The sequence below is a fragment of the Streptomyces sp. NPDC020780 genome, from assembly GCF_044334475.1.
GTDB lineage: Bacteria > Actinomycetota > Actinomycetes > Streptomycetales > Streptomycetaceae > Streptomyces.
The window spans coordinates 1-55356 of sequence record NZ_JBIRTB010000009.1 but is presented as its reverse complement, the minus strand read 5'-3'; the positions used below and the strand labels follow the sequence as shown (position 1 = coordinate 55356).

54 protein-coding genes and 1 riboswitch are annotated in these 55356 nt (G+C 72.7%); of the genes, 37 read left to right on the top strand and 17 right to left on the bottom strand.

The window, feature by feature from the left end; all coding sequences use genetic code 11:
* The first annotated feature begins 27 nt into the window (after positions 1 to 27).
* From ACH4VO_RS18725 to ACH4VO_RS18705, 5 genes are all read left to right on the top strand, one after another.
* Positions 28 to 1566, top strand: a complete 1539-nt coding sequence (locus tag ACH4VO_RS18725; protein WP_360989872.1) for an MFS transporter — start codon at positions 28 to 30, stop codon at positions 1564 to 1566.
* Between the two features lie 116 nt (positions 1567 to 1682).
* Positions 1683 to 2339 (top strand): class I SAM-dependent methyltransferase, encoded by a 657-nt coding sequence (locus ACH4VO_RS18720; RefSeq protein WP_360989870.1) that lies wholly within the window; start codon positions 1683 to 1685, stop codon positions 2337 to 2339.
* 79 nt (positions 2340 to 2418) lie between these two features.
* Positions 2419 to 3306 (top strand): N-acetylmuramoyl-L-alanine amidase, encoded by an 888-nt coding sequence (locus tag ACH4VO_RS18715; protein WP_360990071.1) that lies wholly within the window; start codon positions 2419 to 2421, stop codon positions 3304 to 3306.
* A 186-nt stretch (positions 3307 to 3492) separates the two neighbouring features.
* Positions 3493 to 4290: a hypothetical protein gene (locus tag ACH4VO_RS18710; protein ID WP_360989868.1), complete on the top strand. Its 798-nt coding sequence runs from the start codon at positions 3493 to 3495 to the stop codon at positions 4288 to 4290.
* A 250-nt stretch (positions 4291 to 4540) separates the two neighbouring features.
* Positions 4541 to 4831: a hypothetical protein gene (locus tag ACH4VO_RS18705; protein WP_360989865.1), complete on the top strand. Its 291-nt coding sequence runs from the start codon at positions 4541 to 4543 to the stop codon at positions 4829 to 4831.
* 37 nt (positions 4832 to 4868) lie between these two features.
* Here the strand turns inward: ACH4VO_RS18705 and ACH4VO_RS18700 are convergent, their stop codons facing one another.
* From ACH4VO_RS18700 to ACH4VO_RS18690, 3 genes are read right to left on the bottom strand one after another with little or no spacing between them, the layout of a single operon-like run.
* On the bottom strand, positions 4869 to 5942 hold the full coding sequence (locus tag ACH4VO_RS18700) for a prenyltransferase (RefSeq protein WP_360989862.1): 1074 nt from the start codon (positions 5940 to 5942) through the stop codon (positions 4869 to 4871).
* Entirely contained in the window at positions 5939 to 6679 is a 741-nt protein-coding gene (locus ACH4VO_RS18695) for a class I SAM-dependent methyltransferase (protein WP_360989859.1), read from the bottom strand. The genes ACH4VO_RS18700 and ACH4VO_RS18695 overlap by 4 nt, the downstream gene beginning before the upstream one ends.
* A gap of 52 nt (positions 6680 to 6731) precedes the next feature.
* Positions 6732 to 8045 carry a glycosyltransferase family 4 protein gene (locus ACH4VO_RS18690; RefSeq protein ID WP_360989857.1) on the bottom strand — a complete coding sequence of 438 codons (1314 nt, stop codon included), beginning with the start codon at positions 8043 to 8045 and terminating at the stop codon, positions 6732 to 6734.
* Between the two features lie 330 nt (positions 8046 to 8375).
* Here ACH4VO_RS18690 and ACH4VO_RS18685 point away from each other — a divergent pair, with 330 nt between their 5' ends.
* The 7 genes from ACH4VO_RS18685 to ACH4VO_RS18655 all read left to right on the top strand — a co-directional run bounded on the left by ACH4VO_RS18685 (position 8376) and on the right by ACH4VO_RS18655 (position 14893).
* Positions 8376 to 8984: a TetR family transcriptional regulator gene (locus ACH4VO_RS18685; RefSeq protein WP_360989854.1), complete on the top strand. Its 609-nt coding sequence runs from the start codon at positions 8376 to 8378 to the stop codon at positions 8982 to 8984.
* A 267-nt stretch (positions 8985 to 9251) separates the two neighbouring features.
* The gene (locus ACH4VO_RS18680; protein ID WP_360989851.1) at positions 9252 to 10481 is read left to right on the top strand and encodes a substrate-binding domain-containing protein; all 1230 of its coding nucleotides are present in this window, start codon (positions 9252 to 9254) and stop codon (positions 10479 to 10481) included.
* 3 nt (positions 10482 to 10484) lie between these two features.
* Entirely contained in the window at positions 10485 to 11276 is a 792-nt protein-coding gene (locus ACH4VO_RS18675) for an ABC transporter ATP-binding protein (RefSeq protein ID WP_360989848.1), read from the top strand.
* A complete protein-coding gene (locus ACH4VO_RS18670; RefSeq protein ID WP_360989846.1) occupies positions 11273 to 12019 on the top strand; it encodes an ABC transporter ATP-binding protein in 747 nt (248 codons plus the stop codon). The genes ACH4VO_RS18675 and ACH4VO_RS18670 overlap by 4 nt, the downstream gene beginning before the upstream one ends.
* Positions 12019 to 12906 (top strand): branched-chain amino acid ABC transporter permease, encoded by an 888-nt coding sequence (locus ACH4VO_RS18665; protein WP_360989843.1) that lies wholly within the window; start codon positions 12019 to 12021, stop codon positions 12904 to 12906. Before ACH4VO_RS18670 ends, ACH4VO_RS18665 begins: the two co-directional genes overlap by 1 nt.
* The gene (locus tag ACH4VO_RS18660) at positions 12903 to 14009 is read left to right on the top strand and encodes a branched-chain amino acid ABC transporter permease (protein ID WP_360989841.1); all 1107 of its coding nucleotides are present in this window, start codon (positions 12903 to 12905) and stop codon (positions 14007 to 14009) included. Before ACH4VO_RS18665 ends, ACH4VO_RS18660 begins: the two co-directional genes overlap by 4 nt.
* On the top strand, positions 14006 to 14893 hold the full coding sequence (locus ACH4VO_RS18655; protein ID WP_360989838.1) for an alpha/beta hydrolase: 888 nt from the start codon (positions 14006 to 14008) through the stop codon (positions 14891 to 14893). The genes ACH4VO_RS18660 and ACH4VO_RS18655 overlap by 4 nt, the downstream gene beginning before the upstream one ends.
* 19 nt (positions 14894 to 14912) lie before the next feature.
* On the opposite strand, the gene ACH4VO_RS18650 is transcribed toward ACH4VO_RS18655, so the two are convergent.
* On the bottom strand, positions 14913 to 16937 hold the full coding sequence (locus ACH4VO_RS18650) for a GAF domain-containing protein (RefSeq protein WP_360989835.1): 2025 nt from the start codon (positions 16935 to 16937) through the stop codon (positions 14913 to 14915).
* A gap of 38 nt (positions 16938 to 16975) precedes the next feature.
* On the bottom strand, positions 16976 to 17761 hold the full coding sequence (locus ACH4VO_RS18645; protein WP_360989833.1) for a 3-hydroxybutyrate dehydrogenase: 786 nt from the start codon (positions 17759 to 17761) through the stop codon (positions 16976 to 16978).
* A gap of 252 nt (positions 17762 to 18013) precedes the next feature.
* On the opposite strand from ACH4VO_RS18645, the gene ACH4VO_RS18640 reads away from it, so the two are divergent.
* Complete coding sequence (locus tag ACH4VO_RS18640; protein ID WP_360989830.1) at positions 18014 to 19498, top strand: PHB depolymerase family esterase; 1485 nt, start codon at positions 18014 to 18016, stop codon at positions 19496 to 19498.
* On the opposite strand, the gene ACH4VO_RS18635 is transcribed toward ACH4VO_RS18640, so the two are convergent.
* Positions 19480 to 19998 carry a hypothetical protein gene (locus ACH4VO_RS18635; protein WP_360989827.1) on the bottom strand — a complete coding sequence of 173 codons (519 nt, stop codon included), beginning with the start codon at positions 19996 to 19998 and terminating at the stop codon, positions 19480 to 19482. The genes ACH4VO_RS18640 and ACH4VO_RS18635 overlap by 19 nt on opposite strands.
* A 179-nt stretch (positions 19999 to 20177) precedes the next feature.
* Positions 20178 to 20249, top strand: a riboswitch (cobalamin riboswitch).
* Positions 20250 to 20376: 127 nt separating this feature from the next.
* Here ACH4VO_RS18635 and ACH4VO_RS18630 point away from each other — a divergent pair.
* From ACH4VO_RS18630 to ACH4VO_RS18605, 6 genes are all read left to right on the top strand, one after another.
* Positions 20377 to 21633 carry a prenyltransferase/squalene oxidase repeat-containing protein gene (locus ACH4VO_RS18630; RefSeq protein ID WP_360989825.1) on the top strand — a complete coding sequence of 419 codons (1257 nt, stop codon included), beginning with the start codon at positions 20377 to 20379 and terminating at the stop codon, positions 21631 to 21633.
* Positions 21630 to 22340, top strand: a complete 711-nt coding sequence (locus tag ACH4VO_RS18625; RefSeq protein WP_360989822.1) for an SCO2322 family protein — start codon at positions 21630 to 21632, stop codon at positions 22338 to 22340. The genes ACH4VO_RS18630 and ACH4VO_RS18625 overlap by 4 nt, the downstream gene beginning before the upstream one ends.
* A complete protein-coding gene (locus tag ACH4VO_RS18620; RefSeq protein ID WP_360989819.1) occupies positions 22337 to 23536 on the top strand; it encodes an energy-coupling factor transporter transmembrane protein EcfT in 1200 nt (399 codons plus the stop codon). Before ACH4VO_RS18625 ends, ACH4VO_RS18620 begins: the two co-directional genes overlap by 4 nt.
* The gene (locus ACH4VO_RS18615; protein WP_360989817.1) at positions 23533 to 25242 is read left to right on the top strand and encodes an ATP-binding cassette domain-containing protein; all 1710 of its coding nucleotides are present in this window, start codon (positions 23533 to 23535) and stop codon (positions 25240 to 25242) included. The genes ACH4VO_RS18620 and ACH4VO_RS18615 overlap by 4 nt, the downstream gene beginning before the upstream one ends.
* On the top strand, positions 25239 to 26093 hold the full coding sequence (locus ACH4VO_RS18610) for an ECF transporter S component (RefSeq protein ID WP_360989814.1): 855 nt from the start codon (positions 25239 to 25241) through the stop codon (positions 26091 to 26093). The genes ACH4VO_RS18615 and ACH4VO_RS18610 overlap by 4 nt, the downstream gene beginning before the upstream one ends.
* A gap of 78 nt (positions 26094 to 26171) precedes the next feature.
* Positions 26172 to 27134 (top strand): AEC family transporter, encoded by a 963-nt coding sequence (locus tag ACH4VO_RS18605; protein WP_360989812.1) that lies wholly within the window; start codon positions 26172 to 26174, stop codon positions 27132 to 27134.
* Between the two features lie 87 nt (positions 27135 to 27221).
* Here the strand turns inward: ACH4VO_RS18605 and ACH4VO_RS18600 are convergent, their stop codons facing one another.
* Positions 27222 to 29282: a bifunctional glycosyltransferase 87/phosphatase PAP2 family protein gene (locus ACH4VO_RS18600; protein WP_360989809.1), complete on the bottom strand. Its 2061-nt coding sequence runs from the start codon at positions 29280 to 29282 to the stop codon at positions 27222 to 27224.
* Between the two features lie 349 nt (positions 29283 to 29631).
* Between ACH4VO_RS18600 and ACH4VO_RS18595 the strand changes: the two genes are divergently transcribed.
* A complete protein-coding gene (locus ACH4VO_RS18595; protein WP_360989806.1) occupies positions 29632 to 30108 on the top strand; it encodes a GNAT family N-acetyltransferase in 477 nt (158 codons plus the stop codon).
* Between the two features lie 163 nt (positions 30109 to 30271).
* On the opposite strand, the gene ACH4VO_RS18590 is transcribed toward ACH4VO_RS18595, so the two are convergent.
* Entirely contained in the window at positions 30272 to 32314 is a 2043-nt protein-coding gene (locus ACH4VO_RS18590) for an MFS transporter (protein WP_360989804.1), read from the bottom strand.
* Between the two features lie 140 nt (positions 32315 to 32454).
* On the opposite strand from ACH4VO_RS18590, the gene ACH4VO_RS18585 reads away from it, so the two are divergent.
* The 5 genes from ACH4VO_RS18585 (at position 32455) to ACH4VO_RS18565 (ending at position 38991) form a co-directional block, all read left to right on the top strand.
* Positions 32455 to 33513: a peptidoglycan-binding domain-containing protein gene (locus ACH4VO_RS18585; RefSeq protein WP_360989801.1), complete on the top strand. Its 1059-nt coding sequence runs from the start codon at positions 32455 to 32457 to the stop codon at positions 33511 to 33513.
* Between the two features lie 384 nt (positions 33514 to 33897).
* A complete protein-coding gene (locus ACH4VO_RS18580; protein WP_360989798.1) occupies positions 33898 to 34587 on the top strand; it encodes an HAD-IA family hydrolase in 690 nt (229 codons plus the stop codon).
* Between the two features lie 807 nt (positions 34588 to 35394).
* A complete protein-coding gene (locus tag ACH4VO_RS18575; RefSeq protein ID WP_069172630.1) occupies positions 35395 to 36039 on the top strand; it encodes an HNH endonuclease family protein in 645 nt (214 codons plus the stop codon).
* A gap of 204 nt (positions 36040 to 36243) precedes the next feature.
* On the top strand, positions 36244 to 37938 hold the full coding sequence (locus tag ACH4VO_RS18570) for an alkaline phosphatase D family protein (RefSeq protein ID WP_360989795.1): 1695 nt from the start codon (positions 36244 to 36246) through the stop codon (positions 37936 to 37938).
* A 393-nt stretch (positions 37939 to 38331) separates the two neighbouring features.
* A complete protein-coding gene (locus ACH4VO_RS18565) occupies positions 38332 to 38991 on the top strand; it encodes a VTT domain-containing protein (RefSeq protein ID WP_360989793.1) in 660 nt (219 codons plus the stop codon).
* Between the two features lie 107 nt (positions 38992 to 39098).
* Here the strand turns inward: ACH4VO_RS18565 and ACH4VO_RS18560 are convergent, their stop codons facing one another.
* The 5 genes from ACH4VO_RS18560 to ACH4VO_RS18540 form a co-directional block, all read right to left on the bottom strand.
* Complete coding sequence (locus ACH4VO_RS18560; RefSeq protein WP_360989790.1) at positions 39099 to 39335, bottom strand: DUF2277 domain-containing protein; 237 nt, start codon at positions 39333 to 39335, stop codon at positions 39099 to 39101.
* An 83-nt stretch (positions 39336 to 39418) separates the two neighbouring features.
* Entirely contained in the window at positions 39419 to 40789 is a 1371-nt protein-coding gene (locus ACH4VO_RS18555; protein WP_360989787.1) for a DUF1254 domain-containing protein, read from the bottom strand.
* A 1-nt stretch (position 40790) separates the two neighbouring features.
* On the bottom strand, positions 40791 to 41228 hold the full coding sequence (locus tag ACH4VO_RS18550; RefSeq protein WP_360989784.1) for a hypothetical protein: 438 nt from the start codon (positions 41226 to 41228) through the stop codon (positions 40791 to 40793).
* A 400-nt stretch (positions 41229 to 41628) separates the two neighbouring features.
* Positions 41629 to 41853, bottom strand: coding sequence for a hypothetical protein (locus ACH4VO_RS18545; RefSeq protein WP_360989781.1), 225 nt, complete (start codon positions 41851 to 41853; stop codon positions 41629 to 41631).
* A 445-nt stretch (positions 41854 to 42298) separates the two neighbouring features.
* Entirely contained in the window at positions 42299 to 42742 is a 444-nt protein-coding gene (locus ACH4VO_RS18540) for an SRPBCC family protein (RefSeq protein ID WP_360989779.1), read from the bottom strand.
* A gap of 1291 nt (positions 42743 to 44033) precedes the next feature.
* Between ACH4VO_RS18540 and ACH4VO_RS18535 the strand changes: the two genes are divergently transcribed.
* On the top strand, positions 44034 to 44414 hold the full coding sequence (locus ACH4VO_RS18535; RefSeq protein WP_360989776.1) for a hypothetical protein: 381 nt from the start codon (positions 44034 to 44036) through the stop codon (positions 44412 to 44414).
* Positions 44415 to 44969: 555 nt separating this feature from the next.
* On the opposite strand, the gene ACH4VO_RS18530 is transcribed toward ACH4VO_RS18535, so the two are convergent.
* From ACH4VO_RS18530 to ACH4VO_RS18515, 4 genes are all read right to left on the bottom strand, one after another.
* Positions 44970 to 46034, bottom strand: a complete 1065-nt coding sequence (locus ACH4VO_RS18530; protein WP_360989773.1) for an HNH endonuclease — start codon at positions 46032 to 46034, stop codon at positions 44970 to 44972.
* A gap of 83 nt (positions 46035 to 46117) precedes the next feature.
* On the bottom strand, positions 46118 to 46579 hold the full coding sequence (locus ACH4VO_RS18525) for a hypothetical protein (RefSeq protein WP_360989770.1): 462 nt from the start codon (positions 46577 to 46579) through the stop codon (positions 46118 to 46120).
* Positions 46580 to 47124: 545 nt separating this feature from the next.
* Positions 47125 to 47790 carry a YdcF family protein gene (locus ACH4VO_RS18520; RefSeq protein WP_360989767.1) on the bottom strand — a complete coding sequence of 222 codons (666 nt, stop codon included), beginning with the start codon at positions 47788 to 47790 and terminating at the stop codon, positions 47125 to 47127.
* Positions 47790 to 48581 carry a GntR family transcriptional regulator gene (locus ACH4VO_RS18515; RefSeq protein ID WP_360989764.1) on the bottom strand — a complete coding sequence of 264 codons (792 nt, stop codon included), beginning with the start codon at positions 48579 to 48581 and terminating at the stop codon, positions 47790 to 47792. The genes ACH4VO_RS18520 and ACH4VO_RS18515 overlap by 1 nt, the downstream gene beginning before the upstream one ends.
* Positions 48582 to 48741: 160 nt before the next feature.
* Here ACH4VO_RS18515 and ACH4VO_RS18510 point away from each other — a divergent pair, with 160 nt between their 5' ends.
* From ACH4VO_RS18510 to ACH4VO_RS18460, 11 genes are all read left to right on the top strand, one after another.
* Complete coding sequence (locus ACH4VO_RS18510) at positions 48742 to 49071, top strand: hypothetical protein (protein WP_203187274.1); 330 nt, start codon at positions 48742 to 48744, stop codon at positions 49069 to 49071.
* A 2-nt stretch (positions 49072 to 49073) separates the two neighbouring features.
* Positions 49074 to 50420: an FtsK/SpoIIIE domain-containing protein gene (locus ACH4VO_RS18505; RefSeq protein ID WP_360989761.1), complete on the top strand. Its 1347-nt coding sequence runs from the start codon at positions 49074 to 49076 to the stop codon at positions 50418 to 50420.
* A gap of 34 nt (positions 50421 to 50454) precedes the next feature.
* Positions 50455 to 51123, top strand: coding sequence for a DUF2637 domain-containing protein (locus ACH4VO_RS18500; RefSeq protein WP_360989757.1), 669 nt, complete (start codon positions 50455 to 50457; stop codon positions 51121 to 51123).
* 19 nt (positions 51124 to 51142) lie between these two features.
* Positions 51143 to 51328, top strand: coding sequence for a hypothetical protein (locus ACH4VO_RS18495; protein WP_360989754.1), 186 nt, complete (start codon positions 51143 to 51145; stop codon positions 51326 to 51328).
* A 2-nt stretch (positions 51329 to 51330) separates the two neighbouring features.
* Entirely contained in the window at positions 51331 to 51519 is a 189-nt protein-coding gene (locus ACH4VO_RS18490) for a mobile element transfer protein (protein ID WP_360989751.1), read from the top strand.
* Between the two features lie 12 nt (positions 51520 to 51531).
* Positions 51532 to 51864, top strand: a complete 333-nt coding sequence (locus ACH4VO_RS18485; protein WP_360989749.1) for a SpdD protein — start codon at positions 51532 to 51534, stop codon at positions 51862 to 51864.
* A gap of 11 nt (positions 51865 to 51875) precedes the next feature.
* Positions 51876 to 52115 carry a hypothetical protein gene (locus ACH4VO_RS18480; RefSeq protein WP_360989746.1) on the top strand — a complete coding sequence of 80 codons (240 nt, stop codon included), beginning with the start codon at positions 51876 to 51878 and terminating at the stop codon, positions 52113 to 52115.
* Between the two features lie 91 nt (positions 52116 to 52206).
* Entirely contained in the window at positions 52207 to 52386 is a 180-nt protein-coding gene (locus ACH4VO_RS18475) for a hypothetical protein (RefSeq protein ID WP_360989743.1), read from the top strand.
* Between the two features lie 52 nt (positions 52387 to 52438).
* The gene (gene repSA, locus ACH4VO_RS18470; protein ID WP_360989740.1) at positions 52439 to 53851 is read left to right on the top strand and encodes a replication initiator protein RepSA; all 1413 of its coding nucleotides are present in this window, start codon (positions 52439 to 52441) and stop codon (positions 53849 to 53851) included.
* Positions 53848 to 54036, top strand: coding sequence for a helix-turn-helix domain-containing protein (locus ACH4VO_RS18465; protein WP_030075792.1), 189 nt, complete (start codon positions 53848 to 53850; stop codon positions 54034 to 54036). Before repSA ends, ACH4VO_RS18465 begins: the two co-directional genes overlap by 4 nt.
* Positions 54036 to 55193, top strand: coding sequence for a site-specific integrase (locus ACH4VO_RS18460; RefSeq protein ID WP_360989737.1), 1158 nt, complete (start codon positions 54036 to 54038; stop codon positions 55191 to 55193). Before ACH4VO_RS18465 ends, ACH4VO_RS18460 begins: the two co-directional genes overlap by 1 nt.
* Positions 55194 to 55356 lie beyond the last annotated feature (163 nt).

Here is a 55356-nt window from a genome sequence, read left to right as displayed (position 1 = left end):
ACTTCCCCGCCCTCGGAGGCCCCACGTATGCAACGGACGACGACCGGACAGCTCACCGGGGAACCGGCCGGGCCACGCGAGGGCCGTGGCGTGGTCCCCGTGCTCGCGTTCGCGGGGATCACCGTCGCGGTGATGCAGACCCTGCTCGTCCCCGTCATCAAGGACCTGCCCGCGCTGCTCGGCACCGATCCCGCGAACGCGACGTGGGTGATGACCGCCACCCTGCTCGCCGGAGCCGTCTCGACCCCGATCATGGGCCGGCTCGGTGACCTGTACGGCAAGCGCCGGATGCTGCTGGCCAGCCTCGCCGTCATGGTGATCGGCTCGCTGGTCTGCGCCACCACCCACGATCTCGTGGTCATGATCGTGGGGCGTGCCCTCCAGGGCTTCGCCATGGGCGCGATCCCGCTGGGCATCGGCATCATGCGCGACGTGCTGCCGCGCGAGAAGCTCGGTTCGGCGATGGCTCTCATGAGCTCGTCGATCGGGGTGGGCGGCGGACTCGCCCTGCCCGCCGCCGCGCTCATCGCCCAGCACGCCGACTGGCACACGCTCTTCATAGCCTCGGCGGTGCTCGGGGTGCTGGCCATGGCCCTGACCGTCCTCGTCGTACCGGAGTCCGCGCTGCGCGCCCCGGGGCGCTTCGACCTCGTCGGCGCGCTGGGGCTCTCCCTCGGCCTGGTCTGCCTGCTGCTCCCCGTGACCAAGGGAGGGGACTGGGGCTGGACCTCGCCCCTGACCCTCGGGCTGATCGCGGCGTCGCTGCTGATCCTGGTGGCGTGGGGGCTCTTCGAGCTGCGCAGCCCGGCACCGCTGGTCGATCTGCGCACCAGCGCCCGCCGCGAGGTGCTCCTCACCAACCTGGTCTCGATCATGGTCGGGGTCGCCTTCTACGCCGTGTCCCTGGTGCTCCCGCAACTGCTCCAGCTGCCCGCGTCCACGGGGTACGGGCTCGGGCAGTCCATGGTCGTGGCGGGCCTCTGCGTGGCGCCGCTGGGCCTCACGATGATGTTCGTGGCCCCGCTGTACGCCCGGCTCTCCGCCCGTCGCGGGCCCAAAGCCACCCTGATGCTCGGCATGCTGGTCATCGCGGTCGGGTACGGGGCGGGGCTCGGCCTGATGAGCGCCGCCTGGCAGACCGTGGTGATCGCGGTGGTGCTCGGGGCCGGTATCGGGCTCGCCTACTCCTCACTGCCCGCCCTGATCATCGGCGCGGTCGACGCGTCCGAGACCGGCGCGGCCAACGGGCTGAACACGCTGATGCGTTCGATCGGCACCTCGCTGTCCAGCGCGGTGATCGGCATGGTGCTGGCGAACACCTCGGCGCGGATGGGCACCGTGGACGTACCCACCATGGACGGCTTCCGGACCTCCTTCATGATCGCGACGGGTGCCGTGCTGGTCGGCCTGCTGCTGGCCGCCTTCCTGCCCTCGCAAGGGCCCGCCCGTCCGGTGCTGCTGGCCAGCAGCACGGACGACGCGACGGCCGCCGCGGGGCCCATGCCGGAGCTGGACCGCGCCGTGGTCGCCGTCAGCGCCGCGGAGCGTCGAACCCCCGCGGGGTGAGCGGCGGCCGGGAGACACCCGGCCCCGCCCGCGTACGCCCCCGCCGACCCGTGCCGCGGGGGCGTACGGCACGATGGGGCGCCGTCCCGATCCACCGTCCCACCAGGAGGAACCCCGTGGCCGCCGAGTCCGCTGCCGGGCCCACGCCGGAGATTCTCGCCGCGTTCGAGGCCGCGAAGGGCTTCATGCCGGCGCACGAAGGGCTCGCCCTGTACGCGGCGGCCGTCGACGCCGGCGCGCTCGGACTGCCGCTGCTGGAGGTCGGCACCTACTGCGGGCGCTCCACGATCCTGCTCGCCGACGCCGCCCGGGCGGCCGGGGTGACCGCGCTCACCGTCGACCACCACCGGGGCAGCGAGGAGCAGCAGCCGGGCTGGGAGTACCACGACCCGTCGGTGGTGGATCCCGAGGCCGGCCGGATGGACACCCTGCCCACCTTCCGCCGGACGCTGCACGCGGCCGGTCTGGAGGAGCACGTGGTGGCGCTCGTCGGACGCTCCCCGCAGGTCGCCGCCGTGTGGGGCGGGCGGCTCGGTCTCGTCTTCATCGACGGCGGGCACACCGACGAGCACGCGAACGCCGACTACGAGGGGTGGGCCCCGAAGGTCGCCGAGGGCGGGCTGCTCGTCATCCACGACGTGTTCCCCGACCCGGCCGACGGTGGGCAGGCGCCTTACCGGATCTACCGACGCGCCTTGGGATCCGGCGCGTTCACCGAGATCTCGGTGACGGACTCGCTGCGGGTCCTGCGGCGTTCGGGGCCGGGTGTCTGAGGGGCACGGATAGCATCACGACGTGCGCGACGACGACAGCCCTCCTCCCCCACAACTCCCGACCGCCCTCGGGCGGGCGATGCCGGCCGCGGCGGTCCTGGTGGCCGTCTGCCTGACCGCCGCGGGGTGCGCGGGCGGCGGCGGGGCCGGTCAGGCGGGGCCCCTCCCCGGCGGCGGTGCGGCCCCGGCCTCCGCGACGGCCTCTCCGTCCGCCGCGCCCCCGAGCCCTGGGGCCTCCCCGTCCGACAGCGGCGCTTCCGCCGCGCCGACGTCCGCGAAACCGCTGCCGCGTGGCCCGCTCACGGGCAGGACCGTGGTGATCGACCCCGGCCACAACCCCCGCAACCGCGACCACACCCGCGAGATCAACCGCCAGGTGGACATCGGCACCGGGCACAAGGAGTGCGACACCACGGGCACGTCCACCGACTCCGGTTACGCGGAGGCCAGGTTCACCCTCGATGTCTCGCGCCGGCTGCGCGCGCTGCTGGAGGCGCGGGGGGCGCGGGTGGTCCTCACCCAGGACGACGACCGCCCGTTCGGGCCGTGCGTCGACGAGCGGGCCCGGATCGGCAACGAGGCCCACGCCGACGCCGTCGTCTCGGTCCACGCCGACGGTTCGGCGGTCGGCAACCGGGGCTTCCACGTGATCCTTCCCGCGAAGGTGCGCGGAGGCGCCGCGGACACCGCGGGGATCGTGGCCGCCTCGCGTGATCTCGGCGAGCGCATCGCCGGGAATTTCGTACGGGTCACCGGAAGCGCCCCTTCCAATTACGTCGGCGCCTCTACCGGGCTGGACACCAGAGAAGATCTCGGCGGCCTGAATCTGTCGACCGTGCCCAAAGTCTTCGTCGAATGCGGCAATATGCGAGATCCGAAGGACGCCGCCCTGCTGATGAGCGCGGACTGGCGCCGGAGTGCGGCTCTCGGTATCGCCGACGGCGTCAGCAGCCATCTGAAGAGGTAGTTCAGCGGTGAGGGTGGGGGCCTCGGCGGGACGGCCCGTCAGAGGTCCGGTCAGGGACCCAACCCGTCCGGGCAGACGATAGATTCATCCGTACGATGGGGAGCCGCCCCCGAGCTTCGCGCCGTACCCGCCGCACAGGCGGCATCGACGACCGCCCCGACGAGACGACCGACTAAGGACCTTCACGTGAATATCCGCTCCCTCACTCGAGGCGACGGCGTGGTGATCGGAGCAGCGGTCGTGCTGTTCATCGCCTCTTTCCTCGACCTCTCCGGCTTCGACTGCCCGTCGGGTGTCGACTGTTCCGCATACAGCGCGAACGCCTGGGACTCGCTCTCGCTCCTGATGAGCATCTACCTCGCCGGCATCATCGGCGCGGCGCTGCTGATCGTGGCCCGCGCCATGCCGGGCCGCAAGGTAGCCGGGCTGGAACTCGGCCAGTTCGGCGCCGCGTTCACGGTGTTCTCGCTCTGGACGGCGTTCTGGACGATCATCGACGCGAACGACGCGGGCGCCGGTCTGATCCTCGGGCTGCTGGCCGCCCTCGTGCTGGCCGGCGGCGCTGTCGCCGGCCCGCTGGTCCCCGCGCTCAAGGGTCCGCTCGTGGGCGCCCCGCGCCCGGCCCAGGCCGTGCAGTCGCCGTACGGCCAGCAGCCCGGCCAGGGATACGGCTACCCGGGTGCCCAGCAGCCCTACGGCGCACAGCCGGGCCAGCCCCAGCCGTACGGCGCCCAGCCCGGCGGTGCGGAGGCCCAGCCGGCGGCGCAGCAGGCCCCGCCGGCCGGGGACTTCACGCCCTTCTGGTTCGCGGTGCCGGTGGCCCGTCCGTTGTACGGCGAGGACGGCGCCCCGAACCCGATCGCCGAACTCGCTCCCGGTACCTGGTACCTGGCCGTCGAGCAGCGCGGTCCGGGGCTCATCGCCCAGACGCAGGACGGCCGTCGCGGCGTGCTGCAGGACACCACGGGCATTCAGCGCGGCTGACCCGTCCGCCCGCCGGCCCCTCGTCCTTCCGGGCGGGGGGCCGGTGGCGTCCCCGGGGCCGGCGCTCCGGCCCCGGCCGGACGAGGTCCGTTCCGCCCGGAACGGGACACCGGGGGCGGCACCGGCCTGACTTCTCCCGGGGTGACGGGCGTGCGGGGCCCTCCGCCGGGCCCGCGCGTGCGGGGGGCCGGCCGCCAGGCGGCGCACACCGTACGGGTTTCACCCACCGGAGAGCGGCAATCCGGAGAGCATGTCTCCCAGAACAGGCACAGGAAGCAGTACCGCCGCACGTGTCATCGCCCTGGTCGCGGACATCATGGCGTTCATCATCATTCTGTGGATCCTGATGTACCTGCTCGACGCCAACCGGGCCAACGACCTGGTGCAGTTCGTCCAGGAGTCCGCCCGCTGGCTGGCCGGCTGGTCGTACGATCTGTTCACGTTCGACGCGGCGTGGGCCCGGGTCGTCGCCGGATACGGTCTGGCCGCCGTCGTCTACCTGTTCGTCGGTCACGCGGTGGCCGGCAGGATCCGCCGCTGAGGGGCCGTCGGCAGGCCGCCGCAGGCCGAAGGCCCGGCTAACCGCAGCAGTCGGGTTCCAGGCCGGTCGGCAGCCGCTCGCCGCCGAACACCGCGGTGGTCGCCTCGTCCCCTCCGAGCGCGGCCACCGCGAGCAGCAGGGAACCGGCCGTCCAGGTGGTGCGTTCCTCGGGCCATACGGCCCGCTCGCCCTCGAAGACGTAGCCCGTCCAGTACAGGCCGTCCTCGGCGCGCAGGTGCTGGACGGACTGCAGGATCTCCAGCGCCCGGTCGGACTCCCCCGTGACCCAGAGCGCCAGGGCGAGTTCGCAGCTCTCGCCGCCCGTCACCCACGGGTTGGGCACGACGCAGCGCACCCCGAGGCCGGGGACGACGAAGCGGTCCCAGCCGGCCTTGATCCGCCGGGTGGCGTCCAGGCCGGTGACCGCCCCGCCGAGGACCGGGTAGTACCAGTCCATCGAGTAGCGGCTCTTGTCGAGGAACCGCTCGGGGTGGCTGCGGATCGCGTGGCGGAGCGCTCCGGCCGCGAGCTCCCAGTCGGGCTGCGGCTCCTCGCGCTGTTCGGCCAGCGCCAGGGCGCAGCGCAGCGCGTGGTGGACGGAGGAGGAGCCGGTCAGCAGGGCGTCGGTGACGGGGGTGCCGTCGGCCTCCCGCTTCCAGCCGATCTGGCCGCCGGGCTGCTGGAGCCGCAGGACGAACTCGATCGCCGCGTAGACCGTCGGCCACATGCGGTCGGCGAACGCGTCGTCGCCGGTGGCCAGGTAGTGGTGCCAGACGCCGACGGCCACGTAGGCGCAGAAGTTGGTCTCGCGGCCGAGGTCGGTGGGGTGCTCCGGGTCGCCGTCGTGGTAGGCGGCGTACCAGGAGCCGTCCTCGTTCTGGTGCCGGGCGAGCCACGCGTAGGCGCGGGCGGCGGCGGTGTGCTCACCGGCCGCGTCCAGGGCCATGGCGGTCTCCGTGTGGTCCCACGGGTCGAGGTGGTGTCCGCGGAACCAGGGCAGCGCCCCGTCCTCGCGCTGCTCGGCGAGCAGGGCGGCCACGGTCTCGGCGGCCTGCTCGGCGGTGAGGACTCCGGGCAGGACGAGGTGTTCGGTCCTCTCGGGCGTGCTCACGCATCGGCCTTCGGGAGGTGCGGCTTGGTCGCGTACGCCACGAAGCTCTTGCCGAGGACGGGGTTGAGCAGCTGTTCGGCGGCCCGGGTGGCCAGGGGCTTCTTCATGATGTCCCAGACCAGCAGCTTGTGGTACGCCCGCACCGGCAGGGCGGCGTCCTCGCCGTCGCGGCCGACCCCGAAGGCGCACTTGAGCCACCAGTAGGGGCTGTGCAGGGCGTGCGCGTGGTGGGTGCCGTAGGGCTTGAGGCCGGCTTCGCGGATCTTGCCGAGCAGTTCGTCGGCCCGGTAGATCCGGATGTGGCCGCCCTCGACCTCGTGGTAGGCGTCGGAGAGCGTCCAGCAGACCTTCTCGGGGCCGTAGCGGGGCACGGTGATCGCGATCCGGCCGCCGGGCCGCAGGACGCGGACCATCTCGGCCAGTACGCCCTTGTCGTCGGGGATGTGCTCCATCACCTCGGAGATGATCACGACGTCGAAGGAGTCGTCGGGGAACGGCAGGTTGAGGGCGTCGCCCTCCATCGCGGTGGCGGTGGCGCCCTCGGGGGCCTCCCCCGCTTCCTTCATGGCCGCGAACCACTTCGCGACCTCGCGGATCTCCTCGCCGTTCCGGTCCAGGGCCACCACCTGGGCGCCGCGCCGGTAGCACTCGAAGGCGTGACGGCCGGCGCCGCAGCCCAGGTCGAGCACCCGGTCGCCTGCGGCGAGCGGGAAGCGGGTGAAGTCGACGGTCAGCACGGGGGCCTGCCTTCGCGGTCGGGGGTGGGGGTCGCACACGCCACGGGCGCGGTCATCTGCGCACTCCCCGGGCTGCGATCGCCTGACGGTACAGCTCGGCGGTGCCGACGGCGGCCCTGGCCCAGGTGAAGTGGGCCAGCACCCTGGCGCGGCCGGCCGCGCCGAGCCGGGCGCGCAGTTCACGGTCGCCGAGGAGCCGGCCCAGCGCGGCGGCCAGGGCGCCGGCGTCGCCTGGCGGCACGGCGAGGCACGTCTCGCCGTCGGGCCCGGCGACCTCGGGGATGGCGCCGCCCGTGGTGGCCACGAGCGGGGTTCCGGTGGCCATGGCCTCGGCCGCGGGCAGCGAGAAGCCCTCGTACAGCGAGGGGACGCAGGAGATCTGGGCGCTGCGGACCAGGTCGACGAGTTCGGCGTCGCTGATGCCCTTGACGAACTCGACGGCGTCCTGGAGGCCGTGGCGTGCGACGGCCCGGGCGACGGGCCCGTCCTCGGCCCGCTTGCCGACGACCACGAGGTGCGCCCGCGGGTTCTCCCGACGGAGCTCGGCCAGCGCCTCCACCAGGTGGACGAGGCCCTTGAGCGGGACGTCGGCGCTGGAGGTGGTGACGATCCGGCCGGGCACCTGGGCGACCGAGGGGTCGGGCGACCAGAGGTCGGTGTCGGCCCCGATGTGGACGACCCGGACGCGGTCGGGGCGTACCCCGAGGTGCTCGACGATCTCCTGCCGGGAGGAGCCGGAGACGGTGAGGACGGACGGCAGCCGGCGCGCGACGCGCTTCTGCATGCGGGTGAAGGCGTACCAGCGGCGTACGGACAGCCGCCGGGCCCTTGTCCCGGCGGCGGCGAGGTCCAGTTGCCGGTCGACGGTGATGGGGTGGTGGATCGTGGTGACGAGGGGGGCGCCCAGGTCGCCGAGCAGTCCGTAGCCGAGCGTCTGGTTGTCGTGGACGACGTCGAAGTCGCCGCGCCGGGCCAGGAGATGGCGGCGGGCCCGAAGACTGAAGGTCAGGGGCTCGGGGAAGCCGCCCGTGCGCATGGTGGCGACCTCGGCGAGGTCGATCCAGTCGCGGTACTCGCCGCGCCCGGGGGTCCGGAACGGGTCGGGCTGGCGGTACAGGTCGAGGCTAGGCAGCTCGGTGAGCGGGACGCCCTCGTCGAGTACGGGGTAGGGCTGGGCGCCGATCACCTCGACGCGGTGGCCCAGCCGGGCCAGTTCGCGGCCGAGGTGGCGTATGTAGACGCCCTGGCCGCCGCAGAAGGGGTTGCCCTTGTAGGTCAGCAGCGCGATGCGCAACGGCCGTTCCCCGAGGGTCTCCGGTGCGCCGCCGCCCGCGAAGGGGCCCGTCTCAATGGCCTCAGCGGTCACACTCGGCCCCCTTCTCACTGCGTTTTCGCCGGAGCGTAACCGGTCGCGCTAATCTAGAACAAGTTTCAGACTGGTGCGTTCAACCACCAACGAATCTACCGGCAGGTAGCGTCGGTGTGACGGCCGGATCAGGTGATTCGCGCCACGGGGGCCGCCCTGCTGCGCTCCGCACGCCCGGGGGCCGTCCGCCCACCGGACAGGGAACCCGTTCCCGTTCCGTCGGCGCGGGGCCGGGCGTGCGGATGCCTCCGGCATGGATCCGCACGGTTCCCCGGCGCGGACGTCACGGTCTCCCCGCCGCCGCGGGCCCGGAAGCCTTGGATGGGACGGATGACAGCCGAAGCCAGAGGGGCCGCGCCTCCCCTGACGGAACGTCAGGCGATCCGCCGCCGCCGCATTCTGCGGGCCGGTGCCCAACTCGCCTGCCGCGGGGGTTTCGAGGCCGTGCAGATGCGCGAGGTGGCGGAGGCCGCCGAGGTCGCACTCGGCACGCTGTACCGCTACTTCCCCTCCAAGATCCACCTGCTGGTCGCCCTCATGGAGGACCAGCTCCAGGACCTGCGCCGGGCGCTCCGCAAGCACCCGCCCACCGGCGACGACGCCGCGGGGCGGGTCGCCGAGACCCTCCTGCGGGTCTTCCGGGCGCTCCAGCGCGAACCGCACCTGGCGGACGCCATGGTACGCGCGCTGACGTTCGCCGACCGCGGCGCGAGCGCCGAGGTGGACGCCGTATCCCGGCTGACGACGGAGATCGTGCTCGACGCCATGGGGCTGGAGGAGCCCACGCAGGAGCAGTTGTCCGTGGTCCGCGTCATCGAGCACACCTGGCACTCGGCGCTGATCACCTGGCTGTCGGGCCGGGAGTCGATCGCGCAGGTGAGGCGGGACATCGAGACGGTGTGCGGACTGATCGGCCTCCGGGCCGCCGACGCCCCCTGAGAGACCGCCGGGTGACCTGCGATCCCCGGGTGACCTGCGACCGGTGAGCGGACGCGGTCCGGTGCATGCGGTCCCGAGGCGCCGGAAGGGTGCGGGCCAGGGCGTGGCCGCTCGGCCGGAGGTCACCCGGCAGGCTCCGGGGCGTGCCCATGTGCGGTGCCCACACCAGCACCCGCGCAGGTGGGTTGCCCTGCACCATGTCGAGGGTGACGCGGTGTTCGTACGGTTCGGCCGACATCACCGAACCACGCCGAGGAGCCCGTCACCATGCGTCGCAGAGCCGTAGGCACCGTCCAGCACAGATTCCTGACCACGGCCGTGCTCGCCGCCGCCGGCCTGCTCCTGGCGGGATGCACCGCCGCCGGGCAGGCCGGCGGCGACTCCGCGGCCGGTAAGGACGAGGCCGTCAAGGTGGGCCTGGTCTACTCCCGTACGGGCCTGCTCGCCGCCTACGGGAAGCAGTACCGCGACGGGTTCATGGCGGGCCTCGCCCACGCGACGAAGGGCACCGGCACGGCGGGCGGCCACCCGATCGAGGTCACCGAGCAGGACGACGCGGGCGACCCCGGCAAGGCGGTCGCCGCCGCGAAGAACCTGATCGGCAAGGGCTACAAGGTGCTCGCGGGCACCACCGACTCCGGCGTCGCCCTCCAGATGGCGCCGCTCGCCGCCCAGAACAAGGTGCTGTACGTCGACGGCCCGGCCGCCACGGACGCGGTGACCGGGATCAACCCGTACACCTTCCGCTCGGGCCGGCAGTCCTACCAGGACATCCTCACCGCGGGTGCCATGCTCGGCGACGCCGCCGGGAAGAAGGTCACCGTCCTCGCGCAGGACTCCACCTTTGGCCAGGCCAACGTGGCCGCGGTCAAGGCGGTCCTGGGGGCCGGGGGCGCGACCGTCGGGTCCGTGCTGGCCCCGCCCAGCGCCACGGACCTGACCCCCTTCGCCCGGCAGGTCAAGGCGGGCGCGCCCGACCTGGTCTTCGTCGCCTGGGCCGGCGCGACCGCACCCGCGCTGTGGACCGCGCTGGACCAGCAGGGCGTGCTGACGGCGGCCAAGGTCGTCACCGGGCTGGCCGGGACGGCTTCGTACCCGGTCTTCGGGGCCGCCGGCGCGAAGGTCTCCTTCCTCGCCCACTACTTCCCCGGGGCGGGCGGCGGCAACGCGGTGGAGAAGGCCATGCTCGACGGCGTCCGCGAGGCCGGCGGCACTCCCGACCTGTTCACCGTGGACGGCTTCACGGCGGCGCAGATGATCGTGCACGCCGTCGAGGAGGGCAGCGCGACCGACACCGCCGCCATGGTGAAGGCCCTGGAGGGCTGGACGTTCGAGGGGGTGAAGGGCCGGACGCAGGTCCGGGCCGAGGATCACGCCCTCCTCCAGCCGATGTTCGTGGCCCGGCTGAACGGCAGGGGAGCCACCGCCCGGCCCGAGCTGGTGGACAGCCTGCCCATGGACAAGGTGGCGCCGCCCGCGAAGCCCTCGGCGGGCTGACCGGTGAGCACATCCGGCACCACCACCACGCGGGGCGAGGGGGCGCGGACGGGCGCACCCGTGCTGCGGCTCGACGGGCTCGGCTGGCGCGTCGGCGGGGCGACCATCCTGCGGGACGTCACCCTGAGCGTGCGCGAGGGCGAGTTCCTTGCCTTCATCGGGCCCAACGGGGCGGGTAAGACGTCCCTGTTCAACCTGATCAGCGGGATCGTCCCGGCCACCGAGGGCACCCTCGCCCTGGACGGCACGGACCTGACGGCCCTGCCCGTGCACACCCGCGCCCGGCTCGGGATCGGCCGGACGTTCCAGACGTCCAGCCTCTGGCCGGACATGACCGTGGCCGAACACGTCCGGCTGGCCGCGCAGGCGGGCGGCGGCGGCTCGTACCGCCTGTGGCGGCGCGCCGCCCCGTACACCGCCGAGGTGAACGGGGTGCTGGAGCGCACCGGGCTCGGCCACCGGGCCGGGGCCCGGGCCGCGGAGCTCTCCCACGGCGAGAAACGCAAGCTGGAACTCGCGGTGCTCCTGGTCACGGAGCCCCGGGTGATGCTGCTGGACGAGCCGATGGCCGGGGTGAGCGCCGAGGAGGTCCCCGCGGTCACCGAACTGATCCGCACCCTGCACCGCGACGAGGGCCGCACGGTCCTCATGGTCGAGCACCACATGGACGTCCTGCTGGGCCTCGCCGACCGGCTCGCCGTGATGCACCACGGCCGGCTGCTCGCCCTGGACACCCCCGAAGCGGTGACCGCCGACCCCGTCGTCCAGCAGGCCTACCTCGGGGAGGGACTGTGACCCCGCCGCACCCCCTGCTCGCCGTACGGGACCTGCGCGTCCTCATCGGCGGCCGGCACATCCTGCACGGTGTGGACCTGGACGTCGCCCCGCACGGTGTGACGGCGCTGCTCGGCCGCAACGGGGCCGGCAAGACCACGACCGTACGCGGCGTCCTCGGGCTCGTCCCGCGCGCCGGCAGCGTACGGCTCGACGGCGCGGAGACGGTGACGCTGCCCACCCACGCCCTGGTCCGGCGCGGCATCGGCTACGCCCCCGAGGACCGCGGGATCTTCGCGGGCCTGACGGTGGCGGAGAACCTGCGGCTGGCCGAACGCCCCGGCGCGGGCCCGCCCGACTACGCCCTGGTCCATGAGCTCTTCCCCGAACTGAACCAGCGCGCACGGCAGTTGGCGGGAACACTTTCCGGCGGTCAGCAGCAGATGGTGGCCATCGGCCGCACCCTGCTGAACAGCAACCGGCTGATCATCGCCGACGAGCCCACCAAGGGCCTGGCCCCCAGGGTCGTCACCGAGGTCGCCCAGGTCCTCGAACGCGCCGCCGAGGCCGTCCCCGTGCTCCTCGTCGAGCAGAACCTCGCCGTCGTACGCCGGCTCGCCGCGCACTGCGTGGTGCTCGCCGACGGCCGCACCGCCCACCAGGGCCCGGCGGGCGCGCTGCTGGACGACGCGGAGGCGACCCGCGGGCTGCTCGGCGTGGGCCAGGGTCACCTCGCCCCACACACCGCGGAGGCGGATTCCTGATGTCCACCATCGTGCTGCTCACCATGACCGGTCTCGGTCTGGGGGCGCTCTACTTCCTCATCGCGTCCGGACTGTCCCTGATCTTCGGGCTGATGGACGTGCTCAACTTCGCGCACGGGGCACTGCTCTCCGTCGGCGCGTACGGCACCTGGTGGGCGGCGTCCGGGAATCTGCCCGGCGCCGGACCCGGCGGCTGGGGCTTCGCCCTCGCGGTCCTGTTCGGAACGGCGGTGGGCACGCTGGCCGCCGTGGTGCTGGAACTGGCCGTCGTACGCCCCCTCTACACACGGCCCCGCGAGCAGGTGCTCGCCACCGTGGGTGTGGGGCTCGCGGTGCCCGCCCTGCTGTCGGGCGTCTGGGGCTCGGACGCCCGGACGTTCCCCGGGCCCGAGGCCCTCTCCGGCACCTTCGGGCTGCTCGGCGCCGACGTGCCCGTCAACCGGCTCGTCCTGATCGCCGCGGCGGCCGTCGTCCTCCTGGCGTTGCGCCTCTTCCTCGGCCGGACCCGGCACGGGCTGGTCGTCCGGGCCGGCGTGGAGGACCGGGCGATGGTGACGGCGCTCGGCATCGACGTCCGCAGGGCGTTCACGCTCGTCTTCGCGATCGGCGGCTGCGCCGCCGCCCTGGGCGGGGCACTCGGCGGGCTCTACTTCGGCTCGGTCGACCCCCGGCAGGGCACCTCGCTGCTGATCTTCGCGTTCGTCGTCGTGGTCACCGGCGGCATGGGCTCGGTGACCGGCGCCGCGGTCGCGGCCGTCGTCATCGGCCTGGTCCAGCAGTTCGCCAACTACTACACCGCAGCGGGCCTCGGCGACCTGGCCGTCGTCGTCCTGCTCGCCGTGCTGCTGCTCGTCCGGCCGCGCGGACTGACAGGGAGGCTCGCGTGAGCACCGCCACTCGGACACCCGGCCGCACGGACGGCACACCCGCCGCCACGGCGGCCCCCACGCCGGGCACCGGGGCGCGGCTGCTGCGCTGGTGGCCCGCCCCCGCCCTCCTGCTGCTGGCCGTCGCGCCGTACAGCGCCCTTCCCCTGCCCGGTCTCCTGGACGGACCGGTCGGCAGTCCGGGGAGTCTGCAACTCCTCGCCACCTGCCTGCTGTTCGGAGCCCTGGCCACCGGGTACGACCTGCTGCTGGGCCGGACGGGGCTGCTCTCCTTCGGGCACGCCCTGTACTTCGCGGCGGGCAGCTACGCGACGAACATGTTCCTCCTGGAGGCGGGCCTGCCGTTCGCCGTCGCCGCCGTCCTCGGGCTGTGCTCCGGGACCGTACTGGCCCTGGTGCTGGGGTCGGTGAGCCTGCGGGTCACCGGCATCGGCTTCTCCATGGTGACGCTCGCCTTCGCCCAGGCCGGCTCCATCCTGGTCTCCCGCAACCCGGGCGGGTGGACCGGCGGCGAGGAGGGCAGGGCGGCGCCCGCGGAGGCGCTGCCGTCCTGGCTGGTCGGCATCGACCACACCGCGAACCTGTACTGGATCGCCCTGGCCTACCTCGTCCTCACCCTCGGCGTCGTCCGGTGGGCGGTCCGCTCCCCCACCGGCCGGGTCTGGGAGGGCATCAAGGAGAACGAACGCCGGGTCGAGGTGCTCGGCCTGAAACCGTACGGCTTCAAACTGACGGCCTTCGTCCTGGCCGGCGCGCTGGCGGCGGTGGGCGGGCTGGTCCACCTGCTCCTCACCGGCGGCTCCACCCCCCAGACGACGACCTCGGACTTCACCCTGTCCCTGCTGGTCATGGTGGTGCTGGGCGGCTCCGGCACCCGCTGGGGCCCCCTGGTGGGCGGCATCCTGTACACCTGGGCCGACCACCGGCTCGGCGACCTCGCCGGGTCGGGTGCGGTCGCCGGCCTGCCGGCCGTCCTGCGGGTGCCGCTCTCCCAGCCGCTGTTCCTGCTCGGTGTGCTGTTCGTCGCCGTGGTACACCTGCTGCCCGGCGGCCTGGCCCGCCTGCCGTCCCGCCTGCGCCGGCCCCGTGAGGAGAACCGATGACCCCGTACGAGGAGATACGCGTCCCCGTCGCCGGTGGCGAACTGGCCGCGCTGCGCTGGCCCGCCGCCGATCCGGACGCCCCCGTGGCCGTGGCCCTGCACGGCATCACCGCCAACGCGCTCTCCTGGGGCCCGGTGGCCCGCATGCTGGACGGCCGGGTCACCCTGGTCGCCCCGGACCTGCGCGGACGGGCCGCCAGCGCGGCGCTGCCCGGCCCGTACGGCATCGCCGCCCACGCGGACGACGCGGCCGCGCTCGCAGGGGCGCTCGGCCGGAAACGGGTGGTGCTGGCGGGCCACTCGATGGGGGCCTTCGTGGCGGCGCTCGCCGCCGTACGGCATCCGGGACGCTTCGCGCCGCCGGTGCTGGTGGACGGCGGGTTCGGCTTCCCGGCGCCCACGCACCTGTCGGCGGACGAACTGCTGACGGCCGTGATCGGCCCGGCGATGGACCGGCTGTCGATGACGTTCGCCGACCGGAACGCATACCGCTCGTTCTGGCGGGCCCACCCGGCGTTCGGGGGTGACGCCTGGTCGGCCGAGGTGGACGCCTACATCCAGCGTGACCTGACGGGTGAGGAGCCCGCGCTGCGTTCCGGCTGCCGGCTGGAGGCGGTCCGGACGGACGGAGTCGGCCTGTTCGGCACGGAGGTGCTCTCGGCGGTGCGCGGACTCCCCGAGGGGACGGAGCTGCTGTGGGCCCGGCGGGGCCTGATGAACGAGGAGCAGGGCCTGTACGACGAGTCCCGGCTGGCAGCGGCCGGCCTGCCCGGCACCGCGGTCCGGGCGGTGTGCGTGGAGGACGTCAACCACTACACGGTGCTGACGGGCGACAAGGGGGCCGGCGAGGTCGCCCGCGCGGTGCTGCGGGCGACGGCTCACTGACGGGAGCGGGCGGCCGGGCTCAGCTCACCCGGCCGCCCTCCCGGCCTTCCTCCCGGCCGCCCTCCGGGCCCGCGGACAACAGGTGCAGGCGGAGCGCCAGTTGCAGCTCCAGGGCGCGGTCGGGTTCGTTCCAGTCGCGGCCCAGCAGCACCTGGATCCGGTCCAGGCGCTGCACCACCGTGTTCACGTGCACGTGCAGTTCGTCCTTGGCCCGTATCAGGCTGCCCCCCGCCCCGAAGTACGCCCGCAGCGTCCGTACGAGGTGCGTGCCACGCCGTTCGTCGTAACGCAGCAGCGGCCCCAGCACGGCGTCCACGAAGCCGTCCACGTCCTTGGCGTTGCCCAGCACGACCCCCAGGAAGCCGAGTTCCCGTACACAGGCCCCCTGGCCCTCCCGTCCCAGCACGCGCATGGCGCGCAGGCAGCGGGCGGCCTCCGCGTAGGCCGTGGCGAGCTCGCGCACCCCGCCCGCCGGCCCCGTACCGGCGACGGTGACGGGAGCCTGGACGAGGTGGCCCAGCTGGACGGCCGCCGCGCGCGCCGCGTCCCCCGCCGCGGTGGCGGGCACCGGGGAGCGGCCGTCGCAGTCGATCAGCAGCACGACGGTGCCCGCGTGTTCGGCGCTCACCCCGCGGATGTCCCCGCCGAACAGGTAGCGCAGGGCGGCGCCGCCGAGCTTCTCCCGGGCCGCCGCCTCCGCCACCAGCAGCAGGTGCGGCCGGTCCAGGTCGATGCCCAGCCGGCGGCCCCGCTCGGCCAGCCCGGCCGGATCGCGTTCCGGGTCGCCGAGCAGGTCGCCGATGAGCTCGCCGCGGATCCGGTTCTCCGTCTCGGCGACCGTGCGGCGCAGCAGCAGGAGCAGACCGGTCACCACGGCGGCGCGCTCGAAGAGCCGCCGGTCGGAGTCGTCCAGCCGGTCCGGCCTGTGCAGGACCAGGCTGGCGAGGAGTTCCTGGCCGGCGAGCACCGCGCAGATCCAGCGGCCGTCACGGTGGACGGCGCGGGCCCCGTGCCGGGACTCCTCGGCGGTCCCGGCCAGCCAGCCGGCGTCCATGCTGTCGGCGGCGAACCCGGAGCCGTCGGGCCGTACGGCGGCCAGCGGGCGGCCGCCCGGGTCGTGGATGGTCAGGGGGCTGTCGAGCAGCCCTGCGACGGACACGGCGACGTCCTTCACGTCGCCGCCGCGCAGCACCAGGTCGGTGAGCCGGTCGTGGGCCTCCTCGGCGCGCTGCATCGCGGCGGAGTGGGCGCGTACGGCGGCGTTGGCCTCGGCGAGTTCCGCGTTGGCCCCGGCGAGTTCCGCGAGGGCGCTCCGGGTGTCGTCCAGGGCCCGGGCGGTGTCGATCGCGATCGCGGCGTGCGCGGCGAGCGAGCAGAGCAGGGCCACCTCGTCGGGGCTGAAGACGCGTGCGGCGCGGTCGGCGGCGAAGAGGACGCCGATGACCTTCCCGGTGCCGCCCCGGCTGGAGCCGAGGAGCAGCGGGACGCCCAGGATGGCGACGAGACCCTCGTCGAGCACCCCGGCGTTGATGTTGCGGGTGTGGTGGAAGCGTTCGTCGGTGCGGTAGTCGGGGGTCGCGTACGGGCTGGCGGTCTGCGCCACCAGTCCGCCGAGCCCCTCGCCCAGTTCGAGCCGCAGCCGCTGGAACAGGACGGACACCGAGCCGTCGGTCACCCGCATGTAGGTGTCCCCGGCCTCCTCGTCGGGGAGGGTGAGGTAGGCGGTGTCCGTGCCCAGCAGCATCCTGGCCCGCCGCACGATCGCCTTCAGCACGTCGTCCAGGTCCCGGGAGGCCGCCAGGTCGCCGGCCGTGTCGAAGAGGGCGGTGAGCTGGAGTTCCCTGCGCCGGTGCTGGCGCAGGGCGCCCCTGATCCGCAGGGCGGTGGCGGCCGCCCTCTCCACCTCGGCCAGTTCGGCAGCGGGCACGCCGGCGGCCCTGGCCTCCGAGGTGACGGCCCCCAGGTCCTCGGCGGGGGCGTCGTCGGCGAGCAGGTCGAGGAGGCGGGCCAGCAGGGGCGCGGCGGACGGGGGCGGTGGGGGCATGGGCGGCCAGCGATTTCTTCCGGGGGCGGGCGGGGAGGTCAGTGGGCGGTCCAGCCGCCGTCCATCACGACGGAACTTCCGGTGATGTGGGCCGCGCCCGGGCCGCACAGCCACAGGACGGCCCCGGCGACGTCGCCGGGCTCGATCAGCGACTTGACGGCGCTGCGTTCCAGCAGCACCCGGCCCACCACCTCCTGCTCGGAGATGCCGTGGCTGCGGGCCTGGTCGGCGATCTGGTTCTCGACCAGGGGGGTGCGGACGTAGCCGGGGCTGACGCAGTTGCTCGTCACCCCGTGCGGTGCCGCTTCGAGTGCGACCACTTTGCTGAGCCCCTCCAGTGCGTGCTTGGCCGAGACGTAGGCCGACTTGTAGGGGCTCGCGCGCAGCCCGTGCACGGACGAGATGTTGACGACGCGGCCCCAGCCGCGTTCGTACATGCCCGGCAGGGTGCGGCGCAAGACGCGGAACGGTGCTTCCACCATGACGCGGTGGATCAGCGCGAAGCGGTCCGGGGGGAATTCGTGCACGGGAGCCACGTGCTGCAGCCCGGCGTTGTTGACCACGATGTCCGCGTCGCAGGGCAGCGCGTCGACCGCTTCGGCTACGGAGAGGTCGGCCACCCACGCGGTTCCGCCGATCCGTTCGGCCAGGCTCCTGGCGGCGTCACCCGCCTTGTCCACCACGTGCACATGGGCGCCGGCGGCGGCCAGCGCCTCGGCGCAGGCCAGGCCGATGCCGCTCGCCGCCCCGGTGACCAGGGCGGTGCGTCCGGCGAGGGCGGAGGGGGCGAGTGGTTCGTGCTGGGGGGTCCCGGAAGTCTGCATGGGCGTCACCGTAAGGACGTCACCGCCCGCATCACACGGGGCCGGTGCACACACCCGGTGGCCTCGGGATGGTGGCGGCGTACATGGTGGCGCCCGGCGGGCCCCGCGCGCGGCCGGGGCCCCGGGGAGGGCGCAAGAGGAGCGCCGCACACAGCGGCTCGCGCTGGATGTCCCCCTGGCACATGGGCGGCTCCTGCCCGGACTCATAGGTTCCGGCAGCAGTTACGCACGTCCGACGAGGGAGGCCCCACCGTGCGCCCACCGATCCTGCGACGCCTGTTCCGGCGCGTCGCCTCCGCAGCCGTCTGCGGCCTGCTCGCCCTGCTCGCCGCGAATCCCGTCACCGCCACCGCCGCCCAGGCGGCCCCGGCCGCCACCGGTCTGCAGCAGGTGACGGGCTTCGGCACGAACCCGGGCAATCTGCAGATGTTCGCGTACACCCCCGACGGCCTGCCGGCGGGCGCGCCCCTCGTCGTGGCGCTGCACGGCTGCACCCAGACGGCCGACGCGTACTACACGAACTCCGGCTGGGCCACGTACGCCGACCTGTGGGGCTTCGACGTCGTCTTCCCGCAGACGACGTCGGCGAACAACTCCCTGTCGTGCTTCAGCTGGTTCGACCCGGCCGAGGACACCCGCGGCAGGGGCGAGGCGGCGTCCGTCGTGCAGATGGTCGAGTACGCGAAGCGGACGTACGGCTCCGACGGCCGCCGCGTGTTCGTCACCGGGCTGTCGGCGGGCGGCGGGATGACCGCCGACCTCCTCGCCGCCTATCCGGACGTGTTCGCGGGCGGGTCGGTGGCCTCCGGGCTGCCGGCCCAGTGCGCCACCAGCCAGGCCGCCGCCTCGGGCTGCCAGACCGGTCCGCAGAAGCTGTCGCCGTCCCAGTGGGGCGACAAGGTGCGGAGCTCCTATCCGGGGTGGACCGGCCCCTGGCCCCGGGTCGCGATCTGGCAGGGCACCTCCGACTACACCGTCCACCCGGCCAACGCCGCGGCCCTGCGCGACCAGTGGACCGATGTCTGGGGCATCGGGCAGACCCCGTCCAGCACCAGCAGCCTGCCCGGCAACACCACGCGGAGCGTCTACGACGACGCCTCCGGCCGGTCCGCGGTGGAGACGTACATGGTCTCCGGCATGGGCCACGGCCTGCCGGTCGACCCGGGATCGGGTACGGGACAGTGCGGTTCGACGGCCGCGTACTTCCTGGACACCATCTGCTCGACCTACCACACGGGCGTGTTCTGGGGCCTGGACCGGGGCGCCCCGGGCGGCGGGCTGCCCGCCCCCTCCGGTCTGGCGGTCACCGGAGTCACGTCGAGCAGCGTCTCGCTGGCGTGGAACGCGGTCGGGCAGGCGGCCTCGTACAGCGTCTACCGCGACGGTACGAAGGTGACGTCCACGGCCTCCACGGCGTTCACCGACACCGGGCTCGGTGCGGGGACCTCCCACCGCTACACCGTCGCGGCGGTGGACTCCTCCGGCACGACCGGGTCCCTCTCCCCCGCCGTGACCGCGACGACGTCGGGCGGGACGGCCCCCGCCGCGTGCTTCACCGCGACGAACTACGCGCACGTGACGGCGGGGCGGGCCCGTACCTCGGGCGGTTACGTCTACGCGAACGGGTCCGGGCAGAACATGGGCCTGTACAACGTGTTCGTCACCCACACACTCCGGGAGTCACCGGCGGGATACTTCGTGATCGCCGACTCGGGCTGTCAGGCAGGCTCCGTGTAGGCGCTCCGCAGGGGCCCGGGCAGCGCGCAGCCGTCCTCCACGGCGGTGAAGGCCACGGTCTGCTCCCCGCCCGGGCCCGGCGGTGCGTAGTGCCGGGCGTACACCTTCCAGTTCCGCTTGACGAGGGTGCGGAAGGTGACGTCCCGCTCCGCGTGACTGGAGACGATCTCCCAGTCGTGCTGCCGCAGCCTCTTCACCGTCGCCTCGAACGCCTCGGTCGCGTCCGCGGCCGGAGCCTGCGCCGTCCACGGGGCGACGCACGCACGCCACGAACCCCTCGGCGCGCCCGCTGTGGACGTGTCACCGGCGGGAAGTCCCGAGGCCGCGGTGAGCGAGGCTATCTCCGCGGCCGCCGTCTCCCTGGTGTACGGCGCCGAGGGCGACGGCGAGGGCCCCCGCGCGGCCCCGCTCCCGCCGGCGAGGTCGCACCCCGCCACCGTGGTCACCGTCACGAACACACTCGCCACGGCGGTCGCGGCCGCCGTCCCACTTCTGCGCACAGGTTGCTTTCCGCCCGGCTCGTCCCTCTCCACGGACGGATGCCCGTGTGCTCCCCGCCGGAGTCTCGCACGGGCTCTGACCTGCTGGGAAGCCCTCCCGTCGGTCCGACGTCCCGTCCGCCACGGGAGGGCCCTGACCACCCCGGTACAGTGGGCGGGTCGTCATCATGCCCGTACGGGGGGAAGCCGGTGCGAATCCGGCGCTGGCCCGCAGCCGTGAGTCACCGCGAAAGTGACGAGCCGGAATGCCCCGTACGTGAGCGTGACCGGCTCGTGCCGCCGGAGCCCCGGCGGCCGGCACCGTCGAGGTATACGGGGCCGGAGCCCGGTGCATCCGTGTGCCCGTGCCCGGTCCTCGCAGGAGAGGCCCAGCCCGCCATGACCGTACGCCGCCGCGCGGCAGCGCTCGCGATCACCGCCGTGCTCTCAGCCGCGGCCGCCGCCCCCGCGGCCGTCGCCGCGCCGAGCCCGCCCCCGTCCTCCCCGGCGGCCCTCCCGCCCGGCCTGTACGGCACCGCGGACCCGACGTACGACGGCGTGTGGCGCCAGTCGCTCGCCTTCCTCGCGCAGAAGATCGAACTCGTCACCCCCGCAGCGACGTCGGTGGACTGGCTCGTGGGCCAGCAGTGCGACAGCGGGGCCTTCCCCTCGTACCGCGACGCGTCCGTCCCCTGCGACGCGAAGACGGTCGCCGACACGAACGCCACCGCCGCCGCCGTGCAGGCGCTGGTCGAGCTGGGCGGGCGCGGTGAGACCGTCGCCAACGCGGTCAGCTGGCTGAAGTCCGTGCAGAACGAGGACGGCGGCTGGAGCTACAACCCGGGCGGTGCGAGCGACGCCAACTCCACCGCCGTCGTGATCGGGGCGCTGGCCCGCGCCGGCGTACCGGTCGCCGAGGTCACCACCGAGGACGGCAGGACCCCGTACACCGCGCTGCAGACGTTCGCCCTGCCCTGCGGGGGGAAGGACGGCGGCGCGTTCGCGTACCAGCCGGACAAGGACGGCAAGCTCACCGCCAACGCGGACGCCACGGCGGCCGCCGTGCTCGGCGCGATGGGCAAGGGCATGGCCGCCGGGAACTCCAACGCGGTGAAGGCCCCCACCTGTGTGAAGGGTGGCGACCTCACCGCCGAGCAGTCCGCGCAGAACGGCGCCTCCTACCTCGCGGGCGCCCTCGTCGCGACGGGGCACCTGGACCTGCCGCCGATGCCGGGCGCCGAGGACACCGCGCCGCAGCCGGACTTCGGCAACACCGCCGACGCGGTCGTCGCGCTGGCGGCGTCCGGCCACAAGGACAAGGCGGCCGGGGCCGTCGCGTATCTGCGGAAGAACGCGAAGACCTGGGCCGCGGCGGGCGGCCCGGCCGCCACCGCCCAACTGGTGCTCGCCGCCCACGCGACGGGCAACGACGCCCGCGACTTCGGCGGGGTGGACCTCGTCCGGCAGCTGAACGCGACGGGCCCCGCGCCGGCCGCCACCGCCGTGCCCTCGCCGACCGCGACCGAGCAGAAGCCGAAGGACACCACCAGCGACGACGGCGGGCTGGGCGTGTGGTGGCTCGTCGGCATCGGTCTGGCCTTCGGCGCGGGCATCGGCTTCCTGCTCAGCGGGCGCCGGAAGAACCAGCAGCTGTGAGGCGTCCACCGGGTGCGGCGGTCCTGGGCACCGTCCTGGGCGCCGCCCTCCTGACGGGGCTGGGGGCCGGGGACGCGCAGGCGGCCGGGTACCGCTACTGGTCGTTCTGGGACGGCGACGGCGGCCGGGGCTGGACGTACGCCACGCAGGGCCCGTCCCTGGTCCGGCCGGACGACGGGGCGGTGCAGGGCTTCCGCTTCTCCGTGAGCCAGGACTCCGAGGACGCCGCCCGCCCGCGGCACGCCCCGGCCTTCGGGGAGATCTGCGCGGGCACCCCGGCGAAGGACGGCCTCAAGCGGATCGCACTGGTCATCGACGCCGGCACCGCTGCCGACGCCCCTGACGGCGAGCGCCCGCCCGCGCCGCGCACGGCCTGCGCGCAGGTGGCGCCGCAGGCGAGTACGGCCGAGGCGCTGGCCGCGGTGGCGAAGCCGCTGCGGTACGACAGCTCGGCGATGCTCTGCGCGATATCCGGCTATCCCGAAGCGGGCTGCGGCGAGCAGGTGGCGGGCGACACCGGGTCCGGCGGGTCCGCCGTCGCCCCCGGGACCCCCGCTCCCGGGGATTCCGCGTCCGACCGGGGTTCCGCCTCCCCGCAGCAGTCCGGTGACGAGGGCGTCGGCCCGTCGGCCGGCGTGCTGACCGGGATCGGCGCGGTGCTCCTCCTCGGCGTCGCCGCAGTGGTGCGGGCCCGCCGCCGCCGATGACCCGCTCCGTCGGCGCGGCCCGGCTCCACCGTGCGCTGCGCGCGCCCGAGGCCACCCGGACCAACGCACTGCCCGCCGGGGCCTGGTGGCTGTGGGCACTCGGCCTCGCCACCGCCGCCTCCCGGACGGCCAACCCGCTGCTGCTCGGCCTGCTGGTGGGCGTGGCCGGCTATGTGGTGGCGGCGCGCCGCACGGACGCGCCGTGGGCTCGTTCGTACGGGGCGTTCGTCAAGCTGGGGCTGTTCGTCGTCGGTGTGCGCCTGGTCTTCTCCGTCGTCCTCGGCTCCCCGCTCCCGGGGACGCACCTCCTGCTCACGCTCCCCGAACTGCCGCTGCCCGGCTGGGCGCAGGGGATCCGGATCGGCGGCCGGGTCACCGCCGAGCAGGTGGTCTTCGCGCTGTACGACGGGGCGAAACTGGCCACGCTGCTCATCTGCGTCGGAGCGGCGAACTCGCTGGCCGACCCGGCCCGGCTGCTGAAGTCGCTGCCCGGCGCCCTGTACGAGGCGGGGGTCGCGGTCGTCGTCGCGATGACGTTCGCCCCCCATCTGGTCGCCGACGTACTGCGGCTGCGGACGGCCCGCCGGCTGCGCGGCCGTCCGACCGGCGGTATCGGTGCGGTGCTCCGGATCGGCCTGCCGGTGATCGAGGGCGCGCTGGAGCGGTCGGTCGCGGTGGCGGCCTCGATGGACGCCCGGGGGTACGGGCGCACGGCCCCGGTCCCGCCCGCCGTCCGGCACACCACGGCCGTCCTGACGCTCGGCGGCCTGCTGGGCGTGTGTGTGGGGACGTACGGTCTGCTGGCGGCGCGTGGGGCGGTGTACGGGCTGCCGCTACTGCTGGCGGGCCTGGCCGCGGCCCTGGCCGGGCTCCGGCTCGGCGGCCGCCGCTCGGTCCGTACCCGCTACCGTCCCGACCGGTGGGGGGTGCGCGCCTGGCTGGTCGCGGGCTCGGGGGTGGCCGTCGCGGCGGTGATGATCCGGGCGGCCGGCGCCGACCCGGGGGCCCTGCACCCCGGTGTGGTGCCGCTGACCGCGCCCGTGCTGCCGCTCTGGCCGGCCGCCGCGGTGCTGCTCGGGCTGCTGCCCGCAGCGGTGGCACCGGTACCCGCCTCCCCTGCTCCCCTGCCTTCCACTTCGGCTTCCGCTTCCGCTTCCGCTTCCGCTTCCGCTTCCGCTTCCGAGGAGACCACGTGATCCGGTTCGAACAGGTCTCCGTGCGGTACGAGGGTGCCGCCCGCCCCACCCTGTCCGGGGTGGACCTGACGATTCCCGAGGGCGAACTCGTCCTCGTCGTCGGCCCCTCCGGAGTCGGCAAGTCGACGCTGCTGAACGCCGTCTCCGGCCTCGTGCCGCACTTCACCGGCGGCCTGCTGACCGGCAGGGTCACGGTCGACGGCCGGGACACCCGCCTCCACAGACCGCGCGAACTCGCCGATCTCGTCGGCACGGTGGGCCAGGACCCGCTCTCCCATTTCGTCACGGACACCGTCGAGGACGAACTGGCCTACGGCATGGAGTCACTGGGCCTCGCCCCCGACGTGATGCGGCGGCGCGTCGAGGAGACGCTGGACCTGCTGGGCCTGGCCGGGCTGCGCGACCGCCCCATCTCCACGCTCTCCGGTGGCCAGCAGCAACGCGTCGCGATCGGCTCGGTCCTCACCCCGCACCCCAAGGTCCTGGTCCTCGACGAGCCGACGTCCGCCCTGGACCCGGCCGCGGCCGAGGACGTGCTGGCGGTCCTCCAGCGGCTGGTGCACGACCTGGGCACCACCGTGCTCATGGCCGAGCACCGGCTGGAGCGGGTGGTGCAGTACGCCGACCAGGTCCTCCTGCTCCCGTCGCCGGGCGCCGCCCCGGTGGTGGGGGCGCCGGCGGACGTCATGGCGCTCTCGCCCGTCCGCCCCCCGGTGGTGGCCCTGGGCCGCCTGGCGGGCTGGGACCCCCTCCCGCTGTCGGTACGGGACGCCCGGCGCCGGGCGGGAGACCTCCGCGCACGCCTGGCCGGGACCGAGCCGCCCGCCCGGGAGCCGTCGGCGGGCGCCCCCGTCCCGCTCCCCGCTCCCGCGCCCGCCCGCCCCGGACTGCTCGGCCGGCTCCTCGGCCGTCGTCCGGCCGCGGCCGAGCCGTTGCCTGCGGACGGCGCCGTGGCCCGGACCGAGGGGCTCGGGGTGCGGCGCGGGCGGGTGGAGGCACTGCGCGGGGTGACGCTGTCCGTCGCGCCGGGCGAGATCATGGCCCTGATGGGCCGTAACGGGGCGGGCAAGTCCACCCTGCTGACGGCTCTCGTCGGGATGATCGAGCCGGCCACGGGCTCCGTCCTGGTCGGCGGCCTGCAGCCGTCGCGTACGCCGCCGCGCGCCATGGTGCGCCGGGTCGGGCTCGTACCGCAGGAACCCCGCGACCTGCTGTACGCGGAGACGGTCGCCGCCGAGTGCGCGGCGGCCGACGCCGACGCGGGCGCCCCGGCGGGCAGGTGCCGGACCCTGGTCGGCGAACTGCTCCCCGGCGTGCCGGACGGCACCCACCCCCGCGACCTCTCCGAGGGCCAGCGGCTCGCGCTCGCCCTCGCCGTGGTGCTCACCGCGCGGCCCCCGCTGCTCCTGCTGGACGAGCCGACGCGCGGCCTCGACTACGCGGCGAAGGCCAGGCTCGTCGGCGTACTGCGCCGGCTGGCGGCCGAGGGCCGTGCCATCGTCCTGGCCACGCACGACGTGGAACTGGCGGCGGAACTGGCCCACCGGGTGGTCATCCTCGCCGACGGGGAGGTCGTCGCCGACGGCCCGACCCGCCAGGTCGTGGTCTCCTCCCCCGCGTTCGCCCCGCAGACGGCGAAGATCCTCGCACCGCAGGGGTGGCTGACCGTGGGACAGGTACGCGACGCCCTGGAGGTGCCCGCGTGAGCGCCCGGCCCGTGCGCCTCGGCCCCCGGGCCGTCGCCGCGCTCGTCCTGGTCGGCGTGGTCGGTGTGCTCTCCTTCGGCTGGCCGCTCCTGGCCGACGCCGACTTCGGCCGCGATCACGCCCAGGACGCACCGTGGCTGTTCGCCGTGCTCCTCGTTCTCCTCGTCGGGGTCGTCGTCGCGACGATCGCGGACTCGGGCCTGGACGCGAAGGCCGTGGCCATGCTGGGCGTCCTCGCCGCGGTCGGCGCCGCACTGCGCCCGCTGGGCGCGGGAACGGCCGGTCTGGAGCCGATGTTCTTCCTGATGGTCCTCAGCGGCCGGGTCCTGGGGCCCGGTTTCGGCTTCGTGCTCGGCGCGGTGACGATGTCGGCGTCGGCGCTCCTGACGGGCGGCGTGGGCCCCTGGATGCCGTTCCAGATGCTGTCCATGGGCTGGTTCACCATGGGCGCCGGGCTGCTCCCCGGCGCGGAGCGGCTGCGCGGCCGGGGCGAACTGCTGATGCTCGGGGCGTACGGCTTCGTGGCGGCGTTCGCGTACGGCACGGTGATGAACCTCTACGGCTGGACGCTCGTGCCGGGGCAGGGCTCCGGGATCTCCTTCGTGGCGGGTGCCCCGCTGCACGAGAACCTCGTCCGCTTCCTGGCGTACTGCGCGACCACCTCGCTCGGCTGGGACCTGGGCCGTGCCGTCCTCACCGTGGCCCTGACGTTCGCCGTCGCCCCCACCCTGCTGAGGGCGCTGCGGCGGGCCACCCGCCGCGCGGCTTTCGACGCCCGGGCCACCTTCGAGGCCCCCACGGCCACCTCGGAGGCGCCCGGGGCCACCTCGGAGGCGTCCCGGGCCCGTTGACACCCCGACCGGTCACGGGGCACCCGGGCCGGGTACCCGGCCCGCCGGAGACCCCGGGGCGTGGGGATCATGGGGCGCATGCACGCCCTGCTCTCCGCCTTCGCGCCCATCTGGACGCTGACCGCCGTCGGTTACGCGAGCGGGCGCGGGCGGCTGCTGGGGGAGCAGGCGGAGGCGGTGCTCGGCCGGCTGGTCTTCCACGTGGCCATGCCCGCGGCCCTGTTCATGATGGTCTCGCGGGCGGACCTGCGTTCCTTCGTCAATCCGTCGCTGCTCGCGTTCGGCGCCGGATCGGTCCTCGTCTCCGGTCTGGGGCTGCTGGTGGTCCGGCGCTTCTTCGGCCGCAGGACGGCCGACGGGGCGATCGGATCGATGGCCTCGGGCTATGTGAACTCCGCCAACCTCGGCATCCCCGTCGCCGTCCAGGTCCTGGGCGACGCGTCGTTCGTCGCCCAGGTCATCCTGTTCCAGGTGCTGGTGATGTCCCCGGTGGTCCTGACCCTGCTGGACACCGGCACAGACCGGGGGCGCTCGCACCGGTGGACGGGTCTGCGCCGCGCGCTGACCATGCCGGTCCGCAACCCCGTGATCCTGGCCTCCCTGCTGGGCGTGGCCGTGTCGGCGGCCGGGCTGCGGCTGCCCGCCGCCCTCGGCCGTACCTGCGACCTGCTGGGCGCCGCCGCCGTACCGACGGCACTGATCGCACTCGGCCTGTCGCTGCACCGGGGCCCGGACCCGCCGGGGACCGTGTCCGCTCCGGGCAGCCGTGCGGAGCTGGGTGTGGTGGTCACCCTGAAGACCCTCGTGCACCCCGCCCTCGCCTACGCCGTCGGCGGCCCGCTCCTCATGGACCTGCCCGGGCACCAGCTCCTGGCGGTGGTCCTGTGCTCGGCGCTGCCGACCGCGCAGAACGCGTTCCTCTACGCCCGTGAGTACGGACTGGACACCACGCTTGCCCGCGAGGCCGTGGTGGCGTCCACGGTCGTGTCCCTGGTCACGCTGTCCGTGGCCGCCTGGGCCCTGGGCCCCTCCCCGGGCTGAGCCCTCCGGGTGGCGGGCGCGGCGATCCGGCGGGAGGGGCGCCCGGCGGGGCGAACCGCCACGGCGCCCCGGCGCGTGGCGCGGATGTCAGCCCTTGCCCACCGGTTCGGCGGCTGGCTCCCCGGCGGGTCCCCGTGGCTCGCCGCGCTCCAGCCGCTCCTCCCGGGGAGCCGTCCGCTGTGCCACGAGCACCACCTGGAGCCTCCGAGGCCCGGCCAGGACGTACGTCAGTGCGAAGCCCAGGCCGACGACCACGGCCCCGCCGACCGCGTCCAGCACCCAGTGGTTGCCCGTCGCCACGATGGCGGAGACGGTGAACAGCGGGTGCAGCAGGCCGAGCACCTTCATCCACGTCTTCGGCGCGAGCAGCACGATCACCACCCCGCACCACAGGGACCAGCCGAAGTGCAGCGAGGGCATCGCCGCGTACTGGTTGGTCACCGTCGTCAGGGTCCCGTAGTCCGGCTTCGCGAAGTCCTGCACCCCGTACACGGTGTCGATGAAACCGAGACCGGGCATGAGCCGCGGCGGGGCCAGCGGGTAGAGCCAGAAGCCCACGAGGGCGAGGATCGTGGCGAAGCCGATGGAGGTGCGGGCCCAGCGGTAGTCCGTCGGCCGCCGCACGTACAGCACGCCGAGAATGGCGAGCGGCACGAGGAAGTGGAACGTCGAGTAGTAGTAGTCGAAGAAGCCGCGCAGCCAGGAGATGCCGACGACCGTGTGGTTGACCCAGTGCTCGATGTCGATGTGCAGCCACTGCTCGAGCGCGTGGATCTGCCGTCCGTGCTCCTCGGCGGTGGGGCGGCCGGCGGTCGCCGCGAGACGGACTTTCGAGTACGCGGAGAAGACGACCCTGATGAGCAGGATCTCCAGCAGCAGGTTCGGGCGGCTGAGCACCCGGCGCCAGAACGGCAGCAGCGGCACCCAGGCGAAGCGGGAGGCGACCGGCCGGGCGTGGTCGGCCGGAACCGGCCGCTGCCAGTACGGCGAGGTACGCGGCAGGAACGGCACCGCGCAGGCCGCGCCGAGGGCCGCGACGAGCAGCGCGTTGTCGCGCACGGGCAGGAGCACGCCGATGTTCGGCAGCAGCATCTTCCCAGGCAGGGTGAGCACGAGCACCACGACGGCCGGCCAGACCAGCCGGTCCGGGGCCCGGGTACCGACCCGGCCGACGACGGCCAGGAGCACCCAGAGCAACTGGTGCTGCCAGGCGGTGGGCGAGACGGCGACGGCGACGCAGCCGGTGACGGCGACCGCGAGGAGGAGCTGCCCGTCCCGCGCGTAGCGCACGGCGCGCCGCAGCCCGACGACGGCGACGGTGACGGCCAGGGCCAGGAACAGCGCTGTCTCGGCCGGGCCTTCGAGCCCGAGGCGGAGCAGCGCCCCGTGCAGGGACTGGTTGGCCAGGTCGTCAGGGCGTTCACCGAGACCGGCGCCCGCCAGGTGGTGGACCCAGTACGCCCAGGAGTCGCGCGGCATCGCCGCCCAGGCCAGTGCCGTGCAGACGGCGAAGGCCGCTCCGCCGGCCGCCGCGGCCCGGCGTCTCCCGATGAGCCACAGCAGGACGGCGAAGAGCAGGATCGTCGGCTGCAGGGCGGCCGCGATCCCGGTCAGCACACCCGTGAGGCGTTCATCGCGTGCCACGAAGCAGGCGAGGAGCACCAGCAGGACCGGCAGGATGCTCGTCTGGCCCAGGTGCAGGGTGTTGCGCACGGGCAGCGACACCATCAGCAGGAAGATCGCCACGGGGGCCGCGAGGAACGTCGTCCGCCGGCTCACCGGCTCCGGCAGCGCCCGTACGGCGACGAAGCCGAGGGCAGCGACGAGCAGCAGGGACCCGAAGGTCCACACGACGCCCAGCGCCTGCTCGGCCGAGGCCGTCAGCGGCTTCAGCACCAGCCCCGCGAACGGTGACCCGGTGAACCTGCCGGGGTCGTACAGCGACCCGGCGACGTGCAGGAAGCCCTCGTCCCCGGTCCAGGTCTCCAGGTCGGTCAGGCGTTCGCCGGGCGGCCGCCGCAGCACCACCGCCATCTGCCGTACCGCCAGCACGGCCACGAGCACCCACAGGGCGGCACGGGCCGCCGCGGCCCTCGTCCCCGGGTCCGTCGCCACGTTCCCCCGCACACTGCGCTCCGCATCTGCCACGCCGCGCCGCCCCTCCCACCGTTCCGTGCACTGTCCCTCCGACCCGGGTATGTGCGGATGAAGCCTCGCATTGCCCTATGAGGTAGACACAATCAACCCCCTCTTCGCCTGGCTGTCACCCCGCTCCGGCGCCGGACTGCCCGCGCGACAGCTCCGTCCGGCCTGGCGGCGGGCGGAGACCGGTGACCCGCGCAGGTGTCCGGCCGGGTGCGCGCCGGGGCCCGGTCGCAGCGGGTCGGGCGCTCCCGGACGCCGCCCACGGCTGCGGCGGGCGGCCCTGGTGGCTGCCGCCGCGCACCTCTGCGTGCATGCGTTCGGCACGCGATCGGATCGGGTCCAGAATGGCCGGATGATGTGGACCGTCGCCCCCGAACGCTTCGACACCCCGGACGCGGCACTGCTGCGACGCGACTACTACGACGAGGTGGCGAGCCGCTACTGGGGACGGCCCGCCACCGCGCGGGAGATCGACGAGGGGCTGGCCGGCGACGGCGTCGAGCAGCTCACCCCGCCCACCGGAGAGTTCTTCGTCGGCCGCTACGACGGCAAGCCGGCGAGCTGCGCGGGCCTCCTCCTGGTCGACGGGACGACCGCCGAACTGACCCGGGTGTTCGTGCGTCCCGCGTTCCGGGCCACGGGCGGCGGCGGGCTGCTGCTGGGTGCGGCCGAGAGCGCCGCGCGGGCCTTCGGCGTACGGCGCCTGCGGCTCGACACCCGCGACGACCTGGTGGAGGCGCGGGGGCTGTACGCCAAGCACGGGTACGAGGAGGTGCCGGCGTTCAACCGGGGGCCGTACGCGGAGCACTGGTTCGCCAAGGACCTGTGAGCCGGGGTCGGGCGCCGGGGGTCGTGCCCGCCAGGCCTCCCCCGTGCTCACACCGGGCCGCAGGCGCGGCCGAAGCCTCCGCCGGGGTGCCGGGGCGCCGCGCTGCCGGGACTGCGGGGGCAAGGACCAGGGGATCGGGGTGGCAGGGCAGGGTGGCAGGGGATCAGGCCGAGTGGTCGCGCCGCGGTTCGGGCATGTGGGGCCGCTCTTTGCTGGACCCGCTCACCTCGGTGGTGAGCTCCCTCACCAGGCGGACCAGGTCGGTGGGCCGGTCCGGGCCCCACCAGTCGCCCAGCAGCTCGGCCAGCGACTCCTCACGGGCGTGCGCGAGTTCCACCACGGCCTCCGCGCCCCGTTCGGTGAGCGCGAGCAGCACTCCCTCGCGCCGGGCGAGACCGCGCCCCTCCACCTCGAGGGCCGCTTCCATGATCACGCTCAGCGGCACGGGGGCGACCTCCGCCAGCCGCGCGGGTTCCACGGCGCCGTGCCGTTTGATGCGCAGCAGCAGCCAGCTGGACGCGGGCAGCAGGTCGTACCCGGCCCGGGCGGTGATCTTCTCGTAGATGTCCCGGCGCCCCTCACGGGTGGCCAGTACGGACAGGGCGCGGGCGCACTCGTCGTACGAGGAGCGCTGCACCGGATTGGACGCCAGGGTCTCGCTCGGGTCGGGCGCCGTCACCGAACCGCGCAGCGGGTCCTCCTTGAGGAACCAGGCGAGGAAGAAGGCCACGAGGACGACGGGGGACGCGTACAGGAACACGTCGGTGATCGCGGTGGAGTAGGCGCCGAGGACCGAGGTGCGCAGGTCCGCCGGGAGCCGGACGACGGCCCGGGGGTCCGACGCCAGGGCCCCGGCGTCGACGCCGGGCGGGAGGGTCCGGCCGGCGAGGGCCTCGCCGAGCTTGACGGTGAGCCGGTTGGTGAAGATCGTGCCGAAGACCGCCACGCCGAACGAGGCGCCGATGGACCGGAAGAAGGTCGCCCCGGAGGTGGCGACGCCGAGGTTCTCGTAGCTCACGGCGTTCTGCACGATCAGCACGAGGACCTGCATCACCAGGCCGAGACCGGCGCCGAAGACGAAGAAGCAGACGCTCATCTCCCAGGTGGTGCTGGTCTCCGTGAGCCGGTGCAGGAGCAGCAGGCCGATGGTGGTGACGGCTGTGCCGGCGATCGGGAAGACCTTCCAGCGGCCCGTCCTGCTGACGATCTGGCCGGAGGCCGTCGACGTGATGAGCAGGCCGAACACCATGGGGAGCATGTGCACACCGGACAGGGTCGGTGTGATGCCGTGCACCACCTGGAGGAAGGTCGGCAGGTAGGTCATCGCGCCGAACATCGCGAAGCCGATGACGAAACTGATGGCGGCGACGAGGCTGAAGGTACGCAGCCGGAACAGGGGCAGCGGCAGTACGGGTTCGGCAGCCCGCCGCTCGACCGCCACGAACGCCGCGAGGAGGGCCGCCGCGAGCACGGCGAGGCCGATGATCCGGACGGACCCCCAGGCCCAGGTGGTGCCGCCCAGCGAGGCGACGAGGACGAGACAGGTGGCGACGGCGGCGATGAGGAAGGTGCCGAGGTAGTCGATGGTGTGGCGGGTGCGGCGGACCGGGATGTGCAGGACGGCGGCGATCACGAGCAGGGCGACGACGCCGAGCGGCAGGTTGATGTAGAAGACCCAGCGCCAGCTGAGGTGCTGGGTGAAGAGGCCGCCGAGCAGCGGGCCCAGGACGCTGGTCACGCCGAACACCGCGCCGAACAGCCCCTGGTACTTGCCCCGTTCGCGCGGGCTGACGATGTCGCCGACGATCGCCATCGACAGGACCATCAGCCCCCCGCCGCCGAGCCCCTGGACCGCGCGGAAGATGATGAGCTGCGGCATGTTCTGGGCCACGCCGCAGAGCGCGGAGCCGATGAGGAAGATGACGATGGCCGTCTGGAAGAGCCTCTTGCGGCCGTACTGGTCGCCGAGCTTGCCCCAGAGCGGGGTCGCCGCGGTGGCCGCCAGCAGGTAGGCGGTCACCACCCAGGACAGGTGGTCCAGGCCGCCCAGTTCACTGACGATCGTCGGCAGCGCGGTGGACACGATGGTCTGGTCGAGTGCGGCGAGGAGCATGCCGAGGAGCAGCGCGCTGATGGCCACCAGGACACTCCGTCGGGACCGCCCCTCGCCCGGGTCCAGGGGCGGAGGGCTCAGCTGCTGGGCCATGGACATCTCCTCAGGGTCCGCTTCACCCCCATCCTGGCGGCTGTGCCCGGTTATGGCCTGCCGAGTGGCGGTGCGGGCGTCGGGCTGCCCCGCGGCGGCCTGCATAATCGCAGGCAGTGCAAAGGGGAGGGGAACCCACGATGACCGGACATATGTGCCCGGAGTGCGGCGGCGAGCGGCGTGCGAGACCGGAGGCGGGGGCGGGGCCCGGGTGTGCCTGCGGGGCTCGTGCGGACCGCCCGGGCGGTGAGGAGTACCGGGCCGCGCGTGCGGCGGAGACGGCCGCGGCGGAGGACTTCGATCCGCTGCGGATCAGGCCGTACGTGACACTGGCGGGCGACGGCGCGCAGGACCGCCCCACGCCTGACGCGGCCACGACGATGCCGCTCTTCCTGGGCGCGGCCTCCTCGGGCGGAAACCCGGGCGGCGACGGCGTACCGGCGGGCGGCGGTGGCGCGGGGGGCGGCGGTGGCGCGGCGGGTGTGCGGGGACCGCTGCCCGGCCCCGCCGCGGACGACGCCCACCGGCGTACCGCGGCGGATTACGCGGGCACCGGGCCCGACCCTGTCCGGCCCCGCCGCCGCAGGCCGTTCGCGGCCGTCGGCGTGGGTGCGGCCGTGGCCGTGGTGGTGGGAACCGCGGCGTTCGCGGGCGGCCTGTTCGGCGGCGGCGGCCAGGAGGACGAGGCCCTGCCCGAGCTCACGACGAGCATCCCGGACGCGAGCGACGGGCCGGGCCCGTCCGCGTCCGGGTCTCCGTCGGCCCCGCCCTCGCCCACCGCGTCCCCGTCGGCCTCCGCGTCGGCGTCGGCTTCGGCGTCGGCTTCCGCCTCCCCTTCACCGTCGGCGAGCCCGTCGGCCTCGCCCTCGGGGAGCGCGTCCGGGACGCCGTCGCCGTCGGCGTCCGCCTCCGCGTCGACGCTCCCCGTGGCCTCGACGCCCACACCACCCGCCCCGGAAGCCGGGCCCACGCTGCGGCGCGGTGACAGCGGGCCCGAGGTGGCCGAGCTCCAGCGCCGCATGCAGGAGATCTGGGTCTACCGGGGGCCCGCCGACGCCGACTACTCGGGCCGGGTGGAGGACGCCGTGGCCGACTTCCAGCGGTGGGTCTCGGTCCGGAGCGATCCGCCGGGCGTCTACGGGCCCGAGACGCGCCGGGCGCTGGAAGCGCAGACGACCGGATCGGGGCGCCGGTCCTGAGCGACCCTCCGACTCCCGAGGGGCGCGCGAGATCCGTTCCGGGATCCGGGCAGCCGTCCCACGGGGCGGTCCGGGCCGGGAACCGTTCCACCGGACGGTTCCCGGGGCCTGAACGGCCGAGCCAAGAGCCTGCGCGGTCCGTCCCGAGGGGCTCCGCCCATCCCCTCGGAGAAGGGCGGAGGGGGCACCTGCCTGCCTGATTGGCGTTCCGGCCCCCGTTTTTGTATCGTGATGGAACAAAGTAGCCTCCGTCCGTTCTCCCTGACCGGCGGGCGGGGCTGCTTGTTTCCCGGAGGGCGCCGCCCTCTCAGGACCCGCACCGCGTGCCGCCCAGCGCGCACCCGCGTGCCCCTACGCACTTCCCCCGCGCTCTGGAGCCTGCCGATGTCGGCCACCGTCCTCGAAACCCGCGCCCTCCTCCTGGACATGGACGGCACCCTCGTCAACTCCGACGCCGTGGTGGAACGCTGCTGGCGCCGGTGGGCGCTGCGGCAGGGGCTCGACCCCGAGGCGGCCCTGAAGGTGGTCCACGGGCGCCAGGGGTACGCCACGATGGCCGCCCTGCTGCCGGACCGTCCGATGGAGCAGAACTACGCGGAGAACCGGGAGATGCTCGCCGAGGAGACGGCGGACACCGAGGGCGTCGTGCCCATCGGCGGCGCCGCCGCGTTCATGGCCGCGATCGCCGCGCTCCCGCACGCCCTGGTGACCTCGGCCGACGAGGCGCTCGCCCAGGCCAGGATGGCGGCCGCCGCGCTGCCGGTGCCGGCGGTACGGGTCACCGCCGAGCTCGTGGGCGCCAGCAAGCCGGACCCCGAGGGCTTCCTCAAGGGCGCGGCCGAGCTGGGCTTCGACCCGGCGGACTGCGTCGTGTTCGAGGACTCCGAGGCGGGCATCGCGGCGGGCCGGGCGGCCGGCATGCGGATCGTGGGCGTCGGCCCCCGCGCCGCGGCCCTCTGCCCCGACGCCCATGTCGACGACCTCACGCAGCTCCGGGTGGAGGCACTCGCGGACGGTTCGCTCCGCCTCCACGTCGCCGCCCGCCAGAGGCTCACCCCGCCCTCTCTCCCGTAGCGGCTCCCGGGCGCCTTCACCGACCCCCGCAGCCGCCCTCCGCACCACCGGCCCGGGCTTCGGCACGAGGCCCACACCGCCGTCAGCGCCACCGGTACCAACAGCCGCCCGGCGCCCCGCACCCGCCGCCACGCGCGGGGCCCCGCTCAGCGACGTGCCCATGAAGGCGCCCCGCAGTTAGGGGAACCCCGCCCTCAGGTCCCGGGCCCGACCCAGACCCGGGACCGGCACGACGACCGCCTCCGCCGGGCGGGCGAAGGCACCCGCAGGCCTCCCCCCATGCCCCGGCAGGAAGACGAACCCCACCGCGCGGACCCGCCCCGGGCCCGCGCACACAGCCGACGGCCGCATCCGCCGGGCGAACCTCCCCCGGCGGGCCGCCTCCCTCCGCACAGCCCCGCCACCCAGCCGACCTCCCCCGCCCCCACGGGCCCCCGAGTTGGCGCCCAGCAAGCGCCGCCCACACAGCACGGTCCCGGCAAGACGAGCCAGACCGAATCGCCCGCACACCACGCCCCCATCTCCCTTGGAAGTACGCCCAGTTCGGCTTTGAGATCATCGAGGTCGGCTCCTTACCGCATCCACGGGACCGCAGACTCCTCCGTGCGCATGAATCTGCTGGCTCGTCAGTTCGACTACGTGGACAGACTTCGGACGGAACATCAGAGCCATCGCCCTACCCCTTGAAGTGACGTGCGCATGTCGCCACTCTGTTACCTGACGACCACGCGGCGGAAACCCCGCACCGACACGATGGCCCGGCCGCTGGTCGTCCGCTCGGCATCCCCCCACGTCAAGGGAGTTCGCATGTCCGGTATCTACGCGCGTCGCATAGCCGTCGTCGCCGCCTCCGCCGCCCTCGCAGCCACCACCGGGCTCCTCACGGCCCCGACCGCCCAGGCCGCGATGCCCACGCCGGTCAGCGCCGCGACCGCCCGTACGTATCTGGGTGAGCTCACGGTCTCCTCCGAGGGCTCCTCGACCGGCTACAGCCGCGACAAGTTCCCGCACTGGATCACGCAGTCGGGCGCCTGCAACACCCGCGAGGTGGTGCTGAAGCGGGACGGTACGAACGTCGTCCAGGACTCCGCCTGCGCCGCGACCAGCGGAAGCTGGTACTCGCAGTACGACGGCGCCACCTGGACAGCCGCCTCCGACCTGGACATCGACCACATGGTCCCGCTCGCCGAGGCGTGGCGCTCCGGGGCGAGCGGCTGGACAACGGCCCGGCGCGAGTCCTTCGCCAACGACCTGACCCGCCCTCAGCTCATCGCGGTCACGGACAACGTCAACCAGGCCAAGAGCGACCAGGATCCGGGCGAGTGGCTGCCGCCGCGCACCGCCTACCGCTGCACGTACGCGCGCGCCTGGGTACACGTGAAGCACTACTACGGCCTCAGTGTCGACTCCACCGAGAAGAGCGCGCTGCAGTCCGTGCTGAACGGCTGCTGACCCGCCGGCGCCCCGCCCGTCCACCCCCCGGTCCACCCCGCGTCCACCAGGGTGGGACACCCGGGCCGGCAGGCGGAAGGTCCCGCCCTCCTCCGTCGTTCCGTACCCTACGGAGCCACCGGTCACGAAGCGGCTGCCGGAACCACCGGTCACGGCGGCCGCCCGTGCGGAACCACCGGTCACGGCGACGCGAGGAGGGCATACATGGCTGGGCTGCGCCTGGGACCACTGCTGCGGTACGTGGACTGGGAGTCCGGCTCCCGGGCGACCGTCTGGGTGGAGACGAGCCGCCCCTGCACGGCCGAGGTCCGCTGCGCGGACGGGGCGTCGGGCTCCTCAGCCACCTTCGCGGTCGGCGGACACCACTACGCGCTGGTGGTGGTGACGGGCCTCACCCCCGGCTCGACCACGGCCTACGAGGTGCTGCTCGACGGCCGCCAGGTCTGGCCGCCGAAGGACTCAGACTTCCCCGCCAGCACGATCACGACCCCCGCCGTGGCCGCCCCGCCCGGGTCGGAGCAGGCCGCACCCGTGCGGATCGCCTTCGGCTCCTGCCGCTGGGCCGCACCGCCCGCCCGGGAACACGATCCCGTGGGCCCCGACGCGCTGGACACCCTGGCCGCCCGGCTCGCCGCCGACCCCGGCGCCGCACGTCCCGACGTACTGCTCCTGCTCGGCGACCAGGTGTACGCGGACGAGACGTCGGAGGCCACGCGGCGCCGACTCGCGGCCCGCCGCGACCTGGCCGAAGCGCCGGGGGCGGAGGTCGCGGACTACGAGGAGTACACGTGCCTCTACGACGAGTCCTGGCGCGACCCGGACGTGCGGTGGCTGCTCTCCACGGTCCCCAGCTGCATGATCTTCGACGACCACGACGTCATCGACGACTGGAACACCAGCGACGCCTGGCTCGCGGACATGCGGCGCACACCGTGGTGGCACGAGCGGATCGTCAGCGGGCTGATGTCCTACTGGGTCTACCAGCACCTCGGCAACCTCTCCCCCGACGCCCTGGCCGCGGATCCGCTGTACGCCGCCGTGCGGGGCGCCCCGGACGCCACGGAGACCCTGCGCCGGCATGCCGCCGCCGCGGATCTCGACCCCACGCACACGCGGTGGAGCTACCGGCGTGATTTCGGCCGGGTACGGCTGCTCATGGTGGACACCCGGGCGGCCCGCGTCCTGGACGAACAGCAGCGCGCGATGCTCAACGCCGGGGAGGCCCGGTGGATGCGCGAGGAGGTCCTGGGCGCCCCGGGCACGTACGACCATCTGCTGATCGGCACCTCGCTGCCGTGGCTGCTGCCGCCGCTCGTCCACGACGCCGAGGTCTGGAACGCCGCCCTGTGCCGGGGCGAGCGGGGCGGCCCCGACGGCCGCTGGGCGCGCGTCGGGGAGAAGGTGCGCCGCGCCGGTGACCTGGAGCATTGGGCGGCCTTCCCCGCATCGTTCCGGCAGTTGTCGGAACTGCTGCGCGAGGCGGGGTGCGCCCCGGACGCACCGGCGACGATATGCGTGCTCTCGGGCGACGTGCACCACGCCTACATCGCGGAGCCCCACTGGCCCGCGTCCGCCCCGGGCGGCACTCCCGGCGCGCGCATCCTCCAGCTGACCTGCTCTCCGGTGCACAACTCGATTCCCGCGTACGTCCGGGCCGGGTTCCGTTTCGGATGGAGCCGGGCGGGCCGTTGGCTGGGGCGCGCCTTCGCGCTCCACGGGCGGGCCGGGGCCCCGGCGATGCGCTGGCGGAAGACGGGCGGCCCGTGGTTCGGCAACCAGCTGATGACTCTCACGCTCCACGGACGGAAAGCTGCGCTGACCTTGGTCCAGGCCAAGAAGAGGCCGACGGGGGCGGAGCTGGAGACGGTGATGGAGCGCACCCTCACCTCGAGCGAGTGAGCGGAATGCAGCCGCGCTGCAGGAAGGTGAACCCGCAAGCACGGGTGGGCGCTTCCTGACAGGTGCAGATCGGAGCACGTCCGGCCGCTGGTACGCGGCCGCGTTCCCTCTCGTCGGCGGCATCCTGGGCTGGGAGAAACGCGCCCGCGAGCAGACCCCGGCCGTCCCGGCCTGACCCGCCCCGCACCACCCCGGCCCCGTACGCCCCGGCACCCCGCCCCGGCTGCCGGGGCGTACGGGGTGGGGACGTACGTGAACTGCGCGACATCGCCCACCATCGGGCGAATCCGCAGTTAACCGGAGGCGTATTCTGGATCGCTGGACCTGCCGCTCCTGCCGCTCCCCTGCGACGTCGCGGCGTTGACACGGTGACACGGGAACGGGGAGTAGAAAGTGCTGGAGAGTGTGGGTGCGCTCACAGGCAGCCCATGGATCTACGCGGTGATCGCCCTCTCGGTGCTCCTCGACGTCTTCCTGCCCGTCCTGCCCAGCGGGGTACTGGTGATCGCGGCGGCCACCGCCGCCGCTGCGAGCACGACGACGGTCACGGCGGCTGCCGGTCAGGCCACCCGTGAGGTGCCCTCCCTGCTCGTGCTGATCCTCTGCGCGGCCAGCGCCTCGCTACTGGGCGACCTCGTCGCGTACCGCCTCGCCTGGCGTGGCGGGGACCGGCTGGACCGGGCCATCGCCCGCTCACGCCGCCTCACCACGGCGCAGGAGCGCCTCGGCGCAGCCCTGAGCCGCGGCGGTGGGGTGCTCGTGGTCATCGCCCGTTTCGCCCCGGCCGGCCGCTCGGTCGTGTCACTGGGCGCGGGCGCGGCCCACCGCAGGGCGAAGGACTTCCTGCCCTGGTCGGCCCTGGCGGGGCTGGCCTGGGCGGTGTACAGCGTGGGCCTCGGCTACTTCGGCGGCCAATGGCTCGGCGCCACGTGGCTGGGCACGGCCGTCTCGGTCCTCGCCCTGTTCCTGGCGGGCGCTGTGGCGGCGCTCGTCGTCCGCCGGCCCTCCCCCGGCGTGCGGCCGGCCCCCGCCGGGATCCCGGCGGGCACCTGACTTCAGGGCCGCCGTGCCCGCCGGCCGTGCCCGCCCGGTGGGCGGGCACGGCTCCTGGCCGCCGGTCCCCCGGCGGCCCCGGATGCGGTGCCTCCCCCGGCTCTCCCTCAGACGGACCCGTCCCGGACCCGGGCGGCGCCCCGGATCTCCAGGCCGTCCAGCAACCGCCGGGTCGCCTCGGCGATCTCGTCGACGGCCCGGTCGAAGACCTCCTGGTTGTGCGCGGCGGGGGCACGGAAGCCCGACACCTTGCGCACGTACTGGAGGGCGGCGGCTCTCATCTCCTCCTCCGTGGCCTCTTCGGGGATGACTGGCGGGCGAAGTGTCTTGATGCTGCGGCACATGCTTCCAGTGTGGCCCGCACCACTGACAACGCGCCCGGACACCGGGGTGGGGGTGGCCGAGGACGGCCTGAGGGAAGCCCGGTTCACCGGATGCGCTCGATGGGCGGCAGTACGTAGCTGCCGTCGAGAACCGCCTGGCCGGGCTGGTAGAGCCGGATCACCGGCCGGAAGTCCCCGAGGGGCGCCGGCAGCCAGTTCGCCGTCTGTGCGGGGTCCGTCGGCCGCTTCGCACAGAGGTACAGCGTCAGCGAACCGTCGGCGTCGTGGACGAGTCCGGGTGTGCGGTCGCCGAGAACGTACCGCTCCGCCTCGTTGGCGACGATGTGGTGCCCGGGGGTGTCGTACATCGTCACGGACCAGAAGCCCTCGACCGGCGGCGGACGCCGGAAGCGCAGGGCGTAACGGTGGGCTCCGTTGAGCCGGTGCCCGAGTGCGTCGCGGAACGTCTGCGCGTACACCATCTCGTACCCGTGCGCCCCCCGGAGCGCCTGCCGCGCCGCGACCGCTCTGACCAGGTACGAAGCTTCCCGGTCGGGGATCTTCCACTCCGGCGAGCCGAGCGTGCCCACACCGGTGCGGTCCAGGTTGTAGTCGAAGAGGTGCGGGTCCATGTCCCACGAACCGGGCGCCCGGTCGGCCCCGTCTGCCGGCCGGGCCGCCTCCGCCACCCGCGCCCTGCCCAGCCAGAGGCCCCGCGTCAGCGTACGGACGAGTCCGGGGGAGGCCGACACGTACGGGGAGACGCCCTCCTCCAGGAGACCCAGGGGCTGGAAACGGTCCTCGTAGGCGCGGTCGGCGTCGGCGGCCGGGAAGTCCGCCATCCACATCCGCAACTGTTCGAAGAACCGCAGAACCGCGGGGACGGCGGGATCCGGCGCGGGCAGTCCGGTGCGGTGAGCCCGGTCGCCCAGGTGGGTGAGCGTGAACTCCTGCTGGAGCGCCCGGACCCGCGGCAGATCGGCGGGCCCGTCGCACGCGATGCGGCCCACGACGGATACCACGGAGGTGGGCGCGTCGATCACCCCGGACACTCCGTCGGGCACCGTGCCGGACCAGCCGGGCGGCACGATCAGCCAGTCCCCCTCGCCCGTACCGGTGGCCCGGCGGCCGACGTAGGCGAACGCGTTGGTCCACGCGTCCACGAACTGCAGTACGTAGTACTCCCCGCGGGTGTCCGGCACGTGGAGGCGGACCGGGCCGCCCGAGAGGTCGAGTTGGGCGAGAGCGGCGACGGCGTCGCTCGCGGCGGACGGGACGTCCGTATCGGGGGTGGCCGGCCCGGCGGCGTGGTTGAAGTCGTTGAACGGTGCGGGGCCCAGCCCCCCACAGCCCTCCCGCAGACAGGCCCGCACCGCGGACAGCTGCCGGACCAGCGGTGACCCGTAGACGTACGCGTCGGCGGCGAGCGCCGCCGACGCGTCGGGTCGGGCCGGTCCGACACGTCCGCCGCCCACGTCAGAAGGCCGCCTTCGAACGGTCCGCGGTGCACAGGGCCCAGATCACGAAGGTGTCGATGGCGATCGAGACGACCGCCCACACCGGCTGGTACGGCAGCCAGACGAAGTTGGCGATGATGCTCAGTCCGGCCAGCCCGACGCCCACCACGCGGGCGCCCGGCGCGTCCCTGAGAATGCCCAGGCCCACGAGGATCAGGACCACACCGAGGATGAGGTGGATCCATCCCCATCCGGAGACGCTGAACTTGAACGTGTAGTCGCCGACGCGTGCGTACACGCTGTCGGTGGCGATACCGGCGATTCCCGTGAAGACGGCGAGAATGCCCTCCACGAGCAGCAGAACACCGGCGAACATGGTCCCGCCGGCCGCCCACGGGGAGCCCTGGCCGGAGCGGGTCGGCGAGGTGGTACCGGGTCGGGGGGCTGACTGAGCCATGGAAACCTCCACTGGGCAGACGACCGCCAGGCACGTCGACGGGCACGACCGACCTTGCGCCACGCCCGGCCCCGGCACGACCCGGAAGCGGCCGTTCGAGTGACACGCAAGGTCGTGGCGCCGCCGGTTCGTACGCGCCCCCACTCCTCGGGGGAGGACGGTGAGGAGGGGGTGCGGCGCGTGGTTGACCGGCTGCCCGCGCACCCGTACGCCCTGGCTGTCCGGCCGGGACTCCGGCCGCCCCCGGCAGCCCGCTGGCTCACCGCCCGGTCGAGGATCGCGCGTCCGCGCCCGCCGGGCGTGTCCACGCCCGCCGCGACTCGTCGGCGTGCCCCGCCCGCCGGGCGGTGTCCCCAGGGCAGGTGCGGGGAGGACGGGCCCCGGGCCGCTCGACGAGGCCTCAGGATGTCCGCCCCCAGGTGTCGAGGTCACCGCCCCGCCACTCGATCAGCTCCGGCCGGTCCAGGTCGATCTCCTCGACGCCCTCCGCCAGCCCCGCCCGCCGCAGGAGCGACGCCACCTCACCGCGCCCGTGGGCCAGCCCGACGATCCGCCCACGCACGGCCACCCGCCGCCCACCGGTCGGTGAGGGCGGATACACGATCACAGGGGGATGCCCGGCCATGCCTCCACGGTCCTCCGGCGCCTGCCGGAACGCATCCCGGAAGGCGGCGGAGACCTCCGGGGCGCTCCGGGGCCGCCGGGGCGCTGCGGGCCCGGCGCGGGTTGGGGCCCTGGGGCTCGCGGCCGTTCGGCTCACGGCCGTTCGGTCAAGGGCCTACGCCCGCCGCGGTGCCGGGCCGCGTACCGGACGCGGCGGGGCCTCCTCCGGGGGCACGTCGGGAAGCGCCGGGGTGACTCCAGGCCCGGCACACGCGACACCCCCACACGGCTCCGGGCCGGGACACCCTTCCCGGAAGGCGCGGCGCGTCCGGGGCGCACCGGACGCCCAAGGCCCGGCACGCACACGGCATCACCCACGACTCGCGACCCGCACAACTCGGGGCCGTACGACTCTCGGCCGTACAACTCGGGGCCGTACAACTCGGGGCGGTACGCGGGACCGCGCCTCAAAGCCCCCTGGGGCCTTCACCGGCGGCCGTGGTCTCAGCCAGCTTCTTGAACTCACCGAGGTCGTAGTTGGCCAGCGTCGAGTCCAGGTTGGTCAGCGCGCCCACATGCTCCACGAACCCCTTCGGGTCGTACTCGATCTGCAAGGCGACCCGACTCGACGCCTCGTCGAGCCGGTGGAACGTGACGACACCGGCGTGGTGGACGCCCTCGATGGTCTTCCAGGCGATCCTGTCCTGCGGGACGACCTCGGTGAGCTCGGCGACGAAACTCTTCTCCGCACCCGGCAGCGAGAGCTGCCAGGAGAAACGGCGCTCGTCCATCGGATCGACCCGCCGCACGTGGCTCAGGAACTTCGGCCACTGGGTGACATCGCTCCACAGAGCCCAGGTGACGGCGACCGGGGCCTTGATGTCGACGGTCTCGACGAGGGAGGAGGACATGGCACTCACCCTGCTTTCTCTCGATGACCCGATTACTCGGCTTGCGCTGCCGACTACCCGCCCCCCGCCACCCCACGCCCCCTGCCGCGTCGTCGAAAAGTCGCGGACCGCCCCCTCCCAGGAAAGCCCAGCTCGCCAGGTCCCCGAAGGTCCCTGCCCTCCCATCGACCGGCGCCTACGGCCCAACGGTGCGGGACGAGCCGTGGACGGCGACGACCTGCTCCGTCCTGCTGATCGCGATCTGCTTGCTGATCGCGGGTCGATGGGCGGCGAATCGCGCAGTCCCGGGATCCAGGGTGACGTGCGGCCGCCCCTCGGCGACGCGATACAGGGCGGCCCTGGCCCGGGGGTCATCGCCGGGCCTTGAACCACCTGGCACACACCATGGCGACACCTACTATGACAAGGACCGTGACGCCTAGGCCGATCACGGCTCCCACATCCATCATTCCGAGCACGTTGGTCTCCTGACCGCCTGACGGCGATAGCCTGCTCCGCGCGGTCACGTACCGCGTGGGAGATGAACATCGCACCCCGCACCTGCCCGCGGCATCCGATACGGAGAGTCTTGAGCACAACCTGAGCTCGGCTCCCGTCGACCTAACGGCTTCGTTCGGCCGCCCGGCAGCAAGTAGCCTGGGCAGAGGGCCTGTTGCCCGTGTGGGTGATGTGACGGCCGACAGCGCGATCGTCGGCACGGCGGTCGCAGTCCTCCTCACGGCGCGGTGGGCCGCCCCTGCCGCGGGTCGCCTCGACCACGGGGTGAAGCGGCAGCCTCGGCGCCGTGGTCGACCGCGTCCGTAGGCGCCGGGGCCCGACAGCGGCCGGTCGAGAGGCCTCCGCGCCGGTGGGCACAGAGGGTGTCGAACTGTCGGCATCCAGCTGTGTACGTTCGGCCGGACGACTGCCGTCCCTCCTCGCACAGCGGTCTTCGGCGCTGTGCGACCGTCCGATGCCGCGCATGACATCCGCGGCCGACATCGACTACGGATGGCAACTGCTGCTCGGCACGCGACTATCGGCACAGTGGTCGCTGAGCTCGGCCGGCTGGTCAATCGGCCGCTGGGGGCAGCGTGGGCCGGGGAAGACAGTTGCCGTGGGTACTGCAGCATCGCTGCTGCGGCACGACGTGTACCCACGTGCCCGCACTACGGTCGTACCCGTACACAACACGGCTGTGTGCGGCAGATGCTCAGGTATCCGCTCGCACATCGGGGGGACGTCGGTCCGATCCGATCATGGACCCCACGAAATCTTCACAGACTCATCTCCCGCGTGCGAGAGTCAGCCCATGACTGACATAAGCGCGCGACGCAGGCTCGGTGTTCTCGCCGGCGTCTGCACCGCCGGGGCCGTGCTGCCCGGCATCAGCCTGGGTACGGAGAACGTGGACGTGGCGCTCTCCCTCGTGGTCGCGGCCCTCGTGGTGACGGTCCTCACCCAGCTCGTCCACCTCGGCCCGTCCGCCCGCGTTCCGGCCCCGGTCCTGCTGGCCTTCGGGCTGGCCGGAGTCGTACAGGACTCGCTCATCTGGTGGTTGCTCTCCTGGCTGGGCGGAAAGCTCGCAGAGCTGGAGGTCGAGGGCTTCGGCACGATCGTGCTTGCGGGATTGATCACGCGCGTCTCGATCCTCGCGTTCTCCCTGATCGGTACGGAGCCGACGGCGGACTGACGACCCCGGCTGGCCACTCCGACAAGGGGCGGCACCTCCCGGACCCCTCTGGCAGCAGCTCGCGTTGTCTTCGCCGTCTCCGTGACCACGCACGTCGATGACACAACTGATGTCCGCTTGCTTCCTTGTGGCTCAAGGCACACGAGCGCCCAACGGGTCGGCCGAGAGGGTGGACGACGACCGTCTTCCTGAGGCCACCTGGCCCCGCCCGCCGCTTGGCGGGACAACCACGCCGCCGGCCCACACCTACGCGAGGTCATCGACAGGGCACACGTTGCGAGCTGCGGCACTGGGCGTCCACTGGCCCTCCGGCCCGAGCTGCGGCTGTGCCGTCGGAGTGCGCTACCGTCGCCTACTACCGTCAACGCCCCCGCAGCGGATCGCTGCGGGGGCGTTCTGGCTGGTGGGCGCGGACGGTTTCGAACCGCCGACATCTGCTTTGTAAGTTCGGCCGGAGGTGGTTGCGCACCCTGGCGGGCCCGGCCGCGGCTGCCGTCCACGGCTCCATAGGGCTGCCGCTGTGCACCTACGTTGATGTCAGGAGTGGATGTCAGCTCACGGATTCGGCATCTGCTCGTCGGCTGCCCTGCGCGGTCGTGACAAGGCCGCAGCGGCGCGCCTGTCATTTGCGTGCTTCTGCTCGATCGAGGACCGTAGCTCCTCCGGAGTCGGCCACGGCGCGCGCCGGTGGATCATGCGGTGACAATTGGCGCAGATGAGGGCCAGATCGCTGAGCTTGGTGCGGCCTTCCCCCGCAACGTGGAGTGGAAGGACGTGATGGCACTCGATGTACCCGGCACCGCGGTCCCCGTAGATCTTCTCGAAGTCGAAGCCGCACGCCTCGCAAGCCAGCTGTCCGCCACGCTGAAGAACGGAAGCGATCTTCTTCTTGCGCAGGCCCTTGTTTCGTTCGCGGGCCCTGTGCCGGCGCATGAGCAATCGCCCCTCAGGCGCGCTAAAGTCGTCGCCGAACTCCTCGTCCTCAGTCGGCGCGAAGGACTGCAAGTCGCCGGTCGCAATGCCCTGCCGAATCAGCCTCGCGGCCTCGGTCATCTCCTGCGGCCGGGCAAGGTACTCGTGCAACACAGCGACATCCAGCGCACCACCGTTGGTGGGCATCCCTCGGTATTCCGGATGGCGAGTGGCGATGTCGAACGTCTTGCGAGCGACGCCGTTGGGGTTGCGGAACTTCTCGTTTCGGTCCGCCTCCGCGTGGATGGGAAGCAACTGGAGCAGAGCAGACAGCTCCACTACCCGGCCGTCCCCGGCGTCCAGTCCCTTCCAACCGTTCTCCATCACCAACTGACAGGCAAGGATGATCTCGTCGCGAGCCCAGTCCGGGTTCTTGATGGCCTTGACCTGGAAGCCCACTCGCTTGAGCCACGCCGCGGCGTGATCCTTGCCGCCGCTGAACTCATCCGGAGTGAGGGCCCGCCCCTGGTCCCAATTGTGCGCCACTCCCGCAACGGCCTTGGAGTCGTACTCCTGACCCTCGTGTACTAGGACGTAGGACCGTGCCTCCCCGAAGCCGTACTTCGTCAGGAAGGCTTCACGCCCCAACTCGTCGTGCTCCACGAGAACCTTGAGCACGGACTCTCGCGTGATCGCTCCTCTTCGCATAGGAAGATCGTACGACCGCGCGCGGGCAACGCTCTCGCCATTGAAGAGACAGACCATGTTCGCGCCCGACCTCCGATGCGCCCTCAAAGGTGGCGCTTAGCAGCCATGACCAGATGACGGATTCCGTCGCGGGTACCGCTCCTGCGCTCGTCAAGTTCCTCACGGCTGTCGACTTTGTACAGCTCTGTCACTTTCGCAAGCACCGCCTCAGCGTCTTGACTCAGTGTCGCGTCGTCCGTGAGCAACTGCGCCCTGAACAGGGACTCCTGCGCAATGGAGCGGAGATCGTATGCGCGGATTCGGACCTCGCCAGGATCCTCATGGGGATGTTCGTGCAGGCAGAACCACAGGTGCACCAGGCATCGACGGTAGTTGATCAGAGATCCAGCGTACGCGGAGTAGGCATCAAGCCGCTCCTGCCGAAGGCGCTCGGCGCGGGCGAACTGATGGCCCTTTACAGCCGTGCGCTGCTGAAAGGAGAGGGTAATTCCTGCTCCAAGTAGGGTGCCCAGGACGGCTATAGCGCTAGCGATGATGGCTTCCACCCTGCAAGCTGATCATAGAAGAAGCAGTGTGGTCAGCAGTTGTCCGATTCGGAACACCCACGGACCTTTCAGGCCCGCGCTTGCCCCGCCCTCTCGATCCACCACTCGCCCCGGCTCCCATCCCGTCCGCCTTCGACCCACACACCGTGGAGCGGTCGTGGTTCAGGGCGTCAAGGTGGAGCGCGCCACTGTACGAACGACCTTGACGCCCTGGGCCGCGACTGCTCGGCTCTGCCTGGGTCGAAGGTGGTCGGGATGGGAGCCCCACGACGCTCACCCCACTCCGGCCGGCACTCGCGAACGGCGCCCCTCCCATCCCGGAGTCTGAGCGCCCCCGCCGGAGGCATGCTTGAAGCCGCGGGCTTGGCTCTCGTCTCATGCCCTCCGGGCCTATCCACTGCGGGCGCGCGTCGGCGGCGGCAGCGCCGAGCGGGCCGAAGGCAGGAGCGCGGGCGCAGCCAGAGCCGGGAAGCGCGCCCGGCGGAGCGGAGCGCAGCCGGGTGCCTTGATGAGGTAGAGAAACCTGTAACAGCTCTCGGCGGCGGTCAAGCAGAATGCGAATCGTTCGGCAGGAGGCGGCTGGTGAAACCGGCTTGGCGGAGTCGCTGATACGCCTCGGCTACGTCGGCAGGTACGGGCTGGCGGATCATGAATCCCTGATCTGGATAGATCATCAGTCGTTGCAGTGCGCCCGTAAGCATGTCGATCACCAGACGTGCGTCACCGATGGAGTCGACGTACTCGTCCAGAGACATCGGCGTCGAAGCGCTGACGATCTCCACCTCGGGCCACAGCTTGCGGGCAGTGGCGTATGCCCGCCGCTCCTCGTACGGCTTGCTGATCAGCAGGACAGAAGCCACCTCGACGCCCCCCTCCTCCAGCACTTCTCGCGAGAAGCGGATGTTCTCACCCGTGTTGCGCGCCCTCGGCTCCACAAGAACAGCCGAGCTGGGCACACCCAATTCGAGTGCCCGCTCCCGGTAGTGGACTGCTTCCCCGCGAGGCATCCGCTCCCGGGTCGTGGGGCTCGTGGCTCCGGTAAAGAGCAGGAGCGGCACCAATCCCCGCTGATACAGGCCTGCCGACGTGTCCGCCACACCCAGATCATGACTGCCGAGCCCGATGGCAACGGAGCAGGGTTGAAGAGCGTGGCCCATCTGGTGGTAGTCCCAAATGCGCCGAGCGTCGGCCCAGTCCTGTGCAGAGATCACTATGAGCCTTCCTTGTCCCTCGCGGAATCAGGCACCTTGAAGTCGTATTCCCAGGCGAAACGCGATGCCGCGTGCACCCCGATGGCGAACTCCACCACCGTGCCGTCAGCTGTGAACGTCGTCCGGTGCAGTTCAACAACTGGCTCTCCGGGCGGCAGTTGGAGAAGCCTGGACTCATCCGGGGTGGCGGCCCGAGCGAAGATCCGCTCTCTCATGTGGTCGATCTCGTAACCGGCGTCATAGAGCACGCGGAACCCTCCGCCCCGGCCGGCAGGCCCGGGAGTCGGGTCAACGATGCGGGTCCCCTCGACATGTTCGGGCCGGTAATAGCTCGTCAAGGTGTGTGTGGGCTGCTCGCCTTCCTTCACAAGCCGCGCCCGCGCGTACACCTCAGCTCCTTCGGGCAGGCCGTGAGCTGCCGATACGGCGGGGGGAGCCTTCACACGGCTAACAGTCTGCGTCTGCTCGTTCCGGCGGTAGGCACGTCCACTCGCCACACGGTCCGCGATGAACGCCACTTCGTCGCCATCGCGCCACTTGGCCTTGTCGTATCGAGCGATACCGAGTCGCTTGAGGGGAACTTGCTGGCGCACGACTGTGCCGTGACCGCGGGATGAAGTGACCAGACCCTCTGCTTCGAGAGCCTTATAGGCGGCGTGGACGGTGGACTTTGAACCCTCGCCCGCCTCCACAAGCTCCCGGATGTGCGGAAGCTGTGCACCCGGAGCGTAGACACCGCCCCTGATCTGTTCGGCCAGCTTGTCTGCCAGCTCTCGCCACTTGGGCGCCATCCCGAACCCCTCTCGTCAGAACCAAGTCAAACACAGTCCCAGGACTGTTGACAGTCCCAGGACTGCCAGTCATCATCTCGCTTAGCGGTTCGCAGTCCTAGGACAGCGAACCCTGAGGGCCCTTATTTGGGCTGCTTCACATCAATCCAGGGAGTATCAGATGCCGTCGTTCAAGATCGATGTCTCGACCGCTGTCGTGTTCGTTGCGACGCCTCCGACTCCGAAGCTCGTGAGCAAGCAGACCGGTGAGGTCGCGATGGACCGGGAGACCGGTGCCCCGCTCGCGACGGTGGGTCTGCTGATCTCGGACGAGGGGGAGGGCAACCTCTACCAGGTGACCGTGCCGAGCACGGGGGTCCCTGAGAACCTGACCCCGGGAACGCCGGTCACGGTGATCGGGCTCAAGGCCCGGGACTGGGAGAACACGTTCAACGGTCAGACCCGGCACGGGATCAGCTTCCGTGCGGTGGCCATCACGGCGGGTGCCTGACCATGTCGGACCTGTCCACGGTGATCGAGGTGGCGGGGGCCTTATCGGCTGCCGGTGGGCTCGGCTATGCGAAGGTGCGCGCTCCGCGCGTGTTCTGGTCGCTGGCCGGTCTGCCGGTCGCCCGGGTCCGCTTCGCCGCCACGTACCGCTCCACGATGGATGTGTGCGGGCTGACGGTCCAGCCGTCCCGCCTTCGGGCGTTCATGGTCCGCAACGTGGCCCGCCGCCCCGACGTACAGCCGGTCCCCCCGAAGGTTCGCCGGGTCCGCGGCTCCTCCACCGGCATGCGGGTCACCCTCCGCCTCCCGGCCGGCCTGGAGCCCGCCGACGTCGCCGCCGCCTCGGAACGGCTCCGGCACGCCTGGGGCGTCCACTCCGTCCACGTCGTAGAGATCAAGCCAGGCTTCGTCGAACTCCGCATGACCGGGTACGACGTGCTGCGCCGCGTGAAGATGCCCCGCCGACTGCCCCGCAAGGTCACCGCTGGCCCGCTGGTGGTCCCGGTGGCACTGCGGGAGGACGGGACCGCGTTCGTCCGCGACTACCAGAAGCTCCCGCACAGCCTGACCCTGGGCGCGAACCAGTCGGGCAAGTCGATGTATCAGCGCAACCTCATCACCGGTCTCGCGAAGCTCCCGGTCGGATTGGTCGGGATTGACTGCAAGCGCGGTGTCGAACAACGCGGATACGCACCCCGCCTCTCCGCCCTCGCCATCACCCCGGCTGAGGCATCGGACCTGCTCGAAGTCCTCGTGCGGGAAATGGAAGAGCGCTTCGACACCCTGAGCGCCCACGGAGTCTCGGACCTCTGGGACCTGCCGGCCAAAGCGCGACCAGTGCCGTTGGTGGTGCTGGTGGACGAGGTGGCGGAACTCTTCCTCGTCGCCGTGAAGAAGGATGAGGAACGCCGGGACCGCATGGTCATGCACCTGGTGCGCCTCGCCCAGATGGCCCGGGCGGTCGGGATCTATTTGGAGATCTGCGGGCAGCGTTTCGGCTCCGAGCTCGGCAAGGGCGCCACGATGCTCCGTGCCCAGCTCACCGGCCGTGTCGTTCACCGGGTCAACGACAAGCAGACCGCGGACATGGGCCTCGGGGACATTGCTCCGGATGCGGTCTTCGCCGTCACCACGATTCCGCCGGATCGCCCCGGTGTTGCTGTGGCCGGTGACTCCTCGGGTGGCTGGTCCCGCATCCGCACCCCCGAATTGAGCGCCGCGGATGCCGTGGCCACCTGCCACGAGTACGCGCACCTGACCCCTGACGTCCCGGCCCTGGCTCCTTTCCGCCCGGTCGTCCGCACCGCCCCGGGGTCGGCTTCGCCGCTGGGCGCCCCGGTCACCGCGTAGCACCGCATTTCTCCCCCGGAAAGGAGGTGCCCTGATGTCCCGAAGTATCCGCTTGGACGCCGTGCTCGTGCAGGCCGTCATCGCCGGTGCTCTGTCCTTCTCCCACCTGCATGACCTTGCCGCGGCCGCCGGACAGGACGGCTGGAAAGCCTGGGCCTACCCGATCAGCGTGGACCTGCTCCTCGTCGCCGCCTGGCGCCGCATGCGCACCCACGCCGACAACCGCGCCGCCTGGGTCTGGTTCGTCATCGCGCTCGCTGCCTCACTCGGCGCGAACATCGCCACAGCCGGACTCCTCGACCTCGGCAACGTCCCCGCCTGGCTCCGCATCCTCGTCGCCGGGTGGCCTGCCCTCGCCTTCCTCGGCGGAACCCTCCTCGCACACGCACCCACCACACCGGAGCCCACGGCCCCGGACACTGCACCGCTGGCCGCTCCGGAACCCGAAGAAGCCCCGGGCCTCACGGTGGAACGGGCCCCCGATCCTGCCCCGGAACTTCCGCCGGCACCCGCCCCTGTGCCCAAGCCTGCTCCGGTGCCCGCGCCGACTGTGGCAGTTCCTCCGGCCCTGCTCGACCACGCCCGGAAGGTCGCCGACACGCATCACGCGACGACCGGTGACCGGATCGACTCAGCCACCCTCCGCGCTCGCCTCGGCGTCCCCGCACCGCTCGCCGATGCCATCACCGCCCAACTCGCCTAACCGGAAAGGAATCCAGCTCATGGCCCTGTTCAACTTCAACCGCCCCGACGACTACCTCAACGCCGCGCGGGAGATGGCCGACTCCGGCCGCCCCACCCTCGCCCGACTGCTCGCCGAGGAAGCGGCCGACCGCACGACGGACCCGGCCGACGCCGACCGCATCCGTGCCGAGTTCCCCGGCAACAGCCTCCGTCAGGAGAGCTGACCATGCCGCGCCCGAACCGCTTCACCAGCGTGATCCGCATAGGCCCCGTCCAGGTCGGCACGCACTACGACGGCCGCGGCCGGACCAAGCACACTGCCGCCTGCACGGCTCCCGGCTGCAACTTCTCCGCCGACTACCACGGCCGCGCCGCCGCGGAACTCGCCGCCAAAACCCACCGCTGCAACCCCTGAGAGGAGAAGCCCATGTTCACCCCGAAGTACCCGACCCCGGACACCGCGCCCACCGCGGACACGTCCCTCGTCCAGCCGCTCACCGGCCTCGTGCACCCCCCGGCCTGCGACTGCCACCACACCCCGACCACCTCCCCCGCACCTGTCCCGGTCCCGGCCGGTCGGCCCTCGGTACAGCTCACCCCCGGCGCCCTGGTCGTCGCCGCCGCGGGCGGGACCGCCCTCGTCCTCGTGGTGGGCACGGTCCTGGTCTCGATGCTCCTCGCGGTCGCCATCACCGCCGCGTCCATCGCGATCTGCGCCGTCGTCCTGCGCTCGCTCCTGAACCACAACAACCCGCGCTGAAAGGACCCGTCATGAAGTTCTTCAACCGCAGCACCAACAAGTCTCCGGCCCCGGACCCGGCCATGACCGAACTCGGCCGCGAGTACGCCATTGCCAAGCGTCACGGGGACCGCAAGACCGCATCCCGCATCAACCGCCAGCTCGGCAGCGGGGCCCTCTCGACCTCCGACCGGGACGCCTTCAACCAGGGCAAGGACGCCTACGACGCGATCCCGCCCATCAAGCCCGCACGCCGCAACCGACGCCGCTGACAGCCCCCGGGGCGGCCTCAACCGCCAAGTTTCCGCCGCCCCGGGCGCCCAACCCATCCCAGACCAACCGGCCCGAAACGGAGATCCCATCATGCCCCAGCACACCCGCACCCGGCCGATCTGCGCACACTGCGACGGCTTCCCCCAGGTCGCCGTCACCACTGGCCAGACCACCCCCACCGGGAACCGGCAGACCATCACCGCGGAATGCCCCGCCTGCCACGGCACCGGTCGCCTCCCCGCCCGCGCCTACACCCGTGTCGGGGTGTGAGTCCGGTGGCCCTTCTCGACTGGAACGGCAACCACCCGCCCAAGGAGAACCAGTGACGGACACCGCCACCGCGGCGGGCCTGGACCCGGCCACCCTCGCCGACGTGCTGAGGGTGGCCGGGTCCACCGGCTTCGACCGCTGGGAAGAACAGATCCGCCGCACCCAAGGATGCGCACAGCCCATCCACCTCACCGGCGCCACCAAGACCACCGACCGGGCAACCGGCACCCTCCTGCACCACTACACGACCGACACCGAGCCCGGCGGCCGGTTACGCATCGCCTGCGGCAACCGCCGCGCCTCCCGCTGCCCCGCCTGCGCCTGGACCTACGCAGGCGACACCTACCACCTCATCCGAGCCGGACTCACCGGAGACCCCGACAAAGGCACCCCGCACACCATCCGCGACCACCCCCGCGTCTTCGCCACCCTCACCGCACCCTCGTTCGGCCCCGTCCACAACCGGCCCGGAAACCGGCCCTGCCGCTGCGGCACCCACCACCCCGAAACAGCTGCGGAGCTCGGAACCCCGCTCGACCCGGACAGGTACGACTACCCGGGTGCGGTGCTGTGGAACAACCACGCATCTGATCTGTGGCGCTACTTCACGATCTACCTTCGCCGTGAGATCGCCCGCCGCGCCGGACTCACCCAGAAAGCCGCCCGGGAACAGTCCAAGGTGTCCTTCGGCAAGGTCGCCGAGTACCAAAAGCGCGGTGCCGTCCACTTCCACGCGGTGATCCGCTTCGACGGACCCGAGGGGCCCGACTCGCCGCCCCCGGCCTGGGCCACCCTCGATCTCCTCGACGACGCGATCCGCGCGGCTGCCGCCCGGGTCGAAGTCACTGTGCCGGCCAACCCGACTGCCGGGATCACCGAAGAATGGGTGCTCCGCTGGGGCACGCAGCTCGACGTCCAGCCCATCGGCGCGTTCGGCAACGGTGAGGACCTCACCGAGCAGGCCGTTGCCTCCTACGTCGCGAAGTACGCCACCAAAGCGGCCGAGACCACCGGCACCGTCGACCACCGCATCGGCAACAAAGAAGCCCTGATCCTCCTCAACGTCCCGGACCACCCACGGCGCCTGATCGAAGCGTGCCTCGACCTCCACCACGCCTACCCCGACCGCAAGCTCCGCGACTGGGCCCACATGCTCGGCTTCCGCGGCCACTTCTCCACGAAGTCACGCCGCTACTCCACCACCCTCGGCGCCCTCCGACAGGTCCGCGCCGACTACCGGGCCAACCAGCAACGCGAAGCCCTCGGCCTGCCCGACCCGGACGACCACCCGGAAGCCACCACGCTCACGCTCGCTCACTGGGCCTACGCCGGGCACGACCACACCCCCGGCGAATCCTGGCTCGCCGCCAACATCCACCGCGACATCCAACACAACCGCGACACCGCCCGCGAACACCGCGCCGAACTGCAAGACCAACTCGCTCTGGAAGGGGCCGACGCATGACCACCGCCACCGCCGAACTGCTCACCGTGCCTGAGGTCATGGCGCGGCTCAAGCTCGGGCGCTCCACCGTCTACGACCTGATCCGCTCGCGCCGCCTGACCTCCATCACCATCGGCCGGTCCCGGCGCATTCCCGCCGACGCCGTTCGGGACTTCATCGTCAACGAGATCGAGGAGGCCGCCTGATGGGCACTCAGCGAAAGCGCAACCCCAATGGCGCGGGCACCATCACCAAGCGCAAGGACGGCCGCTTCCAAGCCGCCGTCTACGTCCTCCAGCCGGACGGCACCCGCGCCCGAAAGTTCGCCTACGGCAAGACCTGGGCCGAGTGCGACACCAAGCGCCGCGAGCTGCTCGCCAAGGTGGACCAGGGCGTCCCCGTGCCCACGCGGTCGGCCAAGCTCTCCGAGTGGCTGCCGTACTGGCTGGAGAACATCATCAAGCCGCGCCGCAAGCGCACGACCTACGCGAAGTACGAGACGCACATCCGCCTCTACCTCGTGCCCATGCTTGGCTCGAAGCGCCTCGAATCGCTGAGCGTCGCTGATGTCCGGCGCTTCCTCGTCCGTCTGGAGCAGCAGACCACCGCGGCGACCGCCAAGGAATCCCACCGCGTCCTACGTACCGCCCTGACCGCTGCGTGCCGCGAGGAACTGGTCATGCGGAACGTGGCCACCCTGGTGGAGCCGCCGTCCGCCACACCCCGGGATCTGTCGCCCTGGTCGCTCGACGAAACCCTGTCCTTCCTCACCGCCGCCCGAAAGGACCCGCTCTACGCGGCTTTCGTCCTCGCCATCGCGCTCGGCTTCCGTCGCGGTGAGATCGTCGGCCTGCGGTGGGAGAACGTAGACCTCGACAAGCGAGAGATCCGCGTCCGTACCCAGCGGCAGCGTGTCCGCGGTGAGGCGTACGAGGACGATCCCAAGGGCCGCCGTAGGAAGCAGACGCTTCCCCTGCCCGCTCTCTGCATCGCTCCGCTCCGCTGGGAACGTCTGCGGCAAGCTGCTCTGCGTGAAGTTGCCGGTGATCAGTGGGAGGAGACCGGCTACGTCTTCACCACGCGCACCGGCCGGCCGATCGAGCCGCGCAACTTGTACCGCTCGTTCACCCGGGTCGCTGGCACCGCCGGGCTCCGTGTGATCCGGCTGCACGATGCCCGCCACGGCTGCGCGACCTTGCTCACCGCTGCCGGGGTCGCTCCCCGTGTCGTGATGGAGATCCTCGGGCACAGTCAGATCGCGGTCACGATGAACATCTATGCGCACGTCGTCCAGGACACGCAGCGCGAGGCCGTAAGCCACCTGGACCGCATGCTGAGGCGGCAGCGTCCCGACCGTGGGTGACCACGCCCGTTGATGTCAAAGGTGGATGTCAAAGGCCCCCAACCATGATCGGTCGGGGGCCTTCGCACTGGTGGGCGCGGACGGTTTCGAACCGCCGACATCTGCTTTGTAAGATATCGCGTCGGTCGATCTTGTATCGGTGAGTCCCAGTGAGGACCAGTGA

Bases quoted from the DNA above. Each gene is read 5' to 3' on its own strand.
- ACH4VO_RS18605 (WP_360989812.1), top strand. From the start codon at position 26,172: ATGCACGCCCTGCTCTCCGCCTTCGCGCCCATCTGGACGCTGACCGCC.
- ACH4VO_RS18570 (WP_360989795.1), top strand. From the start codon at position 36,244: ATGGCTGGGCTGCGCCTGGGACCACTGCTGCGGTACGTGGACTGGGAG.
- ACH4VO_RS18510 (WP_203187274.1), top strand. From the start codon at position 48,742: ATGCCGTCGTTCAAGATCGATGTCTCGACCGCTGTCGTGTTCGTTGCG.
- ACH4VO_RS18480 (WP_360989746.1), top strand. From the start codon at position 51,876: ATGAAGTTCTTCAACCGCAGCACCAACAAGTCTCCGGCCCCGGACCCG.
- ACH4VO_RS18540 (WP_360989779.1), bottom strand. From the start codon at position 42,742: ATGTCCTCCTCCCTCGTCGAGACCGTCGACATCAAGGCCCCGGTCGCC.
- ACH4VO_RS18460 (WP_360989737.1), top strand. From the start codon at position 54,036: ATGGGCACTCAGCGAAAGCGCAACCCCAATGGCGCGGGCACCATCACC.
- ACH4VO_RS18595 (WP_360989806.1), top strand. From the start codon at position 29,632: ATGATGTGGACCGTCGCCCCCGAACGCTTCGACACCCCGGACGCGGCA.
- ACH4VO_RS18495 (WP_360989754.1), top strand. From the start codon at position 51,143: ATGGCCCTGTTCAACTTCAACCGCCCCGACGACTACCTCAACGCCGCG.
- ACH4VO_RS18680 (WP_360989851.1), top strand. From the start codon at position 9,252: ATGCGTCGCAGAGCCGTAGGCACCGTCCAGCACAGATTCCTGACCACG.
- ACH4VO_RS18650 (WP_360989835.1), bottom strand. From the start codon at position 16,937: ATGCCCCCACCGCCCCCGTCCGCCGCGCCCCTGCTGGCCCGCCTCCTC.
- ACH4VO_RS18560 (WP_360989790.1), bottom strand. From the start codon at position 39,335: ATGTGCCGCAGCATCAAGACACTTCGCCCGCCAGTCATCCCCGAAGAG.
- ACH4VO_RS18590 (WP_360989804.1), bottom strand. From the start codon at position 32,314: ATGGCCCAGCAGCTGAGCCCTCCGCCCCTGGACCCGGGCGAGGGGCGG.
- ACH4VO_RS18515 (WP_360989764.1), bottom strand. From the start codon at position 48,581: ATGGCGCCCAAGTGGCGAGAGCTGGCAGACAAGCTGGCCGAACAGATC.
- ACH4VO_RS18465 (WP_030075792.1), top strand. From the start codon at position 53,848: ATGACCACCGCCACCGCCGAACTGCTCACCGTGCCTGAGGTCATGGCG.
- ACH4VO_RS18585 (WP_360989801.1), top strand. From the start codon at position 32,455: ATGACCGGACATATGTGCCCGGAGTGCGGCGGCGAGCGGCGTGCGAGA.
- ACH4VO_RS18705 (WP_360989865.1), top strand. From the start codon at position 4,541: ATGTCTCCCAGAACAGGCACAGGAAGCAGTACCGCCGCACGTGTCATC.
- ACH4VO_RS18500 (WP_360989757.1), top strand. From the start codon at position 50,455: ATGTCCCGAAGTATCCGCTTGGACGCCGTGCTCGTGCAGGCCGTCATC.
- ACH4VO_RS18475 (WP_360989743.1), top strand. From the start codon at position 52,207: ATGCCCCAGCACACCCGCACCCGGCCGATCTGCGCACACTGCGACGGC.
- ACH4VO_RS18620 (WP_360989819.1), top strand. From the start codon at position 22,337: ATGACCCGCTCCGTCGGCGCGGCCCGGCTCCACCGTGCGCTGCGCGCG.
- ACH4VO_RS18485 (WP_360989749.1), top strand. From the start codon at position 51,532: ATGTTCACCCCGAAGTACCCGACCCCGGACACCGCGCCCACCGCGGAC.
- ACH4VO_RS18580 (WP_360989798.1), top strand. From the start codon at position 33,898: ATGTCGGCCACCGTCCTCGAAACCCGCGCCCTCCTCCTGGACATGGAC.
- ACH4VO_RS18550 (WP_360989784.1), bottom strand. From the start codon at position 41,228: ATGGCTCAGTCAGCCCCCCGACCCGGTACCACCTCGCCGACCCGCTCC.
- ACH4VO_RS18665 (WP_360989843.1), top strand. From the start codon at position 12,019: ATGTCCACCATCGTGCTGCTCACCATGACCGGTCTCGGTCTGGGGGCG.
- ACH4VO_RS18715 (WP_360990071.1), top strand. From the start codon at position 2,419: ATGCCGGCCGCGGCGGTCCTGGTGGCCGTCTGCCTGACCGCCGCGGGG.
- ACH4VO_RS18645 (WP_360989833.1), bottom strand. From the start codon at position 17,761: ATGCAGACTTCCGGGACCCCCCAGCACGAACCACTCGCCCCCTCCGCC.
- ACH4VO_RS18490 (WP_360989751.1), top strand. From the start codon at position 51,331: ATGCCGCGCCCGAACCGCTTCACCAGCGTGATCCGCATAGGCCCCGTC.
- ACH4VO_RS18575 (WP_069172630.1), top strand. From the start codon at position 35,395: ATGTCCGGTATCTACGCGCGTCGCATAGCCGTCGTCGCCGCCTCCGCC.
- ACH4VO_RS18530 (WP_360989773.1), bottom strand. From the start codon at position 46,034: ATGCGAAGAGGAGCGATCACGCGAGAGTCCGTGCTCAAGGTTCTCGTG.
- ACH4VO_RS18535 (WP_360989776.1), top strand. From the start codon at position 44,034: ATGACTGACATAAGCGCGCGACGCAGGCTCGGTGTTCTCGCCGGCGTC.
- ACH4VO_RS18545 (WP_360989781.1), bottom strand. From the start codon at position 41,853: ATGGCCGGGCATCCCCCTGTGATCGTGTATCCGCCCTCACCGACCGGT.
- ACH4VO_RS18505 (WP_360989761.1), top strand. From the start codon at position 49,074: ATGTCGGACCTGTCCACGGTGATCGAGGTGGCGGGGGCCTTATCGGCT.
- ACH4VO_RS18685 (WP_360989854.1), top strand. From the start codon at position 8,376: ATGACAGCCGAAGCCAGAGGGGCCGCGCCTCCCCTGACGGAACGTCAG.
- ACH4VO_RS18630 (WP_360989825.1), top strand. From the start codon at position 20,377: ATGACCGTACGCCGCCGCGCGGCAGCGCTCGCGATCACCGCCGTGCTC.
- ACH4VO_RS18725 (WP_360989872.1), top strand. From the start codon at position 28: ATGCAACGGACGACGACCGGACAGCTCACCGGGGAACCGGCCGGGCCA.
- ACH4VO_RS18655 (WP_360989838.1), top strand. From the start codon at position 14,006: ATGACCCCGTACGAGGAGATACGCGTCCCCGTCGCCGGTGGCGAACTG.